At 40.4% G+C, this 57,490-nt stretch carries 59 protein-coding genes and 1 other RNA gene (1 of these 60 cut by a window edge); 33 read left to right on the top strand and 27 right to left on the bottom strand.

Annotation, left to right across the window (positions count from 1 at the left end; genetic code table 11):
• Positions 1–205 precede the first annotated feature (205 nt).
• From ACWIUO_RS08615 to ACWIUO_RS08630, 4 genes are all read left to right on the top strand, one after another.
• Complete coding sequence (locus tag ACWIUO_RS08615; RefSeq protein WP_454177493.1) at positions 206–730, top strand: hypothetical protein; 525 nt, start codon at positions 206–208, stop codon at positions 728–730.
• Positions 727–1,956, top strand: a complete 1,230-nt coding sequence (locus ACWIUO_RS08620; protein ID WP_454177494.1) for a hypothetical protein — start codon at positions 727–729, stop codon at positions 1,954–1,956. The genes ACWIUO_RS08615 and ACWIUO_RS08620 overlap by 4 nt, the downstream gene beginning before the upstream one ends.
• Positions 1,957–2,086: 130 nt before the next feature.
• Positions 2,087–2,569 (top strand): hypothetical protein, encoded by a 483-nt coding sequence (locus tag ACWIUO_RS08625; protein WP_454177495.1) that lies wholly within the window; start codon positions 2,087–2,089, stop codon positions 2,567–2,569.
• A gap of 118 nt (positions 2,570–2,687) precedes the next feature.
• Positions 2,688–2,873, top strand: coding sequence for a hypothetical protein (locus ACWIUO_RS08630; RefSeq protein WP_454177496.1), 186 nt, complete (start codon positions 2,688–2,690; stop codon positions 2,871–2,873).
• A 366-nt stretch (positions 2,874–3,239) separates the two neighbouring features.
• Here the strand turns inward: ACWIUO_RS08630 and prpD are convergent, their stop codons facing one another.
• The 3 genes from prpD to prpB all read right to left on the bottom strand — a co-directional run bounded on the left by prpD (position 3,240) and on the right by prpB (position 6,898).
• The gene (gene prpD / locus ACWIUO_RS08635; RefSeq protein WP_454177497.1) at positions 3,240–4,694 is read right to left on the bottom strand and encodes a 2-methylcitrate dehydratase; all 1,455 of its coding nucleotides are present in this window, start codon (positions 4,692–4,694) and stop codon (positions 3,240–3,242) included.
• Positions 4,695–4,796: 102 nt separating this feature from the next.
• On the bottom strand, positions 4,797–5,924 hold the full coding sequence (locus tag ACWIUO_RS08640) for a citrate/2-methylcitrate synthase (protein ID WP_454177498.1): 1,128 nt from the start codon (positions 5,922–5,924) through the stop codon (positions 4,797–4,799).
• A gap of 101 nt (positions 5,925–6,025) precedes the next feature.
• Positions 6,026–6,898 carry a methylisocitrate lyase gene (gene prpB / locus ACWIUO_RS08645; RefSeq protein ID WP_454177558.1) on the bottom strand — a complete coding sequence of 291 codons (873 nt, stop codon included), beginning with the start codon at positions 6,896–6,898 and terminating at the stop codon, positions 6,026–6,028.
• Positions 6,899–7,110: 212 nt separating this feature from the next.
• Here prpB and ACWIUO_RS08650 point away from each other — a divergent pair, with 212 nt between their 5' ends.
• On the top strand, positions 7,111–7,251 hold the full coding sequence (locus ACWIUO_RS08650) for a hypothetical protein (protein WP_454177499.1): 141 nt from the start codon (positions 7,111–7,113) through the stop codon (positions 7,249–7,251).
• Positions 7,252–7,260: 9 nt separating this feature from the next.
• Here the strand turns inward: ACWIUO_RS08650 and ACWIUO_RS08655 are convergent, their stop codons facing one another.
• Positions 7,261–9,183, bottom strand: a complete 1,923-nt coding sequence (locus ACWIUO_RS08655; RefSeq protein ID WP_454177500.1) for a propionyl-CoA synthetase — start codon at positions 9,181–9,183, stop codon at positions 7,261–7,263.
• Positions 9,184–9,470: 287 nt separating this feature from the next.
• On the opposite strand from ACWIUO_RS08655, the gene ACWIUO_RS08660 reads away from it, so the two are divergent.
• The gene (locus ACWIUO_RS08660) at positions 9,471–10,391 is read left to right on the top strand and encodes a hypothetical protein (protein ID WP_454177501.1); all 921 of its coding nucleotides are present in this window, start codon (positions 9,471–9,473) and stop codon (positions 10,389–10,391) included.
• A gap of 167 nt (positions 10,392–10,558) precedes the next feature.
• On the opposite strand, the gene ACWIUO_RS08665 is transcribed toward ACWIUO_RS08660, so the two are convergent.
• Positions 10,559–10,837, bottom strand: a complete 279-nt coding sequence (locus tag ACWIUO_RS08665; RefSeq protein ID WP_454177502.1) for a hypothetical protein — start codon at positions 10,835–10,837, stop codon at positions 10,559–10,561.
• On the opposite strand from ACWIUO_RS08665, the gene ACWIUO_RS08670 reads away from it, so the two are divergent.
• Entirely contained in the window at positions 10,818–11,252 is a 435-nt protein-coding gene (locus tag ACWIUO_RS08670) for a hypothetical protein (RefSeq protein ID WP_454177503.1), read from the top strand. The two genes, ACWIUO_RS08665 and ACWIUO_RS08670, sit on opposite strands and share 20 nt — an antisense overlap.
• Here the strand turns inward: ACWIUO_RS08670 and ACWIUO_RS08675 are convergent.
• A complete protein-coding gene (locus tag ACWIUO_RS08675; protein ID WP_454177559.1) occupies positions 11,213–11,920 on the bottom strand; it encodes an AzlC family ABC transporter permease in 708 nt (235 codons plus the stop codon). The genes ACWIUO_RS08670 and ACWIUO_RS08675 overlap by 40 nt on opposite strands.
• A gap of 225 nt (positions 11,921–12,145) precedes the next feature.
• Positions 12,146–12,709 (bottom strand): hypothetical protein, encoded by a 564-nt coding sequence (locus tag ACWIUO_RS08680; protein ID WP_454177504.1) that lies wholly within the window; start codon positions 12,707–12,709, stop codon positions 12,146–12,148.
• Positions 12,710–12,979: 270 nt separating this feature from the next.
• Between ACWIUO_RS08680 and ACWIUO_RS08685 the strand changes: the two genes are divergently transcribed.
• Positions 12,980–13,438 carry a hypothetical protein gene (locus tag ACWIUO_RS08685; protein ID WP_454177505.1) on the top strand — a complete coding sequence of 153 codons (459 nt, stop codon included), beginning with the start codon at positions 12,980–12,982 and terminating at the stop codon, positions 13,436–13,438.
• A gap of 85 nt (positions 13,439–13,523) precedes the next feature.
• Here ACWIUO_RS08685 and ssrA read toward each other — a convergent pair.
• From ssrA to ACWIUO_RS08700, 3 genes are all read right to left on the bottom strand, one after another.
• Positions 13,524–13,892, bottom strand: a transfer-messenger RNA (tmRNA) gene (ssrA, locus tag ACWIUO_RS08690).
• A gap of 266 nt (positions 13,893–14,158) precedes the next feature.
• Positions 14,159–14,839, bottom strand: a complete 681-nt coding sequence (locus ACWIUO_RS08695) for an HNH endonuclease family protein (protein ID WP_454177506.1) — start codon at positions 14,837–14,839, stop codon at positions 14,159–14,161.
• Positions 14,805–16,322 carry a DUF262 domain-containing protein gene (locus ACWIUO_RS08700; protein ID WP_454177507.1) on the bottom strand — a complete coding sequence of 506 codons (1,518 nt, stop codon included), beginning with the start codon at positions 16,320–16,322 and terminating at the stop codon, positions 14,805–14,807. Before ACWIUO_RS08700 ends, ACWIUO_RS08695 begins: the two co-directional genes overlap by 35 nt.
• A gap of 232 nt (positions 16,323–16,554) precedes the next feature.
• Here ACWIUO_RS08700 and ACWIUO_RS08705 point away from each other — a divergent pair, with 232 nt between their 5' ends.
• The 4 genes from ACWIUO_RS08705 to ACWIUO_RS08720 all read left to right on the top strand — a co-directional run bounded on the left by ACWIUO_RS08705 (position 16,555) and on the right by ACWIUO_RS08720 (position 21,871).
• Positions 16,555–17,724 (top strand): FtsW/RodA/SpoVE family cell cycle protein, encoded by a 1,170-nt coding sequence (locus ACWIUO_RS08705; RefSeq protein ID WP_454177508.1) that lies wholly within the window; start codon positions 16,555–16,557, stop codon positions 17,722–17,724.
• A gap of 58 nt (positions 17,725–17,782) precedes the next feature.
• A complete protein-coding gene (locus ACWIUO_RS08710) occupies positions 17,783–18,847 on the top strand; it encodes a tRNA (adenosine(37)-N6)-dimethylallyltransferase (protein ID WP_454177509.1) in 1,065 nt (354 codons plus the stop codon).
• A 171-nt stretch (positions 18,848–19,018) separates the two neighbouring features.
• Positions 19,019–19,318 (top strand): ATP-dependent Clp protease adaptor ClpS, encoded by a 300-nt coding sequence (locus tag ACWIUO_RS08715; protein ID WP_454177510.1) that lies wholly within the window; start codon positions 19,019–19,021, stop codon positions 19,316–19,318.
• Between the two features lie 123 nt (positions 19,319–19,441).
• Positions 19,442–21,871 carry an AAA family ATPase gene (locus tag ACWIUO_RS08720; RefSeq protein WP_454177511.1) on the top strand — a complete coding sequence of 810 codons (2,430 nt, stop codon included), beginning with the start codon at positions 19,442–19,444 and terminating at the stop codon, positions 21,869–21,871.
• Positions 21,872–21,948: 77 nt separating this feature from the next.
• Here the strand turns inward: ACWIUO_RS08720 and ACWIUO_RS08725 are convergent, their stop codons facing one another.
• The 13 genes from ACWIUO_RS08725 to ACWIUO_RS08785 form a co-directional block, all read right to left on the bottom strand.
• A complete protein-coding gene (locus ACWIUO_RS08725; RefSeq protein ID WP_454177512.1) occupies positions 21,949–22,542 on the bottom strand; it encodes an RBBP9/YdeN family alpha/beta hydrolase in 594 nt (197 codons plus the stop codon).
• Between the two features lie 11 nt (positions 22,543–22,553).
• Entirely contained in the window at positions 22,554–22,877 is a 324-nt protein-coding gene (locus ACWIUO_RS08730; RefSeq protein ID WP_454177513.1) for a DUF5408 family protein, read from the bottom strand.
• A gap of 355 nt (positions 22,878–23,232) precedes the next feature.
• A complete protein-coding gene (dnaK, locus tag ACWIUO_RS08735; RefSeq protein ID WP_454177514.1) occupies positions 23,233–25,122 on the bottom strand; it encodes a molecular chaperone DnaK in 1,890 nt (629 codons plus the stop codon).
• Between the two features lie 28 nt (positions 25,123–25,150).
• Positions 25,151–25,834, bottom strand: coding sequence for a nucleotide exchange factor GrpE (gene grpE, locus ACWIUO_RS08740; RefSeq protein ID WP_454177515.1), 684 nt, complete (start codon positions 25,832–25,834; stop codon positions 25,151–25,153).
• 62 nt (positions 25,835–25,896) lie between these two features.
• Entirely contained in the window at positions 25,897–26,700 is an 804-nt protein-coding gene (locus tag ACWIUO_RS08745) for a hypothetical protein (RefSeq protein ID WP_454177516.1), read from the bottom strand.
• 442 nt (positions 26,701–27,142) lie between these two features.
• Complete coding sequence (locus tag ACWIUO_RS08750) at positions 27,143–27,304, bottom strand: hypothetical protein (RefSeq protein ID WP_454177517.1); 162 nt, start codon at positions 27,302–27,304, stop codon at positions 27,143–27,145.
• 233 nt (positions 27,305–27,537) lie between these two features.
• The gene (locus ACWIUO_RS08755) at positions 27,538–27,960 is read right to left on the bottom strand and encodes a hypothetical protein (protein ID WP_454177518.1); all 423 of its coding nucleotides are present in this window, start codon (positions 27,958–27,960) and stop codon (positions 27,538–27,540) included.
• 134 nt (positions 27,961–28,094) lie between these two features.
• Positions 28,095–28,814, bottom strand: a complete 720-nt coding sequence (locus tag ACWIUO_RS08760; protein WP_454177519.1) for a MotE family protein — start codon at positions 28,812–28,814, stop codon at positions 28,095–28,097.
• Between the two features lie 14 nt (positions 28,815–28,828).
• The gene (locus ACWIUO_RS08765) at positions 28,829–29,263 is read right to left on the bottom strand and encodes a flagellar export protein FliJ (protein WP_454177520.1); all 435 of its coding nucleotides are present in this window, start codon (positions 29,261–29,263) and stop codon (positions 28,829–28,831) included.
• Positions 29,264–29,377: 114 nt separating this feature from the next.
• Positions 29,378–30,589 (bottom strand): adenylosuccinate synthase, encoded by a 1,212-nt coding sequence (locus ACWIUO_RS08770; RefSeq protein ID WP_454177521.1) that lies wholly within the window; start codon positions 30,587–30,589, stop codon positions 29,378–29,380.
• Positions 30,590–30,599: 10 nt separating this feature from the next.
• On the bottom strand, positions 30,600–30,737 hold the full coding sequence (locus ACWIUO_RS08775) for a hypothetical protein (protein ID WP_454177522.1): 138 nt from the start codon (positions 30,735–30,737) through the stop codon (positions 30,600–30,602).
• Between the two features lie 195 nt (positions 30,738–30,932).
• Positions 30,933–31,784, bottom strand: coding sequence for an ATP phosphoribosyltransferase regulatory subunit (locus ACWIUO_RS08780; protein WP_454177523.1), 852 nt, complete (start codon positions 31,782–31,784; stop codon positions 30,933–30,935).
• A 262-nt stretch (positions 31,785–32,046) separates the two neighbouring features.
• Complete coding sequence (locus ACWIUO_RS08785) at positions 32,047–32,976, bottom strand: ribose-phosphate pyrophosphokinase (RefSeq protein ID WP_454177524.1); 930 nt, start codon at positions 32,974–32,976, stop codon at positions 32,047–32,049.
• 238 nt (positions 32,977–33,214) lie between these two features.
• Here ACWIUO_RS08785 and ACWIUO_RS08790 point away from each other — a divergent pair, with 238 nt between their 5' ends.
• The 12 genes from ACWIUO_RS08790 (at position 33,215) to ACWIUO_RS08845 (ending at position 47,140) form a co-directional block, all read left to right on the top strand.
• Entirely contained in the window at positions 33,215–34,240 is a 1,026-nt protein-coding gene (locus ACWIUO_RS08790; RefSeq protein WP_454177525.1) for a hypothetical protein, read from the top strand.
• Positions 34,241–34,356: 116 nt separating this feature from the next.
• Entirely contained in the window at positions 34,357–35,373 is a 1,017-nt protein-coding gene (locus tag ACWIUO_RS08795) for a chemotaxis protein CheW (RefSeq protein ID WP_454177526.1), read from the top strand.
• Positions 35,374–35,720: 347 nt separating this feature from the next.
• The gene (locus ACWIUO_RS08800; RefSeq protein WP_454177527.1) at positions 35,721–38,177 is read left to right on the top strand and encodes a chemotaxis protein CheW; all 2,457 of its coding nucleotides are present in this window, start codon (positions 35,721–35,723) and stop codon (positions 38,175–38,177) included.
• A 1-nt stretch (position 38,178) separates the two neighbouring features.
• A complete protein-coding gene (locus ACWIUO_RS08805) occupies positions 38,179–38,679 on the top strand; it encodes a chemotaxis protein CheW (protein ID WP_454177528.1) in 501 nt (166 codons plus the stop codon).
• Between the two features lie 118 nt (positions 38,680–38,797).
• Entirely contained in the window at positions 38,798–39,193 is a 396-nt protein-coding gene (locus ACWIUO_RS08810; RefSeq protein WP_454177529.1) for a hypothetical protein, read from the top strand.
• 83 nt (positions 39,194–39,276) lie between these two features.
• Entirely contained in the window at positions 39,277–39,879 is a 603-nt protein-coding gene (locus ACWIUO_RS08815; protein ID WP_454177530.1) for a WYL domain-containing protein, read from the top strand.
• Positions 39,880–40,026: 147 nt separating this feature from the next.
• On the top strand, positions 40,027–41,694 hold the full coding sequence (locus ACWIUO_RS08820; protein WP_454177531.1) for a dynamin family protein: 1,668 nt from the start codon (positions 40,027–40,029) through the stop codon (positions 41,692–41,694).
• A gap of 12 nt (positions 41,695–41,706) precedes the next feature.
• On the top strand, positions 41,707–43,914 hold the full coding sequence (locus ACWIUO_RS08825) for a dynamin family protein (protein ID WP_454177532.1): 2,208 nt from the start codon (positions 41,707–41,709) through the stop codon (positions 43,912–43,914).
• Position 43,915: 1 nt separating this feature from the next.
• Positions 43,916–45,529 (top strand): dynamin family protein, encoded by a 1,614-nt coding sequence (locus ACWIUO_RS08830; RefSeq protein WP_454177533.1) that lies wholly within the window; start codon positions 43,916–43,918, stop codon positions 45,527–45,529.
• A 32-nt stretch (positions 45,530–45,561) separates the two neighbouring features.
• Positions 45,562–45,756, top strand: coding sequence for a hypothetical protein (locus ACWIUO_RS08835; protein ID WP_454177534.1), 195 nt, complete (start codon positions 45,562–45,564; stop codon positions 45,754–45,756).
• Positions 45,714–46,568 carry a hypothetical protein gene (locus tag ACWIUO_RS08840; protein ID WP_454177535.1) on the top strand — a complete coding sequence of 285 codons (855 nt, stop codon included), beginning with the start codon at positions 45,714–45,716 and terminating at the stop codon, positions 46,566–46,568. The genes ACWIUO_RS08835 and ACWIUO_RS08840 overlap by 43 nt, the downstream gene beginning before the upstream one ends.
• Positions 46,569–46,954: 386 nt before the next feature.
• Positions 46,955–47,140 (top strand): hypothetical protein, encoded by a 186-nt coding sequence (locus tag ACWIUO_RS08845; protein WP_454177536.1) that lies wholly within the window; start codon positions 46,955–46,957, stop codon positions 47,138–47,140.
• A gap of 153 nt (positions 47,141–47,293) precedes the next feature.
• Here ACWIUO_RS08845 and ACWIUO_RS08850 read toward each other — a convergent pair whose 3' ends face one another.
• Positions 47,294–47,416: a hypothetical protein gene (locus ACWIUO_RS08850; protein ID WP_454177537.1), complete on the bottom strand. Its 123-nt coding sequence runs from the start codon at positions 47,414–47,416 to the stop codon at positions 47,294–47,296.
• Between the two features lie 64 nt (positions 47,417–47,480).
• On the opposite strand from ACWIUO_RS08850, the gene ACWIUO_RS08855 reads away from it, so the two are divergent.
• The 7 genes from ACWIUO_RS08855 to ACWIUO_RS08885 all read left to right on the top strand — a co-directional run bounded on the left by ACWIUO_RS08855 (position 47,481) and on the right by ACWIUO_RS08885 (position 51,800).
• Entirely contained in the window at positions 47,481–47,609 is a 129-nt protein-coding gene (locus ACWIUO_RS08855; protein ID WP_454177538.1) for a hypothetical protein, read from the top strand.
• Between the two features lie 33 nt (positions 47,610–47,642).
• Positions 47,643–47,963 carry a hypothetical protein gene (locus tag ACWIUO_RS08860; protein WP_454177539.1) on the top strand — a complete coding sequence of 107 codons (321 nt, stop codon included), beginning with the start codon at positions 47,643–47,645 and terminating at the stop codon, positions 47,961–47,963.
• Positions 47,964–48,035: 72 nt separating this feature from the next.
• The gene (locus tag ACWIUO_RS08865) at positions 48,036–48,239 is read left to right on the top strand and encodes a hypothetical protein (protein ID WP_454177540.1); all 204 of its coding nucleotides are present in this window, start codon (positions 48,036–48,038) and stop codon (positions 48,237–48,239) included.
• 60 nt (positions 48,240–48,299) lie between these two features.
• Positions 48,300–49,508 (top strand): HP0729 family protein, encoded by a 1,209-nt coding sequence (locus ACWIUO_RS08870; RefSeq protein ID WP_454177541.1) that lies wholly within the window; start codon positions 48,300–48,302, stop codon positions 49,506–49,508.
• Positions 49,509–49,643: 135 nt separating this feature from the next.
• Positions 49,644–51,191 carry a glutamine-hydrolyzing GMP synthase gene (gene guaA, locus ACWIUO_RS08875; RefSeq protein ID WP_454177560.1) on the top strand — a complete coding sequence of 516 codons (1,548 nt, stop codon included), beginning with the start codon at positions 49,644–49,646 and terminating at the stop codon, positions 51,189–51,191.
• A gap of 129 nt (positions 51,192–51,320) precedes the next feature.
• Positions 51,321–51,479, top strand: coding sequence for a hypothetical protein (locus ACWIUO_RS08880; protein WP_454177542.1), 159 nt, complete (start codon positions 51,321–51,323; stop codon positions 51,477–51,479).
• Between the two features lie 33 nt (positions 51,480–51,512).
• The gene (locus ACWIUO_RS08885; RefSeq protein WP_454177543.1) at positions 51,513–51,800 is read left to right on the top strand and encodes a hypothetical protein; all 288 of its coding nucleotides are present in this window, start codon (positions 51,513–51,515) and stop codon (positions 51,798–51,800) included.
• A 255-nt stretch (positions 51,801–52,055) separates the two neighbouring features.
• Here ACWIUO_RS08885 and ACWIUO_RS08890 read toward each other — a convergent pair whose 3' ends face one another.
• The 3 genes from ACWIUO_RS08890 to ACWIUO_RS08900 all read right to left on the bottom strand — a co-directional run bounded on the left by ACWIUO_RS08890 (position 52,056) and on the right by ACWIUO_RS08900 (position 55,586).
• On the bottom strand, positions 52,056–52,700 hold the full coding sequence (locus ACWIUO_RS08890; protein ID WP_454177544.1) for a SixA phosphatase family protein: 645 nt from the start codon (positions 52,698–52,700) through the stop codon (positions 52,056–52,058).
• A gap of 365 nt (positions 52,701–53,065) precedes the next feature.
• Entirely contained in the window at positions 53,066–53,734 is a 669-nt protein-coding gene (locus ACWIUO_RS08895) for a response regulator transcription factor (protein ID WP_454177545.1), read from the bottom strand.
• A 139-nt stretch (positions 53,735–53,873) separates the two neighbouring features.
• A complete protein-coding gene (locus tag ACWIUO_RS08900) occupies positions 53,874–55,586 on the bottom strand; it encodes an outer membrane family protein (RefSeq protein WP_454177546.1) in 1,713 nt (570 codons plus the stop codon).
• 201 nt (positions 55,587–55,787) lie between these two features.
• Here ACWIUO_RS08900 and ACWIUO_RS08905 point away from each other — a divergent pair, with 201 nt between their 5' ends.
• Both ACWIUO_RS08905 and surE read left to right on the top strand, forming a co-directional pair.
• Positions 55,788–56,771 (top strand): polyprenyl synthetase family protein, encoded by a 984-nt coding sequence (locus ACWIUO_RS08905; protein WP_454177547.1) that lies wholly within the window; start codon positions 55,788–55,790, stop codon positions 56,769–56,771.
• Between the two features lie 17 nt (positions 56,772–56,788).
• On the top strand, positions 56,789–57,490 hold the 5' portion of the coding sequence (gene surE / locus ACWIUO_RS08910; protein ID WP_454177548.1) for a 5'/3'-nucleotidase SurE. It continues 84 nt past the right edge of the window; 702 of the gene's 786 nt are visible here — the first part of the coding sequence; the start codon lies at positions 56,789–56,791; the stop codon falls past the right edge of the window.

Below are 57,490 nucleotides of genomic sequence, written 5' to 3' on the forward strand. Positions count from 1 at the left end.
TAGCGATGCGGAGTGAAAAATGAAAAATAACCTTACACTATTGATTGTTTTGTGGCTTTTTGGAATCTTACAAGCAAACTCATTTGGGCATAAAATGCTAAAAGATTTTAATATTTTTATATCTCATCTTGTTGTTTTATATAGTTTATTCTTTTTATATCTAGTTGCGGGCTGATTAAATTTATGTTAAAAGGATATTACGACAATGAATACATTCCTTTATAACTACTCCCAACCAATCTTTTACATTGTTTTGCCATTGTCTATGGTTTTGGCATTACTTATTTTGCGTATTTTTGCATATATCCAAAAGGTATATATCACATTTAAATATGTCAATTATCTATATGCGATATGTTTTACTGCCATTTATTTTTTGTGTAGAAATTTATATATTGATATTGCAATGGAGGGATATTATTTTAGTTTTGATGACCCTGAGATTTTTTACTCTGCTTATTATCTCACACATAATTTTCATCTTGCAATTATGCTAAAATTTTATTTGGGCTTAATGATAAGCTGTGTGGCATTTAACACTGCACCATTTAAAGCCAAATGGCTTGTTAATACATTGAGTTTGATTTGGTGTGTGATTCTTAGTTGGCGTTTTGAGGCTATAAGTATGTTTTTTGGTGAATGGGCTCTGCCAAGTCTGTTATTTTTTGTAGAATTTGGTATTTGGGTGTTATTGTTTAACTTAAAAAATATAATAAGGAATATCAAATGATTTTTCGCGCTTATTTTTTTGATTATGATAATGACGAATCTAGTCCCGAAGCATTTGCCAAAAAATATACACACCAAATTTTTACCCAAAAAGGAATGCTAAAAATCTATTGGGGTAATGAGATAAAGCATAACAAAATGCTTCATTTATTTTTTGTGCCAGATAAAAATAGTATGCTTATACTAGAGGGCAAATGGGTTGAATCTATGGTCCAAAAAGATGATTTTTATGAATCTAGTGATGATATGCCACGAGAAATAAAAGATATGTTTAATCATATCGATTGGCTATATTTGTTTGGAAAAAATATTACAGTTCAAATCAGTCCTTATGAATCTAAACCCGACACAACAATCCCCTGTGATATAAACTATAAAACTTTATTATCATTAGGGAAAAAATATCGTCCGTTTTTTGATAGGCATTTAGGTAGTATTATTGTGCCTGTGGAGGTAACTTTTAGTAATTTGCAGATTAGCAAATTTTTTAATCCTAGCGGAAGGGAGTTTGCATTAGAATATGACTTTCCTTTATATTTTCCTACTGCAACGATTCTGCATATCAAAGAAATACCAAAAAATAGCGTAGGCGCATTGCCCTATGAAGAGGCTTGGAAAGATTTATCTAAACCAACGCTAGATTTTCTTTACACAGAGAGCTTTAGCCCAAATTTAGATTCTCAAATATTAGCCCTTTATTTACAAAGTGAAGATGAATTTAGTGATATTAGCGATGAATCTATTAAAAATCATTATGAGACAATGCTAAAATCACGCAATAATAATGTCTTTGTCTCATTGCGGAGTTCCCCACAAATCAAAGATGATAATGAGATAGCAAAACTAGCTATCCAAGATTATAATATTGCAGGATATTCTTTTGATAAAACAAGCGAAAGTGCTACAATAAGGGCAAATAAAAAATTACAATTACAAAGGTTTTTTCAAAGTAAATATTATCAAAAATATAAAGATGAATTAGGTAAAGTGGTGTTTTTAAATGATTCGCTATTTAGTTATAATATTTTGGTTTTAGATATATTAAATGATGAATGGTGCAAAGTAGATATTTTAAAAATCAACACTTGCTCTAACGAGAAAACAGAATGTGCGAAATTTGACTACACTTACAATCAAACATATATGCGCCACCCAGAAAAACTGCGAATCTATCAAGGCTATATGCAGTGTAAAGAGTTAAACAAAGGGTTAGACTTTGAATCATAATTTTTTAATAAACTTTATCATAAAAAACCACAACCAAATCTAAAAGATTCTAAATGCAAAAGCTAGGATTTCTTGCGTTGTTTTGCATTTCAATGACAAATGATTATTTTGCAACGCATAGAGAAATTTGGTGCATAAAACAAAACAAGAGAGAATCTATATTATGAAATTATTGCGTAGATTTGAAGTTTTGGTATGCGTTATGTTGTGTGCCTCATTTGGTGCTGAAATCTTGCCACCTTTTTTGCCACCTTATGCAGAAAATTGGGGTAAAGAAACAATAGAAGTGCTTGAGATAAGCACAGAAATAAATTGGGAAAATAGTGGATTAAGCGATGAAGTAGCATTGCAAATGTGTAAAGATTCGCAATCTTTACCAAAAGATACAAAGCAAATGCAAGATTATTTACAAAAGCATATCGTTGTGTGGAGTTTGCATTATTATAATGGAGATGGTTGTATATATCGTGGCAAGGTAAGGTTTGATGATAAAATATGGGATTTAGAAAGTAGCGGTGGGATAACCACTCTACACAGAGACGGAGATGAGGATATATATCTTGTGTGTTTATCTAGTGATTGCCACCCAAAAGCGTGGAGCGATGCGGAGTGAATTTTATGAAGTTAGCCTTAATCGCCTTGCTATTTATGGGACAAATTTATGGCAATTAAAATATCGTATGCAAAGAAAATGACAGCGTAGATTTTCAAATAGCAGATTCACAAACGATATGCAAAGAAGCGAATGTGATAGATTTTATAGTAATGAGGATTTAGGTATTTTTTATGATAAAAAACTTGTAAATTCTATCAATCTCACAGACTCACAAAACGCATTGTCCCAAGACAATTTAAGTGGATTTTTCCTTATCATTTTTGTGCCAAGATTTTATACAAATCTTGTCCTTGATTTTTGACATTATGCCTAAATTGAAGTTTCTTTTAGATGAAGCATAAAATTCTCTTTTTTTTGATTCCTTTGAATTTAGCTAATCTATGTTTGGCATACCACATTCTGCTTGCGGTTGTAAGCATTAGCGAGGTAGAAAAATATTTAAAAATCTCTCACAAATTTCGCCTCTTTAATTCTTGCACGAATGATATACTTGTTTTTCATAGGTGTAATCATAACTTAAGACTTCTTTGTGTGAGACTAGGGTGTGAGATTAGGTTAAAGAGAGCTTTTATTTTTTATGCTTTTTGGGTTTGCTTCACAAGAGATTTGCGCACCCACACAAGCGCAATCTCTTACATAACACACTTCAAACTACAAAAACCACCCCTCACACCACAAACAAATCACTAAACTCATTAAAGTTCATATTAAGCAAGTTTTTGTCGTTTTCAAACGCACCTAAAATCCGCGCACACTGCTTTGGCGAAAATCTAGTCGCTAGATTTGCCCTAAATTTCGCCTCTAGCACGGGGATTCCCTCTTTGCGCCTGCGCTTATGCCCGATGGGGTATTCCACCTCGATTTTCTCTGTCTTAGAGCCATCTTTGAAAATCACTTGCACTGCGTTTGCAATGCTCCGCTTATCCGCTTCCAAATACTCACGCGTATATCGCTCATCGACTTCCACCACCATTTTAGCTCGTAGCTCATCGATTCTCGTATCGCTAGCGACATTATCCTCATAGTCATCAGCGACCAATCGCCCAAAAATCAGCGGCACAGCCACCATATATTGTATGCAGTGGTCTCTATCTGCGGGGTTTGCTAGCTCGCCTACTTTGTTGATGATTCTATGTCCAGATTCTTGCGTGGTGATGATGATTTTTTCAATCTCACTTAATCTATCTTTGACTTCACTATGGAGCTTTATCGCCGCTTCTACGGCAGTTTGTGCGTGAAACTCCGCAGGGAAGCTGATTTTAAAGAGCACATTTTCCATTACATAGCTTCCAAATTCTTGCGGGATTGTGAGCTTTTGTCCTTTCATTTTGACATCATTATATCCCCAGAAGCTCGCAGATAGTGCGCTTGGGTAGCCCATCTCGCCTGTTTTTGCTTTGAGGGCTAAATCTACTCCGCGTGAGCTTGCATCGCCTGCAGCCCAGCTTTTGCGCGAGCCTGTGTTTGGCGCGTGGCGATAAGTGCGCAATGCCCCGCCATCGATAAAGGCGTGTGATACGGCATTGCGGATTTCGCTAAAATCACAGCCTAGCAGTTTGGCAGCTACTGCGGTGCTTGCGATTCGCACAAGTAGCACATGGTCAAGCCCCACTTTGTTAAAGCAATTCTCTAATGCCAGCACCCCTTGAATCTCGTGAGCTTTTATCATCGCTTGAAGCACGCAAGACACTTTTAACGCTTCCTTGCCCTCTGCGATATTTTTGCGGCTTACATAGTCTGCCACCGCCCAAATCGCGCCCAAATTATCGCTTGGGTGTCCCCATTCAGCCGCTAGCCAAGTATCGTTAAAATCTAGCCAGCGCACCATAGCCCCGACATTAAACGCCGCGCGAATAGGCTCTAATTGATAGCTAGTCCCTGGGATTTTGCTCCCTAATGGACGAAACTCCGCGCCCTCCACGCTTGGTCCTAGCAATTTCGTGCAAGCAGGGTATTTGAGTGCCAAAATCCCACAGCCTATCGTATCCATTAGGCAGTATTTTGCCGTCTCTATCGCCACTTCACTCTTTGCCACATACTCATCTGCATATTTTGCGATTTTGCTTAGTAGCTCATCAAACTCTGGTCGTTTTGCCTCTAGTATTCCCATATCGTTACTCATTTGTTCTCCTTTGATTTTGGTGTAAGTTTTGCGCGCTTAAAATAGATTTAACACGCGATTTTGTCTTTAAATTCTAGAATTTAAAAGCATTTAGCGACTTAACTATCGGTTTCCTATCGCCACAAAGTCGCGTGGGGCGACACCGATATACTCACTGCTAGGGCGGATAATCTTATTATTTACCCTCTGCTCTTTAATGTGCGCAGTCCAGCCAGACACACGACTCATTATAAAAATGGGCGTGAAATACTCCGTGCGGATTCCCATAAAGTGATACGCAGACGCGCTATAAAAATCCGCATTTGGTGGTAAGTTTGGCTTTTTTTCTTTCATTAGCGATTCGATTGCCTCGCTTACTTTGTATAACAGCGTTTCCCCCCCTAGCTTCTTGCTCCACTCTTTGATGAGTGCGTTTCGCGGGTCGCCCCCTGCGCCATAGATTCTATGTCCAAATCCCATTAGCAGTTGTTTGGTTTCTAGCTTGTGATTTACGCCTTTTATCGCTTCCTCCACGCTTGAGAAGCTCTCAATAAGGTGCATTGCTGCTTCATTTGCCCCGCCGTGAAGCGGTCCGCGTAATGCGCCGATTGCCGCGCTTACCGCGCTAAAAATATCGCTCCGTGTCGAAGCGCAGATTCTAGCCGTAAATGTCGAGGCGTTAAACTCGTGCTCGGCATAGAGGATAAGCGAGCAGTGCATAGCTTTGATAAATTCGCTTGGGGGATTCTCACCCTTTAGTTTTTCTAAAAAATACCCCGCGATAGAATCTTGATTGCTTGCAAAATCTATTTCTTTGCCATTATGCGCGTAATTATGCCAAAAGCATAGCACGCTAGGCAAAATCCCTAATAAGCGGATAATCTTGCTATCTTGGTCGCTAAAATCCTCGCTCTCCGCTTCAAGCGCGCCAAGTGTCGCCACCGCGCTTTGCATTAGATTCATAGGATGCACGCCTTTGGGGATTTGCTTTAGCACTTCTTTTAGCTCTTTTGGCAACGCCCTTTGACTAGCGATTTTGCCTTTATACTCGGTGAGTTGCTTTGCGTTTGGCAGCTCGCCAAACTGCAACAAATACGCCACTTCCTCAAACTCACAATGATGTGCCAAATCCTCAATGCCGTAGCCATAATAATTTAGCCCATTGCCTAGCCCGCAGGTGCATATCGCGCTTTGCCCAGCGATGATGCCCGCTAAGCCACCACTTTTTTTACTTGCTTCACTTTGACTCATTTGCTTTCTCCTTTGTTTTAAAATTTAAATTCTCTGTTTTGCGTCATTGCGACTACATTGCGAGCGGATTTATCAAAATCCGCGTGGCAATCCAAAACCCCCTACTTCTTAAACAACTCATCTAGCTTATTTTCATACGCATAATAATCTAGCATTGCGTAGAGTTCCTCGCGCGTTTCCATTATGTCTAGGACATCTTTTTGATGCCCATTTGCCAAAATGGATTTATACACTTGGTTTGCCGCCTTGCTCATCGCGCGATTTGCCGAGAGGGGATAAAGCACCATTGAGATTCCAGCTCCCTTTAGCTCATCAGCGGTGAAATAAGGCGTTTTTCCAAATTCCGTGATATTTGCTAGCACAGGGACTTTGAGAGCCTTGACAAAGGCGGAGTATTCCTCCAAAGTATGCACCGCTTCGGCAAATATCATCTCCGCCCCCGCTTCCACATAAGCCACTGCGCGCTCTATCGCTTTGTCTTGCCCTTCGATTGCGTGCGCATCGGTGCGAGCCATCACCACAAATTCGCTATCGATTTTGGCGTCCATCGCGGCTTTGATTCTATCGCACATTTCTTGCGTGCTGACTAGCTCTTTGTTTGGGCGATGTCCGCACCGCTTTTGCGCGACTTGGTCTTCTATGTGCGTGGCGGCTGCGCCTGCGCGGATTAGCTCTTTTATCGTGCGCGCGATATTAAACGCCCCGCCAAATCCCGTATCACAATCCACTAGCAAAGGCGTATCCACACGCGAGGTGATTCTCCGCACATCGATACAAAAATCCTCTAGCCCCACGATGCCTAAATCAGGCAAACCATAGCTCACGCTTGCCACGCCAGAGCCAGAGATATAAATCGCCTTATGCCCGATTTTGCTCGCTTGCAATGCCGCATAAGCGTTTGGCGTGCCTACGATGAGTAAGGGCGAATTTTCCTTTAATGCCTGCCTAAATCTTTTTCCTGCTGAAGTTACCATTTTTTCTCCTTTTTTAAAATTTAAATTCTTACAAGTTGCCGTCATTGCGAGAATCACGCTAGCGATTCGTGGCAATCCAAAAATCCTTGTCATACTGAGGTTTCATTAAACCGAAGTATCTCTTTTTGTTTTTGAGATATTTTGCTCACGCTCAATATGACAAAAAATAGATTGCCACGCAAAAACTCGCTTAACACTCGTTTTTGCTCGCAATGACGAAAATCTTTTTTGTCATACTGAGGGCTAAGCCCGAAGTATCTCTAAGAGATATTTTGATTTTCTTGCGAAAACCTCAATATGACAAGGTTTTGCCACGCGAAGCAATCCATACTTATGTTTTGCGCTCGCAATAGCACTAAATCTTATGCCTTAGATTCTGCCTCCTTTGTTGGTGTTTTTGGGTAGCCTAGTTTTGCGATTGCTTCTTTGCAAGATTCTAGCACGGAAGCGTCCTCAATCGTAGCGGGAATCGCATACTCCACGCCATCGGCGATTTCACGCAAAGTCTTTCGCAAAATCTTGCCACTGCGCGTTTTTGGCAGGGCATTTACCACCGTGGCGATTTTAAAGCTCGCCACCGCGCCGATTTCGTGGCGCACAAGCGATACCACGCCATCGATGATTCCCTTATGGTCGCGCTCTATGCCCGCTTTTAGCACCACAAAGCCAAAGGGAATCTCGCCCTTTAGCTCATCATTTACTCCGATAACCGCACATTCTGCGACATCGGGGTGCTTTGAGATGACTTCCTCCATTTCCCCTGTGGAGAGGCGATGTCCAGCGACATTGATGATTCCGTCCATTCGCCCTAGCACATAGACATAGCCATCTTTATCGATATAGCCCGTATCGCCTGTGAGATAGTAGCCTTTGAAATGCTCCAAATAGCCCTTGCGATACCGCTCCTCATTTTCCCAGATTCCCATTAGGCAGGCAGGTGGCAGGGGTAGTTTTAGGCAGAGCGCGCCTTTTTTGCCCGCTTTTAGCTCTTTGCCATCTTCGCCTAGCACTTTTAGATTAAACCCGGGTGTGGGCTTTGTAGGACTCCCCGGCTTTATCGGCATAGGGTCTAGCCCCATAGGATTTGCCGCGATTGCCCAGCCTGTCTCTGTCTGCCACCAATTATCCACCACAGGCTTGCCCGTAACCTTTTGTATCCATTTGAGCGTGTCGCTATCGCACCGCTCGCCCGCGACAAAAATCGTGCGCAAACTCTCTAAATTATATTTTTTTGCTAGCTCGCCTTTGGCGTCCTCTCGCTTGATAGCGCGAAACGCCGTAGGCGCGGAGAATAAAATATTGACTTTGTATTCATCAATGATTCTCCAAAAGCTCGCAGGATTTGGCGTGCGCACGGGCTTGCCCTCATAGACAATCGTAGTGCAGCCATTCATAAGCGGGGCATACACGATATAAGAATGCCCCACTACCCAGCCCACATCAGAAGCGGTGAAAAACACATCGCCTTCTTTTGCGTTATAAATATTATCCATACTCCATTTCATCGCCACAGAATGCCCGCCATTAGAGCGAATCACACCCTTTGGCGTGCCTGTCGTGCCCGAAGTATAGAGGATATAAAGCGGGTCTGTGGCTAGCACAGGCACAGGCTCTACGGGGTGGGTTTTTTCTTCTTCCACTTCCCAATCCACATCTCTCCAAGGGAGCATACTTGCCTTATACTGCGGGCGTTGCCACACGATACAAGTCGTGGGTTTATGTTGAGATTTTTTAATCGCTTCATCTAAAATAGGCTTATACTCAATGATATTGCTTATCTCAATCCCACAGCTTGCCGTCATTATCACGCGTGGTTTGGCGTCCTCTATCCTCATCGCTAACTCGTGGGAGGCAAACCCACCAAACACCACGCTATGAATCGCCCCTAGCCTAGCACACGCAAGCATCGCTATCACGGCTTCGGGAATCATCGGCATATAGATGATGACTCTATCGCCCTTTACCACGCCTTTGTTGGCTAGGATTCCCGCTGTCTTTGCCACTCTATCGCGGAGCTGCTTGTAGGTATATTTTTTCTTAGTATCTGTTACGGGGGAGTCATAGATTAAAGCGAGATTATCGCCTCTGCCGTGATGGATATGCAAATCAAGCGCGTTGTAGCAGGTATTCATACAGCCTCCCACAAACCACCTGTAATGCTCGCCACTATCATCAAGCACATTATCCCATTCATTATACCAATGCACTTTTTGGGCTGCCTCTGCCCAAAAATCCTGCGGATTTTCTATCGAGCGTTTGTATGTTTCCTCATAAATCATTCCCATAGTTTAAAACCTCCTAAAAGTTGTTGTAGGGAAATTACATTATAATGGATTTGTCCTAGAATCTAGGAAAAAAGAGAATCTAATTTTTAGGACAAAGCGCGCAAAAACAATGTATAAAAACATAAAAAGCGACTACTTTTTGCAAAAATGCGCAACTTTTGTGCAATAATTTTGTATAGTTTTATGAAAAATTTTACGAAATCTACTAAAATCTCTCAAAAAAACACGACAAATTGTGTTACAAAAAGTAAAACACCACAAAAATCTACCAAAAAAGAGGAAAAATAATGTTGGATTCTACTCAAAGGTTAATAAAAATATTTGCTCGCTCTGGTTTAAGCGTTAGCAAATTTGCCACTATCGTTCAAAAAGATAGACGCACTGTGTCTAGCTGGCTAAATGACACTGCCAAAAAAGAAATAAGCCAAAGCGTAAAACTCTCCATTGCAAAGGCGTTTCGCTACCCAAAAGAAATATGGGAATGCGAGGAAAAAGAATTTTTTGACTTGCTAGATTCTGCAAGTATAGATGGGATTAGGATTATTGATGAGAGTTATTGCGCGGGGGTAAAATATATCTATGAAAACGAAAATGAAGGCTCACTAATTATCCACCCATCGTTTCCAAACCCTGCGTATAGGGACTTTATCGTCCCTTTGGTGTATAAAAAATCAAATGATGAGCTAGTAGAATCCTACCGCAAAAAGCGCGGAGAAAAAATGCGGGATTATTCCTTTAACGCTAGCGAGTGGTATTCGATAAAATCCCTGCTAGAATTTTGCTTTTCGCCCATTGGCAATTTTTATACCACAGAGCAAAAAATGCAGATTTTAGAATTGATGATAGATATTTTCCGCGACAATCTAAACAAATCGCTTTATTTTTTCGACTCATATAGCCAAAAAATCTATGGGCTTGATATTTTTTATACTTCGATAAATATCAAATCCCAAACGATGTTTTTTAAAGCCCCGATGGAAGCAATGATAGTAGAAGTGCATAATGCCGAGCTAATCAAAAAACTCCACCGACACTATACAAATGCCAAAGAATGCCCCCCACATATCCCCCCACGCGATGCGGTAAATATCCTAGAAATGCTGCTAGAATGTTTGCGAAATAACCTATCTTTGCAAGAAACTTGCGAATATTTAGACAAAAATAGCAAGTATGGAGAGCTATTTTTCCGCACGATAAATGTGAGATAAAAAGTGTTTTTGGATAATGTTTAGGGGGTGAATGTTTTTGGTTTTTTTGTTTGTTGTTTTTTTTTTTTTTTTTGGTTTTGGGCTGGATTTTGTTTGTAGATTTTGCAGAATGTGTTGATTTTTTGAGTGTTTTGCAAGAGGTTGCAGTTTTGTGAATAATGTGATTTTTATTGTTTTTGTTGTTTTGGTTGTAGTTTTTGCAGGATTTGTGAAGTTTGCAAAATATGTTTATTTTGTTGTTTGTTGAGAATCAGCAGATTTTGCAGATTTGCTGAATTTTTTGAATATTTTGCAGAATTTGTTAATTTTGCAAATTTTGTTGATTTTGCATTGATATTTGTCAAAAAGTCGCTTTTGATTTTGGCATTTTGTCTATGCAAGCTCCTGCGTTTAGGATAAGCAAAACATTTTGGTGGCACAAAATCTGTGGCAAACCACCCTCTCATCGTCATTGTGAGCGGATTTTGGCAAGTCAAAATCCGCGTGGCAAGCCACAAAAGGTTTTTGTCATACTTAAACGAAGCGAAGTATCTCAAAATGTCGATAAAAATGGATATATTTCGCGCTCAATATGACAAAGAATTTTTTTGTTATATTGAGCAAAATACAAGACTTGCGTGGCAATCTATGATTACTATTCGTCATTGCGAGCCTTGCATTTTATCAAAATGCAAGGCGTGGCAATCTATTTTATTAAATTTTGCTAAATGTGTGTTTTTTTGGCATTTTGTAGCGATAGATTGCCACGCATTAGATTTTGCTAAAACGCAAAATCTAATTGCTCGCAATGACGATGGGAGGGTGGATTGCCACGATTCTAATTATGGCATTTTGCGTGGGGGTTTGCGGGATTGTAAATAAAAAAGTAGCCCACAAATCGCCACCAAAGAGGGAAGCAAAAAAAACTCTTTGCCAAAAATAAGCAGACAAACAAGGCTTACAAAAATGCCAATAAGCGCGGGTGCTTTATCCACCACCACGCGCCACTGCTCGATAAAAAGCACGATAAAAATCGCATTCATCACAAATGCCATTCCCTGTGCGTTAAAACTGCTTAGATTTTGGCTTAAAAGCGCGCCAAATACGCAACCTAATACCCAATAAATTTGGTTAAAAAGCGCGATAAAAAACATAAAATATCCACGATATTGCGTAGAATTTATATTGCGTTTAGGGCGCGGTTTTTTTAGGTTTAGAAGCGCGAAAGTCTCATCAGTTAGGGAAAAAATAAGATAGTATTTTTTCTTTTTTTCCACGCCATCAAAAAGGCTAAGCGCAGATAGCGCGTAAAAAATCTGCCTAGAATTTATCATTAACGATAATAAAAAAGATTCTATTAAACTCGCCCCATTTGCTAGCAAAACCACGCAGGCAAACTGCATAGCACCCGCATAGATAATAACCCCCATACCCAACGCCCAAATCCAGCTAAACCCAGCCTTTTGAAGCAAAATCCCAAAAGTAGCCCCCATAAGCAAGTAGCCCACAAAAATAGGCAAAGTATGCGGAAAAGCCTCTTTGAGTGCCATAAAAGCGGTGCTTGAAGTAAAATCTTTACACACAAAAAGCGAATCTAATTTTTGCAAAAAATGGGTTAAAAATGGGCTTTTTTGGGGCTTTTTATCGTTGCTAGGGGGCGATTTGGGTGGGGGTGTCTTGCGAACATTATGCGGTGTGTTTTTTTGGTTGTTCATTGTCGTTGCCTTGTTGTTTTTGCGTAGAAAATATAATAAATTTTGCAAAGCAAAAAAAATCTATTTATATCCTTTTAGCTGAAAAAGCACTATGCTAGAGAGGCATACAATAACCCCTGCGATATAGCCTAACACGCAAAAATATCCAAAATCCATAAGCAAAATAATCCCCACAGCAAGCACCAAATACGCAAGCACACGATATAGCCCAAATGATAGCTGGACACCTAGTATAAAGCGAGAAATGGGGCTAGATTTTTGCTCTTGTGAGTCATCGTCCTCTTGTGTTGTTTGGTGTTGATTTTGGGTGGTTTGAGGCTGTTTTTCATTATCTTTGGTAGCGTTTGTTTGGTGTTTTTTTAGTCTAGATTTCATCGCATAAAACGAGCTAAGCACAACTAAAAACGCGCTAACTTGTGCCACAAAAAAACTTAATCCATAGCCAAAATCTAGCGCAAAATACACACCAAAAGCTATGGCTACATTTATGCTAATAAGCGTAAAGAGGCATTTAAAACAAGGCTTTAGATTTTGCTTTTTTTGCTGTGTGGGAGAATCTATGTCTTGTGAGTGATTTTGCATTTGATTTTGTGTGTGATTTTGGGCTTGATTTGGTTTTGGCATTTGTATCCTTTTGGTTAAGTTTTTTTGATTTTGCATACTTTTTGATTTTGCGTTTTTGGCGTTTTGTGGGCGAGCTGTATGCAAATCTCATAAAAATGTGATTTAGACTTTTTGGGGAATTTTAGCGCAAAATTTTTATTATTACTAGATTTTAGTATAATGCCAAGTTTTATGTCAAAAATCTTAAAAATTTTATCCTCAAAGATTTTATGCCAAAAACCTAACCAAACGCTACAAATAAGCAATATGCGATTTTATGAAAGGCTAGCGATGCGAAAATCAATGCGAAATTCTATGTTTATTATGTTGCCCATTATGTCTTGCTTGTCTTTTGTGCTTGTTTTTTTTGCGCTTGTTACGCCCTGCCCCGCAGAGCCTAGCAAGGCTACAGAATCCAATATCGTAGAGATTATGCAAAAGCTACAATATGATAGCGATTTGATACAAAAAGGATTTAGCCTAAATCGCTTTGAGCTAGTCAAAGAGGGAATCACACGGCATAAAGTAGATTTTGACTCGCTTAGGCGGTTTAATATCGAAGTATTTTTGAGTAAAAACAACCTAAATTACGCCCCAATCATTTATTCATTTATCAACAATATCGTAGAAGAGCGCGTGAGCCTAGAATATTTCCTAAGCAAAAATCAAAAAATGAAAGCCTATGAGTCGTTTCAAAAAATCAATCATCGCTGTATGCAGTGCCACGCACTCACTCGCGGGTGGAAATAACAAAATCTAAAAATCTAAAAAGCAAACAAAAAGTAGAGATAAAAAACAAAAAGAAGTAGAAAACAAGTAAGGCTAAAAAAAGAAATGGTGGAGTCGTGGGGAGTTGAACCCCAGTCCAAAACCTACCTCCAAATCAAGAGACTCTACATACTTTCCAAAGGTTTTCATCTCTTGTGTGGCTAAACCTTGAAATCCTCACACAATAGCTTTATAAAATCTTTGCTTAAAATCCTAAAGCAAAATCCTAAGCGCAACTAGCAAAAGTTACGATTGACACCTAGCACGCTAGCAAGCTAAGGCAATCGGCTCAAAAAAGGGTAAAGCTTACGCGACTTTTGCGTAGGCTGGAGCGAATTTTGTGTTGTTTGCGTTTATTGCAAGTGGGAGTTTTACAGCTGTCCCGCGCTGGTATGCACTCAAGGGAAGCAAATCCTGTCGAAGCCAAGTCGACCCCAAATCAAATGACAAACGCCATAAGCAAACGCCATAAGATAGAAAAAAAGAAAAAACACAAATCGTAAAAATCGTTTTTAGATTTTCATAAAAATCTTTACAAAATCTATGCAAAATCCAAAATCAAGTCTTGCGATTTGAAAGCGTGGATTTTAGCACCGCTTGCATAAAATCTAGCTTAAATTTCACATTTAGACTCACAAAATGCGCAAAAAATCATAAAAAAACACAAAAACAACATACTGCAAAATAGTTTTCACACAAATCTTACTGCCCCTGTATATATCCTCTTATCTCAAAATGCTCCGCCTTGCAATCCTCGTTATTTACGCCATCTACAAGTGTTTTTAAATGTTTGCGAATCATATCTGCCTCTGCCTTGCAATAAAACGCAAAATCACCAAAATCCTCAAACACAAAACTACCCTCTTTTAAGCAAGATTTTTTCTCATCATTATCTTTGATAAAATCCACATTTTCCATAGCGCGATAAATCTCATCTTTGTAATGCGCAAGCAAGTAGCTAATAATTTCTCTTGCAACATTTTTGTAAGTTTTTACTTTTTTGACTTCGCCACTAGGTAGCACTAGCTCGGTAGGACGGAAGTAAGTCCAGCTAGATTTTAGGGTATTAGACTCGCTTTTGCTTCTAAATTTTGCAACGCAATCTTTAAAAATTTCCACTTCCAAAAATCTCTTGCACAATGCCTCGCTACGAGATTTGATACAATCCAAATCAAAAGAATCTAGCACACTAAAATAAGAATTTAGATGCAAAGAGCTAGATTCGCTCAAAAACTGCAATTTTTCTAGCGGTGAGTTATCGACTTTTTTATGCGTTTTGACACCTTTTTCTATGAGTGTTAGATTGCCAAAAGTGTGGGCATAGACTTGCTCTATTTGCGTTGCTTCCTCATCGTTTAGATTTTCTAGCCAATTTTGCGCCAATTTTGCGCCAATTTTTCGTAGGATTTTTGGGAAATACATATTCAATATCCACTTCTTTTGGCTCTATCTCATTGTGTGAGACTTCGATTTGTAGCAATATAAAATCCAATATTTTTAAATCGCTTGCCTTTACTTCGCTAAATCTTCGTTCTAGCTCAATATCCGTAGGTGCACGCTCTCCGCCTGTGAGATAACCCAAATATTTTCCCATAGATTCTATGCTTATATGATAGGGCTGTGGCTCTTGATTTAAATTTACATTCGCAGTTTTTATGTATTCATACGCGCTAAGTAGCACGCCAAAAGCCTCCCGCATTTTCAAAGCACATATATTTCTGCGCACAAGATAGCTAAGTAGCATATTTAGCACGCCATCAAAATTTGCAATATCTAATTTGCCTGCGTTAAAATCATCAATAAGTCGCATAAGCAATGGATAAGCAATGCTAAAACCTAGACGCTGAAAAAGTTTTAATTTATGATATAGCATATCAATTTCATAAGATGGGATATTGTAAGGATTATTTAGCAAATGTCGAGTTTGATTTATGCTTAGCACTGCGTAATTTTGGGCAAATTTTAGCATATCTTGCATTATAGATTCTCTATCATCGCCAAAATACGCCCTGCTTAATGCTTTAAAATTATTATAGATTTCAAGCTGGTCTTTTTTGATGTTTTTTAAATACATACGCAAATAATTAAGGATAAACGCCTCCACATTGCTTTCTTGTTGCAAGGTGGATTCTATTTTTTTCCAATATGTTTCAAATAGATTTTGTTGGGTTTGATAATCCTCCCCCATCATCAAAAAATTGCGGATTAAATCCACTCCATCCAAATGCAAACCTGTGGCGTTGATAGACTCAAATACGACTTGCGGGTCGTTTTCTTTGTTGCTACCTTCTAGTCCGATAGTTACGATATTTAGTCGCATAAATGCGTTGTATATCGCCTCGATTGATTGCCCATCTTTTAGGGCTTGTCTTATTTTGCGCACAAAAGTTTTGTAATTGTCTATGACATTAGAAAATCCATTAAACTCATTTTTTCGCTCATATATCACGCACAAAAACGCTCTTCTATCTTTTTGTATAGGTTTTAAGCGTAGTCTAGCTTCTTCATATCCCCCCTCACTAGATTTTGCCCCAGAAAAATTCAAAAATGTCTCAATACTTGCGCGGACAAAATCATTATCCACCGCCTCTTTGTGCAATGCTTTTAGAAAAAGCATAAGCGAAGTAACGCGCTGCTGCCCATCGATAATGACAAATTGCTGTCCTAGACTATCTTGATGCCAAATATAAGTAATCGTGCCTAGATAATGCTTTCTTTGAGGTGTTTTGATTAGCCCCAAAATATCATCAAACAATTTTTCGCAATTTTCCTTTTTCCAAGCATAATTGCGCTGATATACAGGAATCACAAAGCTTGTTAGCTGTTTGCTAAAAAAATCATTGATACTAGATTCTGCGACATTCATAAAAACTCCTTTATTTTGTTTGGGGCTTGTTTGGGATTTGTTTGGGGTATGATTTTAAGGCGTGATTTTGAGGTTTGATTTTGTGATTCTACCAAATATGCCAAAATGTCGTGCCAAAAATAGCGTATATTTTCACTCTTTTTTGCTACACTTTTGATTCTGCAAACTTACGCAATTATCAAAATCCAAACAACACCAAAATCCAAAAATCACTTTTCAAGGATACGCAAAAATGGCAGATTCTAGGCTGTTTTTATTTACCTCCATACTTATTGGCGTTGGCGTGGTTATGAGCTATTCGCTTTCAAGCTATCCCGTGCTAGCATATCATTATAGCGAGCTACATTTCGTGCAAAGGGAGTTTGCAAGCGCAGTGATGGGAATCTTGCTTATGTGGGCTTTGGCACAATGCAAGCCAGATAAATATTTTCTAAAATTTGGATTTTTGCTGTTTTTTGTGTCGTTTTTTTTGATGATTGTTATGCCATTTTTGCCAGAGAGTATGGCGACTTCTGCGGGTGGAGCGAAGCGGTGGATTCGCCTGCCTCTTATTTCGATTGCGCCTAGTGAGTTTTTTAAAATCGGTTTTGTGTTTTTTTTGGCGTGGAGCTTTTCGCGCAAATTTGCCACCAATCAAAGACGCAGTATTTTTCAAGAGATTTTAGTGATTTTGCCCTATATCGCGGTGTTTATCATCATCGTAATGGTGCTAGCGGTGATGCAAAATGACTTAGGGCAAGTAGTCTTGCTAGCGATAACGCTTACAACTATGCTAATTGCTGCGGGAGGGAGCTCGGGGCTTTTTGGGGTTTTGTTGCTAGTGAGCGGTGGGCTAGCTAGCGTATTTATCGCTACTTCGGAGCATAGGATAGAGCGACTAAAATCGTGGTATGCAAACGCGCAAGATTTTATCTTGCCTCTTATGCCTAGTCGCTTTGCAGAATATTTGCGAGTCGAAAATCTACCCGAACCATACCAAATCTACCACGCCACAAATGCCCTATATAATGGCGGAATCTTTGGCACAGGGCTTGGCAATGGAATCATAAAGCTAGGATTTTTAAGCGAAGTGCATACCGATATGGTGCTAGCAGGCATAGGCGAAGAGCTAGGGCTAGTGGGGCTAAGTGCGTGCGTGCTATTTATCATATACATTGTTTATCGCATACTAAAAATCGCAAATCGCGTCCAAAACAATGTGCATTATCTTTTTTGCGTGGGGATTGCTATGCTTATCGGGCTTAGTTTTCTTATAAACGCGCTTGGTGTAGCAGGGCTTATCCCGCTAAAAGGCATTGCCGTGCCTTTTCTTAGCTATGGTGGTAGCTCTATGCTTGCAAACTGCCTTGCAATAGGACTTGTGCTAAGCATATCTCAAGTAGCGCAATACCAAAAAAACTAACGCGAAAATCTAGCACGCAAAATCTAGCGCAAAAACTATCATAAAAACTATTTGGCAAATGCAATCTAACTCTAAAACTAAAAAAAAAGATATTTTTGCCATTGTAGCCCCCACAGCTAGTGGCAAAAGCGCCCTAGCAATCAACCTAGCAAAAAAACTAAACGCAAATATTTTTTCTTTTGATTCGCTTAGTGTTTATAAATACATTTCTATCGCTTCGGCAAAACCTAGCCAAAGCGAGCTAGATAAAATCAAACATTACGGCGTAAATGAGCTAGAGCCAGATAGGCATTGCAATGCGGGGGTGTTTATGAGGATTTTCACTCACGCGTTGCAAGAAAGTAGAAGTGCAGAAAAAATCCTTATTTGCGTGGGTGGGAGTGGATTTTATCTGCATAGCATTATGCAGGGGCTATCTAAAAATCCCATAAAATCTAATGAGGATTTTAGCCCAAAATCTAGTTTGGCAAAATCTAACTTGACAACATCTAGTTTGGATTCTAGCTTAGATTTTGGTGTGGATTTTTATGCAAAATCTAGCCTGCCAAATGCTAAATGCAATAGCAAATGTAATAGCGAGATTAGCACAAAAATCTCTAGCCTAAAAAATCCCTATCAATTTTTAGAATCCATCGATAGCGTTGTGGCAAAAAATATCCACCCAAATGACACATACAGAATCCAAAAATTGCTAAGCATTTATTATGCGAGCGGGATTGCGCCTAGCGAGTATTTTAAAACCCACAAAAAAACGCCACTTTTTGCAAATATCCCAATCTATATCATAGACACGCCAAAAGAAGTGCTAAATGAGCGCATACAAGCCCGCACAAGCGCGATGCTAAAACAGGGGCTAGTAGATGAGGCAAAATGGCTTTTTGCAAAATATGGTGGCAAGATTCAGCCATTTAAGGCTATCGGGCTAAAAGAATGCTTAGAATGTTTTAAAAATAATGTCGATTTAAGCAAACCAAAAAACATAGAAAATCTATGCGAGCAAATCGCCACCCACACGCGCCAGCTTGCCAAACGACAGCGCACTTTTAATCGCTCCAAATTTAGCAATGCTACTTGCCTACCATATAATGAGCTAGAAAAAAAAATCTTAAATGATTTTGGCTAGATTTTGCAAGTTTTGCGTATTTTTTTGCGTGGTTTTTGTGTGGCTTTTGTGTGGTTTTTTTGTGGTTTTTATGTGGCGATTTGATTTTGTCTATTTAGATAAAGTATGCTAAATTTTTGTTACAATATTATTCCAAGACATAGCGTTAAATTTAGAAAATAAGGGATAAAAATGCCAAAGACAGATTTTGATATAGAATCTTCGCTATTGCTAGATATGCCTAAAATGGTGCGTGTGATTTTGCTAAATGATGACTACACAGAGATGGATTTTGTGGTGGCGGTATTGCAAAATATCTATGCCAAAAGCCACGATGAAGCACTTGCCTTAACGCTAGAAATCCACAAGCACGGCAAGGCAATCTGTGGAATCTATCCCTATGACATAGGCGAAACCAAAGTTCAAGAAACCATAAAAGCCGCAAAACAAGCACAATTTCCACTAAGGGCATATACAGAATCCATTGAGTAGATTTTGGCTTTTTATAGCAAGATAAAAGCCCAAAAAAGCGCGAAAATCGACTCTAAATCCCCATATTTTCAAGCATTTACAAGCCATTTTTAAACGCTAAAATCCAAAACAAAGAGAATCCAAATGCCATTTTCCACCCCCCCTTTTAGACAACAGCCCATTTTTGCCGATACGCTTAGCGAGATTATTGATTATTCTGTGCGCGTAGCACGGGAGTTGCACCACGAATATCTAACCATTGAGCATATTTTTTTGGGGCTTATCGTGCATAAAAAAAGCAAAGAATTTTTAGAATCCTGCGGTGCAAACACCGCCCAGCTAGAATCCCACATAAAAGACTACCTAACCAAATACATTCCAAGCAATGAAAAAATCTCCCTGCCCAAACAAACCCCAGCACTAGGACGCGTGCTATCCCAGATGGTGCGCCACGCGGACACTTCAGGGGCTAGCGTGGTAGAATTTTGGGATTTTTTGGCATTTGCTTTTGAGGAGAGGGATAGCTATTGTGCGAGGTTGTTAAAAAGTCTGCAAGTTAGCAGGTTAGATATTTTAGAAAATATCCCAAGCAATGATTTAGAGCTGCAAAAAAATGAGCTAGGACAAAGCCAGCCACAAGGCACAGGACTAGATTCTAGCAAAAATGTTGGCTCACATTTTAGCCAAAAAGGCAGGGCAAAAAGCGCGCTTGAAGGGTTTTCAAAAAATCTAAACGCCCTAGCAAAGCAGGGCAAAATCGACCCTTTAATCGGGCGAGATAGCGAGCTAAGACGCATTTGTGAGATTTTGTGTCGGCGCAAAAAAAATAATCCAATCTTGCTAGGCGAACCCGGGGTTGGCAAAACCGCTATTGTCGAGGGGCTAGCCCTAGCCATAGTCCAAGACAAAATCCCAAAAAAATTGCAAGATTGCGTGATTTACGCGCTTGATTTGGGTGCGCTTGTCGCGGGGAGCAAGTATCGGGGGGATTTTGAAAAACGGCTAAAATCAATCATAGCCGAGCTAGAAGAGCAAAAAAATGTCATTGTTTTTATCGATGAGATTCACACTCTTGTAGGCGCGGGTGCGACTTCAAGCAGCAGTATGGACGCCTCAAACTTGCTAAAACCAGCACTTGCAAATGGAAATATTCGCTGTATCGGTGCTAGCACTTTTAGCGAGTATAAAACAAGCATTGACAAAGATAAAGCCTTGTCGCGTAGATTTTGCGCTGTCGATATAAAAGAGCCTAGTTTAGATTCTTGCTTAGCGATTTTAAAATCTTTGCAACCGCTTTATGAGGATTTTCACGGGATAAAGTATGATGATGAAGCCCTGCAAGCCTGCCTAGAGCTAGCAAATCGATATATACACGATAAATTTTTGCCAGATAAGGCTATTGATTTGCTAGATGAAGTGGGGGCTACATTTTCGCTAAGCAATGCCACGCTAAATGGGCTACAAACCAAGCAACATCACAATACTAAACATTCTAAAATCCAAAAACCTAACATTGTCAATCTAGCGGATTCTACGCCTACACAGCCGACAAAATCGACAAAATCCAAAAACCCCAAGACAACATCTAAAACCACCCAAACTATCATCACCAAAAAAGATGTCGAAGAAGTGCTAAGCAAGACATATCATATCCCAAAATCCCAAGTAAATGCTAATGAACGAAACGCCCTAAAAACGCTCGATAAACGACTAAAAAATCGCATCTATGCCCAAGATGAAGCCATAGACAAAGTCGTGCGCTCTATCAAAATCGCCAAAGCAAATCTAAAAGAGCCAAACCACCCCATAGGCAGCTTTTTGTTTAGCGGTCCTAGCGGGGTTGGCAAGACGGAGCTAGCAAAAGAGCTAGCCTCCCATTTGGGAATGGCATTTGTGCGATTTGATATGAGCGAATATAGTCAAGCCCATAGTGTCGCCACGCTCATCGGCGCACCTGCGGGCTATGTCGGCTATGAAAATGGCGGAATCTTAGTAGATAAAATCCGCAAAAATCCCCATTGCGTGCTTGTCCTAGATGAAATCGAAAAAGCACACAGCGATATTTATAATATTTTATTACAAGTAATGGACAATGCCACGCTTACCGATAATATGGGCAATATTGCGCGGTTTAATAACGCCATTTTGATTCTCACTTCAAACGCAGGGAGCAAGGAAGGCAATGCCATTGGTTTTAGCGCGGATAATTCTGCTCGCATAAGCGGTGCGCTAAAAGATATTTTTAGCCCAGAGTTTCGTGGCAGGCTTGATGGAGCGATTTATTTTAATCCGCTTAGCAAGACAGAATTTAGAAAAATCACACAAAAAATCATCAACGATATGAATGCCTCGCTAGAAAAAAGAGGCATAAAAATCACGCTAGATTCTAGCGCGCTAAATCGCCTAAGTGCTAGCAGTGGGGAAAGTGCGCTAGGTGCTAGAGAGATAAAAAAGATAATTGATAGTGAGATAAAATCTACTTTGAGCGAAATCATCATAAGTGGCAAGCTAGATAAGGGAGGCGAAGTGTTTGTTCGCTTTGAAAAAAATAAATTTGTGCTATCTCTTGCTTAAATTTTGATTGCAAAATCAAGCAGAATTTATAAAAGTTTTGGCTTTATTTTGCGATAAATTTGCTACCAAAATTGAAGTTAAGATTTTAATTGCAATCGCAAAAGTGAGAATCCAAGCTCAAATGTATCAAATCCATCACTTTGCATAAAATGCCCTCCTTTTGGCTCTCTCACAAAAGTCGCTTCTATTTTTTGGGCTAGATTTTCGCTAAATTCACAAGGGACGATTTCATCATCTTGCGCGCTAATGACTATGCGATTTTTAACCCTCATAATAATATTTGCAAAATCTAAATCCCCCTTAGCAAAGCTATCAAGCTCGGGGAGTGAGGGCAGAGGATTGCAAAAACCTGATACAAGCAAAATGCCACCGATTTTTGGATTTTGATTATCTTGCTTTAGCGTGTGTATGTAGCGCAATGTGCTAATCGTGCCAAGAGAGTGCGCAACAAAAAAAGTATCGCTATTTGGAGTGCCAACATTATGCTTTATGCACTCTATCCATTCTTCTAATATCGGATTTTGAGGGTTTGGCATAGAGAGGATTTCTACGCTTGCCCCTAGATTTTCCGCCTGTTGTTTTAGCCATACAAACCAATGTTTGCGTGGATGCGCATCAAATCCGTGAATGATAAAAACGCGTTTTTTTGCATTGCTAGGCGTTGGTGTCATTTTATTGCTCTTTAAGGTTGTGGATTTTGTGTGTTAGGTTTTGGTTGTAGTGATTTTGGTGTAGGATTTTTGTTTGCGTGAGGGGGGTGGCTAGGTTGATTTTGGGTATCTATGCTAGATTGCGCCACATCTTTAGATTCTCCATTAAAATCCGCTATATTTAGCACTTGTTTTATGAGTTTTACTTCTTTGCTTATTTGGGCGGTGGCTGTGATTTGGTTTAGCAAAATGTAGATATTTATCATCAGTAGCACGACTGCTATCATACCGATAAATATGACGATTTTCATCGCTTTTTTTGCGATATTTAGGGCTTGCTCATTTGGTGCATTCATCACATTCCTTTTTAAATTGCTTATTTTGATTTTGATTTATTTTGATTTGTTTGTAGCGTTTGTTTTGGGTTTTTAAAATCCACAGGGCAAATTCTACCAAAATCCCACTACAAAATCACAAAGCCTTTGTGAAAATCTTGTTTTATCGATTGAAAACTAAATCTTGTTTATTTGTTCGCTCATTCGTTCGTTCGTTCGTTTATTTATTTGCAAGCCAAATTTTATTTCCCGCTATCCATTTTTGATTGTTTGATTTTGCCCCTCCATTTTGTCTATCCATTGTTTTTCACTCCATTTTGCCCCTCCATTTTGCCTCTCAAAAACTTGCAAACCCCATTTTTTGCTAGCCTTATTTTTACTCCACTTCAGCGTCTATGACATCATCATCTTTGCCTTTTTTGCTAGCATTTGCGCCACCTGCATTCTCTTGGCTTTTGCCATCTTTTGCATACATCGCTTCAGCTAGCTTGTGGCTTGCCTCTGTGAGCGTTTTTACCTTTTCATCGATTTGTTCTTTTGTGGCATTTTCATCTTTTAGCGTGGTTTTTAGCTCCTCTAGCGCAGAATTTATCTTTTCTACATCGCTAGATTCTAGCTTGTCTTTCATTTCTGTTAGCGTTTTTTCCGTTTGATACACTAGCGAATCCGCCATATTGCGCGATTCTATCGCACCTTTACGCTTAGCGTCTTCTTCTTTGTGTAGCTCGGCATCTTTTACCATTTTTTCGATTTCACTATCGCTTAGCCCGCTTGAGCCTGTGATTTTGACTTCTTGGGATTTACCACTTGCTTTGTCTTTGGCACTCACGGTCAAAATCCCATTTGCATCAATATCAAATGTTACTTCGATTTGAGGCACACCGCGCGGTGCTGGCGGGATTCCCTGCAAGTCAAAATTTCCTAACAATTTATTATCTTTTGCTAGTTCGCGCTCGCCTTGAAGCACGCGGATTGTTACGGCTGGCTGGTTGTCTTCAGCGGTGGAAAAAGTCTGGGTTTTTTTGGTAGGGATTGTCGCGCCCCTATCGATTACTTTTGTCATCACACCACCAAGCGTTTCGATTCCTAACGACAGCGGCGTTACATCAAGCAATAGCACATCTTTGACATCGCCTTTTAGCACGCCACCTTGTATCGCCGCGCCCACAGCCACGACTTCATCGGGATTGACTGATTTGTTTAGCTCTTTGCCGATGAAGTCTTTTACGCGCTCTTGGACTTTTGGGATTCTCGTGCTTCCGCCCACCATTACCACTTCGCTTATATCGCCCTTGCTAAGCCCCGCGTCTTTAATCACAGAATCAATCTTAGTAATCGTCTCATCGATTAAATCCTCAATAAGGCTTTCAAACTTCGCACGCGTGAGCTTTTTGACAAAGTGCTTTGGACCGCTCGCATCTGCCGTGATAAAAGGCAGGTTGATTTCGCTCTCTTGCGCGCTTGAGAGTTCCTTTTTGGCATTTTCAGCCGCGTCTTTTAGTCGCTGGAGTGCCATCACATCGGCTTTTATGTCGATTCCACTTTCATCTTTAAATTCTCCCGCCGCCCAATCAATTATGCGGTTATCAAAGTCATCGCCTCCCAAAAACGCATCGCCACCTGTGGCAAGCACTTCTACGACATTATCGCCCGTTTCTAGCACCGTTACATCAAATGTCCCGCCACCTAAGTCATACACCATTATTTTTTCGCTCTCTTTTTTATCAAGCCCATAGGCAAGCGCGGCTGAAGTGGGCTCGTTTATGATTCTAAGCACATTTAGCCCCGCAATCGTGCCCGCCTCTTTTGTCGCCTTTCGTTGAGAGTCGTTAAAATACGCTGGCACCGTGATTACCGCTTCACTCACGCTCTCACCCAGATAGCTTTCGGCGTCCTCTTTGATTTTCATCAGAATCTTCGCGCTAATTTCTTGTGGCGTGTAGGTTTTATCCGCGATTTCTACCGCGCACGCGCCATTTCTATCGACTATCTTATAGGGAAGTCGCTTCTGCGCCTCTTTTGCCTTGTCCTCATTTAGCATAAGCCCCATAATGCGCTTAATGGAGTAAATCGTCTTTTGAGGATTGGTTACAGCCTGCCTTTTGGCTGGCTCGCCTACCAAAATCTCGCCCTTATCGGTAAATGCCACGATTGAGGGCGTAGTGTTTTTGCCCTCTTTGTTAGCGATGATTTTTGCCTCTGTGCCTTCATATACCGCCATTGCGGAGTTTGTAGTCCCTAAGTCTATTCCAATTACTTTTGCCATTTGTTATCCTTTGTGTTGGTTTTGTTTTTTAGTTTTTGACTAATGCCACCATCGCTGGTCGCAAAGTCCGCTCTTTATAAGTGTAGCCCTTTTGCAAAACTTGAGCGATGTCGCCATCGTTTAGTTCTGCGTTTTGCACCTGCATAATACATTCGTGCAAATTTGGGTCAAACTCACCGCTCGTGCTAATCTCCTCTATGCCGTGCTTTTGCAGGGTTTTTAGTAGATTTTCTTGCGTGAGGTTGATACCCTCCAAAATCGCGCTATGCTCTTTTGCCGCTTCCTTTGCCCGCTCTAGCGTATCTACAATCGGCAATAAATCTTTGGCGATTTTTTCATACGCGTATTCTAGGGCTTGATTTTTCTCGCGCTCTAATCGCTTTTTGACATTTTCAAAATCCGCGTGAGCGCGCAAATATTTGTCTTTCCATTCATTTATTTGGGTTTGAAACTCGCTAGGATTTTCCTCCTCATCATCGCCAGAATCGCTAGAATCAACAAAATCGCTAAAATCATTTGTTTCGCTTGATTTGAAAAACTCTCGTGCTTCTTTTGATTTTTGCCTCTGGCTAAAATCGCTAGATTCTGCGCTATTAGAATCTGCAGATTCTACAAATTTATTGCTAGATTCTAACTCGTTTATTAGTTCATTTTCAAAATCCGCATCATTTGGATTCTCTCCCAAATCTGCAAGATTAGAATCTTTGCTCATTGTTGCTCCTTTGTGTTGGGATAAAAAGCGCGTCCTGTGCCTATTCTCAAAGATTTTCCACTTCACGCGCTTTTTTCTAATGCCTCATAAAAGCCCTCATAATCTTTTGTTAGCTTGCCGATACAAAGCATTTTTGCCTCGCTATCCTCGCCATTTTTTAGATAAGTGGCGTTGTGTGCTAGCACCATATATTCGCTTTTTTCAGGGAAAAATACCGCGTTTTCAAGCCTGCTAAACATTTCGCCATTTAAGATTTCAAGCGCGATTTGCGGCTGTGAGCTAACTAACTCGCCCAAATACTCTAGCCCAAAAAATTTCGGCGCACTCTGCAAACTGCAAAGCGCGTTATAAAGGCTTGTCGCGCAGACTTCTTTTGCGATTTTTATGATGTCTTCTAGCTCCATACCTTGTAATTCCTTGCAAAAACGCGACATATTTGCCACAAGCGGAATCGCCACCCTATCTTTGCTGAAACATAACACAAGCGTTTGTGCCTCATCTAGCTCAATGACTTGAAGTAGCTTTTGGCTAAAATTTTGCGCTACGCTTGGCTTTATCACGCAAGATAGCGCGAAAATCTTGCAGCTAGATTCTAGCTTGCTAGAATCTAGCGTGGGGTGCAAATCTTTGGGGCTAAGTTTTTTACGCCAATAATCTTTTAGCGCGTAAGCGGTAGGCACTCGCCCAGAGCTAATGTGGGTTTGCACAATCACGCCTTCCTGCCCCAAAATCTTAAAATAATTGCGAATCGTAGCAGAAGAGATATTCACACCAAGCGAGACTTTGAGCGTCTCCGAGCCGATAGGCTCTTGATATTTGATATATTGGCGAATCATCTCATTAAGCAAAAATTCTTTTTTTTGCATTTGCTAGTCCTCACAATCAATCTATGGAAATTTACAAAATACGAAAAAGGCTTGCTAAAGCTATTTTGTCTTTAGCGATGAGAATTTTAGCCCAAAAAAGTAAATAAAATTAGCATTTAAGCAAAAAGATTGCTAAAAATTATAAAATATGAGTGTATGACTATAAACTTTACTTAGTATATTTATTTAGATTTTCTTATGTGGATACTAGCAAACTATGAAAAACACGCTTTTTTTATTTTTTATTGTGTTTTTAAAACTTTGGCGTTTTTTTTGGTTTATGTTTTGGTTTGTTGCAATCGCATTTGGCTTTTTTGCGCTTTTTTCTGCATTGTTTTTTTGCTTTGTGGCAGGATATATAGTAGCCATAGATTATGTTTATCTTTCAAATCATTTACAAATCACTTAAAAGGGAAGATTCTATGCTTTTTCATAATTTGTTTTATTTTTGCATTTTTGCCAATCGTGTGGATAGTCTTTCATTTGCTAAAAAACCAAAGTTTTGCAAGATTTTATAATGGATTCTGCGATAGATTTTGTAGTAGATTTTATGATAGTTTTTGTGATGGATTCTATAATGTGTTTTTATGATAGATTTTGCCATATCTTTTTTGCAAACTCAATTATTGCAAACACTGACAAAACTAGCCCCCACACAATCAACACTTACAAATTTTGCTAAAATCTTTTTGATTGCTTCAAGCCTATTTTTCTACGCCTTTTGGAATCTCTCATACTTGCCTATTTTGCTAATCTCTATTACTATCAATTACTTTTTAGCAAAAGCGATTTTGCGTTTTAGCGTTGTGCGATTTTTACACTACAAATGGTGTCAATTCACACGCTAAAATCTAGTAAATCATCATTACAAGATTCACTAGAATCTAATATTGCTTTCTCATCGCTAGGCTTTAAGAAAGCCGCAACAATCGATAAAAATATTTGAATTGCCACGAAAAATCTAGCGATTTTTCTCGCAATGACGGCACAAGTGTAGATTGCCACGAATTTACTAACGCAAATTTTCACAATGACGATGGGGGTGGATTGCCACGCATTAGATTTTGCAAAAAATGCAGAATCTAATGCGTAGCAATGACAAATGTTTGTAGTATGATGATTTGTGGAGAATGGATTTGCTACGCGGATTTTGTCAAATCCTCTTGCAATGGTAAAAGTTGCGCTTGCAATGATAGAAATAGAGTGTAGCGTGGTCGCACAGCAATGACAGAAATAGAGTAGCGCGTAGTCGCGTAGCAATGATAGAAATAGGGTCTCTAATTTATCATAAAATCAAATCAAACCAAATAAAGCTTACATAAAGCTAAGTCAAATCAATATAAGCAAAGCAAAATTAAGCAAAGTTACACAAAAATAAACCAAATAAAGCCAAATCAAAATCCGCCGTTATCTTGGAATCGTAGTTGCGCTTTGTCATCTGCTTGTTCATCTTGTGGATTTTGCCCGGGTATAGGATTTGGTTGCGTGGTGTCTTTTTTGTCATCGCTTTTTTTATAGGGCGGTCCTTTTGCGATGACTTTGGTAAGCTCTGCGGCGCGTTTTGCGTCCATTTTTGCCAAAATCTTAGACGCCTCGCTAGGAGTTAGCGCGGTTAGGATTTCAGCAGCTTCGCCATCATCTAGTTCTGCTAGGATTGGCGCAGCTTTTGAGTCTTTCATACCCGAAAAAGTTTTGGCGACTTTGGAAGCTGAAGTGCTTTGTATTTGGGCTAAAATCTCTTCATTTTTAGCGATTAGCTCTTCTATCGCCTTTTTTTCTGCGGCGACTTTGTCAAATGCCTGTTTTTGCCTTGCTTGCGCTTCTTTGATTTTGTTTTGGAGGGCTTGCTCTTGGAGTTTTAGCTGTGCTTGCTTTTGTTCGATTAGATTTTGCGTGGCGTTGCGATAGACTTCTAGATTTTGCATTTTTTCATTTAGCTCGCGCAAAGAATCTTTTATCTCGCCTTTTCGCGCTTCAAATATCGCATTGCATTGCAAAATCTCATTTGCATTTTGCGTGTTTTGTGCGCTTTGTTTGTTTTGAGGATTCGCAGACGCGCTATATGCCACACTAGCACAAAGTATAAAAAACAGCGCGTGTTTTATCATTTTCATAACTTGCTCCTTTTTTAGCTATAAAGTTCGCTTTGAGAGGGTTTGTTGTAAAGTAATAAGGCGATTTCATCAAGGTTTTTGGATTCTGCTTTTTTTAGTTTTTTTAGTAGTTTTTCTCTCTCTTGCTCTTTTATATGTTTGTATTTTTCGTATTCTATGTAGATAGTTTTGCGCTCTTGCTCTAGGGTTTTTAGATTTGCTTTGAGGGTGGATATAGAGGCGCGGATTCTATCGATTTCATTGATGATGGCTTTTTGCTTGGCATTTGTTTGCAAAAAAAGCGCGAAATCGCCCTCTTTTTGATATGTGATTTGAGAGAGTGAGATTTGCAACTCATCGATTTTGCCATATTGTGCGGCGATTTGGTTATTTACTCGCAATATCTCTAACTCTTTTGCATCTAGTCGTTTTTTGTGCGCTAGGACAAGTGCGTCAAATGGAGTTTTCATCTCTGCCCTTTGTGTTTTATCTACAAGCATATTCACAAATCTAGCAAAACTAAAATCCGCTAAAATCTAAAAAACATTGTAACACATTTTTGTAGCATATTTTTTAAGTGCCTCTTAGCGATAAATGCTCTCTTTTCGCTCCGCTCCTGTGGATATGATAGAGATTTTCACGCCCACTAGCTTTTCAAGCGCGTCTATGTAGGATTTTGCATTTGGCTCTAGCTCATCGATTTTGGTAGATTTTGCGCTATGTTTCCAGCCCGCATACGCCTCATAGATAGGTTTTGCATTGTCCAAATCGCTTGGGACATAATCGATTTTTTTGCCTTTGTAGTCATAGCCTACGCAAACTTTGACTTCTTCAAATCCATCTAGCACATCTAGTTTCATTAGGGCGATTTCATCACAACCATTTAACTTGCAAGCATATCTTGCAGCCACCGCGTCAAACCACCCGCATCGCCTAGCCCTCCCCGTAGTCGTGCCAAATTCCGCTCCTTTTTGTCGCAAAAGCTCGCCTATCTCGCCAAACTCTTCGCTAGGAAACGCGCCATTTCCCACGCGTGTGCAATACGCCTTAGCAATGCCTATGACTTTGTTTATAGATTTTGGTGGCAAGCCACTCCCACTGCAAGCACCTGAAGCGATAGTCGTAGAGCTTGTTACAAAGGGATAAGTCCCGTGGTCTATATCTAGCATACTGCCCTGCGCGCCTTCTAGCAAAATCTTTTGTCCGCTACTTTGCGCTTGCCAAAGCAGGTTCGTGCTATCGGTGATAAATGGCAAAATCTTAGTCGCGCAAGATTTTAGCAATTTGATGATAGATTTTACTTGTTTCTCATCTAAATCTTTTCGCTCAAAAAGCCTAGATTCTAGCGCGTCTAAATCGTATAAATCGCATACGCGAATGCCGATTCTGCCGACTTTGTCGCAGTAGGTTGGTCCTATGCCTTTGCCTGTTGTGCCGATGGCGGTTTTTGATTGTGCTTCGTTTAGTATATCGCGCTCTTGATGAAATGGCAAAATCAAATGCGCTCTATCAGAGATAAATAATCGCCCCTCTAAGTCGCCAAATTGCGACATTTCTTTGATTAAGGATTCTAAGTCGATGACTACGCCATTGCCGATTAGGTTTTTGCAATGAGGGGTGATTATGCCTGATGGGATTAAATGCAGGGCGTATTTTTTGTCATTTACGACTATGGTGTGCCCAGCATTGTGCCCGCCTTGATAGCGCACTACAAAATCATAATCCTTTGCTAGGGCATCTACTATTTTGCCTTTGCCTTCATCGCCCCATTGGATACCAACAACTAAATCTGCCATTTGATTCTCCTTACAAAATTTGGTTATGCTTGTCTTTGTGCGATAAATCGCGGATTGTGCGCGTGTGGCTTTGGCTACATACGCTCAAAAAGTTGCTCCCTTGCCATAGGCTTAAAAACCACGATTTCTCATCACAAATACTTCGCACATTTATTGCCCTTAGTTTGAAAATTTATGCTTTTTCTTGCTTTTTTTTACATAATTTAAAAAAATCCAAATTCTAGCATTTTGCGGTATTACTTTGTGCAATCATTTTGCCCTGCAAATGAGGCGTATTAGACATACGCTTTTAGACAAAGCAGGGGGATAAGGATTGCACAAATTCATTACCCAAAGGCGAATTTCACTTACAATTTCGTAAAATTTTTGCAATCACATTATCCTCATATATCCCCACCCCACCACACAAACAATCTTGGATTTTATACTTCCCGCCCAAAAACAGCACGCTATTTTGCGCAAACCCCTTATACACAATATCATCATAATACGCCACCATTGTCCGCTCTAGCGGGGAAATAAGCGTGCGCGGATAATCACAAGATTTTGCCTTTTCAAGCAATCTCTCACATTCTAGCTTCAAAAACATCGGTGCATTTGGGATATAGCCTGCCAAATCCTCTATGCTAGATAGCTTTATGATTTCTTGCATAAATGGGGCTTTTTGCGTGATTTCCTCTAAGCAAAGAGTGCCAAAAGATTCTATGCTTTGCCCCATTTCTGCTAGGCATAGTTGCAAGATTTTAGCGTTGCTTACTTGCAGGTGGGATTGTAGCGAGAATTTTTCTAAAATCTGCAAACATAGCTTTATCACTTCGGTGAAATTGCTTGGATTTAGACATTCTGCGCCGATTTGGTAAATCTCATTAGTAGGGTAGCTAAACACGGGCTGGATATAAAACCATTTTTGATGATTGATAGCGCGTCCTAGCCTTTTGGTTAGAATCCGTATCGTGTCAATCGTAGAATCATAGCGCAGAGAAATTTGATGATTGTTTTGAGAATTTAGACGGATAATGCGCCTATCGCCGATATTTTGCTGGTGCTCTAAATATGAAAAATACGGCGTAACGATTTCTTCAAATCCATTTTGGCTAAACACTTCGCACGCATAAGATTCTAGCTTGCGTTTGATTTGTGCGGATTTGCCAAAATAGAGTTTTGTCCCCTCTGGGATTTCGTGCTCAAAAATCACTTTTTTTCCTTATGTTGTTTTTTGTGTTGTTTTTTAGTTTTTAGATTTTGTGTGCCTTGTGAGAATTATAAACTCGTTTTGTTTTTGTAAGTGCCTACAAAGCCTGCAAAACGCGCTTATTTTTGTGCTATTTTTGGAGTTGTGCTTTGGTGGCAAGCGAGATAGAATGTATAAATTCATCGAGCGAAGCCACCAAACGCAAGCATAACAAAATCTACTTTTGTTATGCGTCTCCCCAAAAATAGCCAAAAAGAAACGCGTTTTAAATAAACAGAGAATTTACGCTTTCATTATGATAAATCCTCCTCACCACCTCCGCAAACAACGGCGCGACATTCAAACTTGTGATTTTATCACATTTTTTTGTCAAAGGTATGGAATTGCTAACCACGACTTCATCTAGCTCGCTTTGCATTATTTTTTCCATCGCTCCACCGCTCAAAATCGCGTGTGTGCCAAGCGCGATAACGCAAATAGCCCCCTTTTCTTTGAGGGCTTTTGCGGCTTTGCACATAGTCCCTGCGGTGTCTATCATATCATCGACTAATATGACATTTTTCCCCTCCACATCGCCTATGATATTCATCACTTCGCTTTCATTTGCCCTCTCTCTGCGCTTATCGACAATGACTAAATCACAGCCTAATCGCTTCGCAAAATATCTAGCCCGTGGCACGCCTCCTACATCTGGGCTTGCGATGATGGGGTTTTTAAATCCTTTGCTTCGCACATAGTCATAAAAAGCGATTGAGCCATATAGATTATCCACAGGAATATCAAAAAACCCTTGAATCTGCCCCGCGTGCAAATCCATAGTAATCACTCTATCTATGCCTGCTTGTTCGATTAGGTTTGCTACGAGTTTGGCTGTGATTGGCACGCGAGGGGCTGCCTTTCTATCCTGTCTAGCATAGCCAAAGTAGGGAATCACAGCCGTAATCGAGTTAGCCGAGCTCCGCTTAAAAGCATCGCTCATTATGAGCAATTCCATAAGATTATCATTTGTAGGGGGGCAAGTAGGCTGAATGATAAAGACATCTTTGCCGCGCACGGATTCATTGATTTGCACGCTTATTTCGCCATCGCTAAAACGATTTATGCTGATAGAAGAGAGCATCACATCTAGGTGTTTTGCAAATTCTTTGCTAAATTCTGCGTGGGCATTGCCACTAAAAATCTTAAATCCGTGCATTGTTTGTAAGCCTTTCTTTAATGGGTTTTAAAATAGGTTTTAAATGCGTAGAAAATCTAAAATCAGCCAAAAACACAAAGTCGTAATTATAGAAAAAATTTGCCTAAATGTCGTGGCTTTTTGGTAAATTTGTGAATTTTTAGCGACTTTTGGCTAAAATGACAAAATCTAAAAATCCCCACAAAAAGCCTAAAATAGCCCACTTAACAAACAAAAAATCTTAACACAAAGAGTGAAAATGGACAATCTCAACGCTTGCCCTACAAATTTATCGCATTTATCGCATTTGCAAAACCTGCCATTTTTGCAAGACTTGCCAACGCTACAAAAAGGGGCGGTGTTTATCGCGGATTCTCACTACCGTGCGGATTATGTGGCAAATATGGCAAATGTGGCAAATAAAACACACGATTTAGATTTTGCCACAAAGCCAAATATCGCAAAATCAAATTCCAAAAAAATAAATGCCCCAAAAATAAACGCAAAAAAATCAAACACCACGCAAAAAAACGCCACACAAGAAAACATAGATTCTCTTTTTTTAGCTAAGCTAGATTCTCTCATCATTTCGCCACCTCCACAAGTGTTTTTTATGGGCGATATTGCGGATTTATTCATCGGGCATATCCCTAGCTCTGCTAGGCAAAATCGCCACCTTATCCAAAAAATCAACGCTCTTAGCCAAAAATGCGAGGTTTTTTATTTCGAGGGCAATCACGATTTTGGGATAGATTCTAGATTGTTGCCAAATGTCAAAATCTATCCGCGAATCGCTCAACCCGCACTTTTTGATTTTGGTGGCAAAATCTATGCGCTAGCACACGGCGATATTTTCATAGACAAGGGCTATGAAATCTACATAAGAGCTATGAATGTAGCGATGATTTTAAGCGGTTTTAGAATCCTAGACATACTTAGTCTTGGCAAAATCTATGATTTTATACGCCACAAAGTCCATAAAAAGCGCATTAAACGCTTAGATTTTAGCCAAAATGGATTTTATGATTTTGCAAAAAAACGCACACAAAAATACATAAATAATGTCGCAAAATCTAGCCAAAATCTACACGCAAACAAAAAAAGCAGAATCAGCGAAATCAGTGGAATCAGTGGAATCATAGAAGGGCATTTTCACATCGGGCAAAGAGCGCAAATCACGGATTTTAGACAAAATTTGCAAAACACAAAAAACACCAAAGAATCTATTGATTATATTTCTTTGCCATCGTTTTTTTGCCATCAAGATTTTTTTATACTTTCGTAGATTTTGGATTTTATAAAACTTACAAAAAACTTGCCAAAAATTGATAGAATGCCAAAATCAATCGCTAAAATCCACTACCAAAATCAAAAACCACAAAACATAATGGGAGAAACCAAATGGCAACTACATTAAGCGCGACACAAATGGAATCTTTTAATGAAATTGCACTTATTGATTTTAGAATCTTTGAGGAGCGAGATGGGCAACACTATGAGGGGATATATGGCATAAATGTCGCAAAAGTCCAATCCGTGATGGAGCGTCCCAAAGAGATTTTTGACGCACCGGGAAGCCCTGATTATGTGCTTGGGTTGTTTGATTTGAGGGGGGTTATTATCCCTGTGGTGGATTTATCAAAATGGCTTAATATAAAGCCCACAGAGCAAATCCCATCAAATTGGTGCTTGTCGTGTCAAAATTCTGCTAGAAATTCTCCCGCGTTTGCCTCCCCACTGCAAAAATGCCAAAAAATCATCATCGCAGAATTTAACAATATCCAAATAGGCTTTATCGTAGATGCGGTCAAACTTATCCGCCGTATAAATTGGCGAAATGTCGAGCCAGCGCATTTTAGTATCTCTAGCACCGCAGAGCGAGGGAGGGTAACAGGCACGACAAGAATCGATGATGGCTACACGATGCTGATTTTGGATTTAGAGAGTATCATTGATGAGCTAGATTTTTATGAAAGAAAAGCTGATGACATCATAGAAATAATGGAAGACCAAGAGAAATTTAGCGGAATCGCGCTTGTGCTAGATGATAGTAGCGTGGCTAGAAAGCGCGTGGTGCAAAATCTAAAAGCGATGGGATTTGACATTATCGAGGCTATCGATGGCGAGGAAGGCAGAGCAAAAATGGAATTATTATTTAGACAATACGGCACAAATTTGCAAGAGCATTTAAAAATCATTGTCTCTGATATAGAAATGCCAAAAGTCGATGGATTCCAATTTGCAAATATGATGAAAGGCGATGCAAGATTTGCTAAAATCCCTATCGTGTTTAACTCATCGATATGCGACCAAAACACGATGGAAAAAGGCAATATCGTAGGGGCTGATGGCTACATAGTCAAATTTGAGCCAGAGCTTTTCTATGAAGAAATCAAAAAAATCCTATCATCAAAATAACCAAAACACAGCCAAACACAGCCAAACAAAGCCAAACAAAGCCAAACAAAATCTTAGTGCGCAAAATCTTTTAGCGTGCAAAAATTAGTGCGCAAAGAAGCGCAAAATCTTTTTTATATTTACGCTTCTTTGCCGAATTTAATACAAAGTCTTTTGATAAATTTTCGACAAAAAGTGCGAGCAAAAAATGCAAGCCAAAAAACGCAAGTAATGTTGCTAGCCTTTTGTCGTAGTTTTTATCGTAGTTTATGTAGGTTTTTAATTTTTTTTGGTAGAATACCCCAAAATTAAACCGCATAGACTAAAAGTCAAAATCCAAAAGCCAAAATCCAAAAGCGAGGTATAGTATGGACGATATGCAAGAGATAATGGAAGACTTCCTAATCGAAGCCTTTGAGATGGTAGAACAGCTTGACCAAGACCTTGTAGAGCTAGAATCAAACCCAGAGGATTTGGAGCTATTAAATCGTATTTTCCGCGTAGCGCACACGATTAAAGGCTCTAGCTCGTTTTTGAATTTTGACATTCTTACCAAGCTCACGCACAATATGGAAGATGTCCTAAACAAAGCAAGAAGAGGCGAGCTAAAAATCACGCCAGATGTGATGGATGTGGTGCTTGTCTCAATCGATATGATGAAAGCCCTTTTGCAAGCCATACGAGATGCAGGCACAGACGCAAATGCAGGTATCGACATCACAGATATTGTCAAAAAGCTCCAAGCCATCTCACAAGGCGGGGCAGCCCCTGCAGAATCTAGTGGCGATGCCACCCAAGCAGCACCCACGCAGAGCGCGCCAGCCACTCCAACACCAGAATCTACACAAGCCCAACCAGCGCAACCTACGCAAGCCACAAGCGATTCTAGCAATCCGCTAGCTGATGAGCCAGACAAAGATTATTCAAATATGAGTAGCGAGGAAGTCGAAGCCGAAATCGCTAGACTTTTGCAAAAACGACAAGAAGCGGACAAACAACTTCGCGCACAAAAACGCGCTAGCGGAGAAGCACCCGCTATCCAAGCCCCAGCTAGCCCCGCCACGCAAGCTAGCCCAGCTCCAGCCACGCCAAAGCCAGCTACCCAAGCCACGCCAGCCACACCCGCTACGCCAAAGCCAGCACCAAAACCCGCCGCCGCAAAACAAGAAGCCAAAAATGTCGCAACAAATGTCGAGCAAACCGTGCGCGTAGATGTCCGCAGGCTTGATTTGCTTATGAACTTGCTAGGCGAGCTAGTGCTAGGCAAAAACCGACTAATCAAAATCTATGGCGATGTCGAGGAGCGATATGATGGCGAGAAATTTTTAGAGGAGCTAAATCAAGTTGTTTCTTCGATTTCTAGTGTGACGACAGATTTGCAACTTGCCGTGATGAAAACGCGAATGCAACCCGTAGGCAAAGTGTTTAATAAATTCCCAAGAATGGTTAGGGATTTATCACGGGATTTAAAGAAAAATATCGAGCTAGTCATCACAGGGGAGGAAACCGAGCTAGACAAATCAGTCGTAGAGGAGATAGGCGACCCGCTTATCCACATTATCCGCAATTCGTGCGACCACGGCGTAGAATCCCCAGAGGATAGAAAAGCCGCAGGCAAACCAGAGCAAGGCAGAGTGGATTTAAAAGCCTATAATGAGGGCAATCATATCGTAATCGAGGTAGTCGATGACGGAAAAGGGCTAGATGTCGATATGCTAAAACAAAAGGCTATCGAAAAAGGCGTGATAAGCGAAAAAGAAGCCGATACGATGAGTGATAAAGAAGCGTTTAACATCATCTTTAAGCCCGGATTTTCTACCGCCAAAGTCGTATCCAATGTCTCTGGGCGTGGCGTGGGAATGGATGTGGTAAAAACCAATGTCGAAAAGCTAAATGGTATCATCGAAATCGACTCCGAAAAAGGCGTGGGTTCAGCTTTCAAGCTAAAGATTCCGCTAACTCTTGCGATTTTGCAAGCATTGCTAGTAGGTGCGCAAGAAGAGTATTATGCGATACCTCTTTCATCTGTCAAAGAGACCGTGCGCATAACCCAAGATGAAATCTACACCGTAGATGGCAAGAGCGTGCTAAGACTACGCGATGAAGTGCTTTCACTCGTGAGATTGACAGATATTTTTGGAGTGGATTCTGTGCTAGAGTCTCCAAATGAAGTCTATGTCGTTATCATCGCCCTAGCAGAGCAAAAAATCGGCGTGATTGTGGATTATCTAATCGGGCAAGAAGAAGTCGTTATCAAATCTTTGGGCTACTACCTAAAAAGCACGCAAGGCATAGCGGGTGCGACTGTGAGGGGTGATGGACGGATTACGCTTATTGTCGATGTGGCTGCGATGATGGATATGGCAAAAGAAGTCAAAGTAAATATCACCACAAAAGCAGAGGAAAGCCAACAAGCAAGGGTAAAGACTTCGCCATCTGACTACATAGTCCTAGCTATCGATGATAGCAACACCGATAGAGCGATAATGAAAAAATGTCTAAAGACTTTGGGCGTTACCGTGCTAGAAGCTAGCAATGGTTTAGAAGGGCTAGAAATCGTAAAAAACAACGAAAAAGCCCTAGACGCCGTGCTTGTGGATATTGAGATGCCAAAAATGGACGGCTACACTTTCGCTAGCGAAGTCCGCAAGTATAACAAATTTAAAAACTTGCCACTTATCGCCGTTACAAGCAGGACTAGCAAGACAGATAGGATGCGCGGGGTAGAATCAGGTATGACAGAATACATCACCAAGCCATACACGCCAGATTATCTAGTCAATGTCGTAAAACGAAATATCCACCTTGAAACAACAGGAGAGTAAAATGAGCGACAATGTAAAAGAAATCCTAGAAAAACAAATGGTCAGCATAGGCGATAGCAATAGCGCAGAGCCAGAGGAAGTCTTGCAAGTTATAGGCTTTGTCGTGGGGAGCGAAGAATTTGCCGTGCCGATTTTGAATGTCAAAGAAATCATAAAACCCACAGAATTTACCCGCGTGCCGGGCACTCCAAACTATGTGCTAGGCGTGTTTAATATGCGTGGAAATGTTTATCCATTGATTGATTTGCGACTAAAATTTGGATTGCCCGCGATAAAGCAGGACAAAGACACGCGCTACCTTATCGTGCAAAGAAATGATGATTTTGCAGGGTTTGTCATCGACAAGCTAACCGCAGCTATCACCCTATCTAGCTCCGAAATCGACCCCGTGCCAGAGACTTTGGTAAATTCTCAAGGCGGTATGATAGATGGCGTAGGCAAGCGCGAAGATAGGCTTATCACTATCCTAAAAGTAGATGTGCTACTCAAAAAAGATTTTTAGATTTTGATAGATTTTGCATTTTGTGGAGGGGGAATGTCTGTTTTTTGTTATATTCTCTTTTATTAACCAAATCCAAGCAAGGCAACCAAGCCAAATATAAGGCATTAAGGCATAAAAAATGACTTCACTTCATAAAACCACTGCAAAATCTACAAACTACCAAAATCCCAAAACTTACCAAAACCCCACGCAAAATATCACAAAAAACACCACACAAAAAATCACACAAAACACCGCAAAAAACCCCACCCCCTCACAAAATCCAAAATCCACCCAAAATATAAAAACAAAAAACTACGCCAAAGATTCCCTCTCCACGAGGATTATCATTATCCTGCAGTCTCTATATAGTGGCGCATCTCTAAAGGCAGATACGCTAGCGAGTGAGTTTGGCACTTCGCTTCGCACTATTCAGCGAGATTTATCCCACATCGCTAGTATCCTCCCGCTAAAATCTCACAACGGAATCTATCAGCTAGATATGGTGGCAAATTACGGGGGGGGGGGGGAGTAAATCCCAAGTATATCAAGCGATTTGCCTCTATCAGCGGGATAGAAGCACTATATCCCACGCTAGATGAGTTTTTTGTCTATGATTTGCTAGATGATGATGAGAAGTCCTTGCACATTGCCAAAGGACATTTTGAAAAGCCCCAAACACAGCTTTTTGAGACACTCAAAGACGCGATTGACAATCGCCACATACTCCACTTCACTTATAGCCTAAAGCCTAGAGTAGCGAAGCCCTACAAGCTCGTGCATATTCAGGGCATTTGGTATCTGCTAGCGAGCGAGTCGCGCAAGCTAAAGCACTTCACCCTATCCAAAATCCAAAATCTAATCGACACAAAAGAGCACTTCACCCCTAGCCAAAAAGTCGCCACGCTACTAAAATCTAGCCTAAACTCCACCGCCTACCTCACCACCACCCCCAAAACCGCGCAAATCCTGCTTACCACGCCAAAGGCTAGGACACATTTCTTGCGCAAAAATTTGGGGGCAAATTTCACTATTATCCACGATTCGCGCACAAATCTAACCCTGCAAATGCAATACGCCTTTGATGATGAAGTGATAAATTTCGTAAAAAGCTGGCTACCACACGCCCAAATCATACAGCCGACAACACTGCAAGTAAGGTTTCAAAAAATGCTCTTAGAGTATATCAAAGCGACAAATGCTGACACAACGAGCGAGTAAAATGCGGGGGCAATTTTAGACTCATAGTCCGCGATGACTATAAACTAGGGATTGGCAAGTTTGGATTTTGGCAAATTTGCCAAAAATTTGCCAAACAAGACGGCGGAATAGAAAAATGTGTAACAAATCAAAATTAAGGAGTTTCAAATGTTACAAACACAGCAAAATTTTGTAGATTATTTAGGACAGCTAGATAGCCTAGCACAAAAGGCGCGATTAGATAAGGACAAATCAAAACTTATCACATCTATCAAAGAGAGGGAGTTGCTTATCCCTGTGGTTGGCGGATTTAGCGCGGGAAAAAGCTCTGCGCTAAATGACTTTTTGGGAGAGGAAATTTTGAGCGTGGCGATTACGCCTGAGACTGCACTAGCCACCGAGCTACGCTACACAGCTGGGCAATCGTATGCAGAGGGTGTGAAAGATAATGATAGCGTGGAAAAAATCGCTATTAGCAATTTAGATTCGCTAAAAAATCGCGCAGGTGAGTTTAAATACCTGCGCCTTTATCTAAACAATCCCAAGCTACAAGCAATAGAGCCATTGATTTTGGTGGATATGCCGGGATTTGACGCGCCACTAGAATTGCACCATAAAGCCATTACGGAATATTTGCAACGCGGGATTTATTTTATCATATTAGAGAGCGCGGAGAGCGGGACAATCGCTATGAGCATCAAAAAGCATATCGATAGCTTACAAACGCTAGGGAGAGATTTTAGCTTTTGTTTGAGCAAGGTGGATTTGGTTGCCCCAAGCACACTTGAAGGCGTGAAAAATAAAATCGCTAGTATTTTAAGCGCGGAATTTGGCTATGACAAAGAAATGGCACTATTAGGCAATAATAGCAGTCGTGGCGAAGTATTACAACAAATTATCAAGCAAATAAACGCAGAGCAAGTCTTTGAAAATCTCTATTTAGATACTTTGAAATTTGATTTTAATGATACAAAGTCAAGTTTGCAAACCAAAATCTCATCGCTAAAATCTACTAAAGATGAGGCAGATGAAGCACTCAAAGAATTGCAAAACGCCATAGATTCGATAGTCAATAAAAAGCAAAATATCGCCCAAAACATCACTAGCGACATTCAAAGCGCAGTAGATGGCACGATGATTGCGGTGGATAAGGCGATACAAGGCTCTATTAGCTCCATAGCACAAAGCGCGTTAAGCAATCCACAAAGCCTAAACGCACAAGTAAGCGAAATCGTCCGTAGCACTTTGCTAAATGAATTTACAAGGCGCGGTGGCAAAATGCGCGAAAATCTAATCGCAGATTACAAATTCGAGCTAAAAGATTTAAATGTCGCCTCGCTCAATATAGATTCTGCGTGGGTAGAAAATGTCGCAAATAGTATCAACACGGCGTTGCACAATATTTCTGTCGGTGTTACAGATAATAGCGGGTTGATAGAGGGTGTCGCTAGCGCGATAGAAAGCGGTGCTTCGATATTAGCAAAGACTCCCGCTCTAAAGTGGCTTCCTATTGTTGCGACAATAGTAACGGGATTATTGCGATTATTTGCCCCAGAGCGCAAAATCGATGAGGGCAAATTGCTAATGGATATTTTGCAAAGTGTCCGCTCTACTATCACGCCAGAAGTTAGCAGTGCGTATAGCAACCAAATATCCGCTATGCAAGAAATTGTGGGCGATTTGATTGAATCCAAACTCAAAGAAAAACAAGATGAAATCAAAAAAGCCCAAGAGGAAAAATCCCAAAAGGCAGATAAGCTAAATGCTGAGATTGAGGATTTAAGTGCGATTAGCAGTGAGCTAGATTCACTAGCAAAAAAATATATTTTCAAATAATGGAGGCACAAAATGAGTTTTAATGAATTTTTACAAAGAGTAGAAAAAATCGAAAGTATAGTTGAGGCAAATGAGATTTTGCGTGATAATAGCGCAAATCTCCGCAGAGAGCATTTTATAAAAAGTGTTGATGATTTTAGCAAGGACAAGGCGGAATTAGAGCGCGAAAATCGACTGCTAAAAATCGGCATTTTAGGACGCGTCAAAGCGGGTAAAAGCTCGTTTCTAAATGCACTGCTTTTTAATGGCAAAAATATCTTGCCAAAAGCAGCCACGCCTATGACTGCGTCTCTTACGATTTTAGAATATGCCAAAAATCCTAGTTTTAGCGTGGAATTTTATAGTCAAAAGGATTTAGATGATATTGCCACAAAGGCGCGTGAATACGAATCTAAACTCCAAGAATGTATAAATGAAAAATTTGCCGAACTAAAAGAGAGAGAACTAAAAAAAGTGATGAATCCAGCGCAAATTGACGAATCAAAACTGCGCCAAAATGCCAAAGATATTGTAGAGAGTGATTTTAAACTCACGCAAGAAGCACTCTTTGCCTGCTATGAGCAAAATGAGCTTATCAAAAATAGTGGCATTAGCCTATCGCAGTTAGAGGCAAATAAAGATTTTAGTGGCGATTTGGAGGCGATTCGCGCCAAACTTAGCGATTATGTGGGAGAGAGTGGCAAATTTATGCCATTTACCAAATCTATCACTTTGCGATTAGACAATGACTTTTTGCAAAATGTGCAAATTGTCGATACGCCCGGGCTAAATGACCCTGTGCCATCTCGCTCTGCTAGGACGCTAGAGTTTTTGGATAAATGCGATGCAGCACTTGTGCTATCCCCTGCGGGGCAGTTTCTCAATGCTAGTGATGTGGAATTGTTGGATATGCTTGATAAAAATGCCACTACCAAAATCTATTTTGTAGCATCTCGCGCAGATTCGCAGTTGCACGGGCATATTTTAGAAAAATCAGGTGCAAATTTGGATAGCGCAATATCGCTCATACAAGGTGAACTATCATCTAGCATATCGCAAAAATTGCGCGATGGCGGGATAGAGAGTAAGATTATGCAAAAAGCAATGAGTGAGGATATTATCTTATCATCATCAATTTGTGCAAATTTTGCTCTGCGTGATGAAAGCGATTTAGATGAGGACGAATCCTACACGCTAGGGCGATTAAAAGAGAATTATCCCAATGATTTTTCGCCAAGCACAAAGGCAAGTAGCTTTGCAAAACTTGCAAATATGGACAAACTAAAATCCATTTTTGATTCACTAAAAGCGCAAAAAGAGAGCATTTTAGCAGAGCGATTAGCGGATTTTTTAAGCACACGCCAAAAGCAACTAGACGCTTATCAAATCGCTTTGATAGATATACTCAAAAAACAAATCGAATTGCTTGAAGCAAGCGATTTAGAAAAGCTACAAGCACAAGAAGTCGAACTAATGGCAACCAAACGCAATGCAGAATTTGCGCTAAATGAAGTCTATGAGGGCTTGTGTGATGAGCTAGTCAAAGAATTGCGAGAAAATCTAAAAAACAGAAAAGATAGATTTTTTAGTGATTTAGAATCTAAAAGTGAGGGTGCGCAAGGCACAGGAAGCGCAACCTATGAAGTAGATGATAGCTCTTGGTATAAGCCATGGAGCTGGGGACGCACTAAAACTGAAACTGAACATTTTACCACCTATAAAGCTGGGCAAATTCGTGGCGCGGTAAAAGACACTTGCACCGAACTAGAACATCTACTTAGCACACAGAGCAAAGACTTTATCAAAGAATGGCAAAAAAGGGCACAAAAGGCGATAACTACGACATTGCTTAAAGAAGTAGATAGTATTCATTTGGATAGGATTGTTTTATCCAAAAGCATAAAAGACGCCTTTAGCACGATACAATACCCAGAAATCAGCTACGAATCACAGATTCCAGAATCCATAAATGGCGCACGAGGCACACTGCAAGGCTATGATGCGGATAGATTTATCGGGGAAGTGGAGAGCTATACCGCTGATTTTAAAAGCCAAGTAACAAAAGATATAACAAACTTTGCTGAGACAATAGAGCAAAATCTAAGAGGCGTAAAATTAGGCGATAGCATATTTGGCAAAATCATTAGTGAGATTGCGCGACTAAAAGATGATTTGGCAAATAAACAAGAGCGACTACAAGCATACAAAAACTTGCAAAATACACTAGAAGAGGTAAAATAAAATGGGTGTGATAAGCAACATAATGGGATTTTTTGGCTATGTCAAATATAAGGACTTTTCTAACTATGTCAAGCGCGAGTTGCTAGAATCTCAAATAGCAAAAAATGCGGATTTGGTAGCACAAAACGCAGATTTGTCCTTTAAAAATAACCTTGTGGCAAAACTTTTGGGCGACAAAGGGCATAATGAAGCCTTGCAGAAATTTAAGGCACTGCTTTATGGTGAATTTTTTGCGTTTGCAAATAATGATGATAGCCTCTCAAATGAAGCGGAGGCAGTATCCATAATGCAGAGCATAGAAAAAGAGCTAGAAGTCATCTCAACTTCATCGCAACTTTATAGCAAAGAAGTTGTCGCGGTGGGCGGTGGATTTAGCGCGGGGAAAAGTCAATTTATCAGTTCGCTTATTTTGGCTGAAAATGTTAGATTGCCTATCGGTGTCGCGCCTACTACGGCGATTCCCACCTATGTGTTATCAAATGATAAAACAAAACTTGTGGCGTTTTCAAATAGTGGTGTGAGAGTGGAGCTAAATGAGCTAGATAGCGAGATTCACAGCAAAATCAACCACGATTTTATCAAAGGCTTTGGCTTTAATCTAAAAAAGATTATGCCATTTATGGTGCTAAAAACCGCACTTGAATCGCGCTATGAAAATCTATGCTTTATCGATACGCCCGGATATAATCCATCAAAAGATGGCTTTAGAGATAGCGATAGATATAGCGCGCAAGAATTTCTCAACAATGCAAATGCAATGCTTTGGCTAATCGGGCTAGATAGTAAAGGCACGATAGAAAAAGATGATATAGATTTTTTAAGCGAGTTAGATTTAAGCAATAAAAAACTCTATATCGTGCTAAATAAGGCTGATGTGCCAAGTCCAAGTCAAAGAAAAGCCGTATTTGAACAAATCAAAAAGCAACTCAATGCCTATGGAATCGAGTATGATGGCATAAGCACATATAGCGCGATAAAGCACGAAGAATATGAGTTTGACAAAATCTCACTAATGGAATTTTTGGACTTGCTGACACAATCCCACACTTTGCAAACAATGCTAATAAAGCGACTTTTTAGCGTGTATGCAATGTATGTGGAATCTAACTTGCACAAAAAGAAGCGCAAGGAAACGATTTATAAGGCGTTAAATGAGCTAGAATTAGCTTTGAGCGTGGAGGATTTGGACGATGATAGCCAGCTTTTTGAGCGCATTGCTAAAATCAAAAGCATTTTTAAAGTCGGCAATGAAACAGAGGAAAAAATCGCTGAATTAAAGAAAATCATCGTTGAAATGAAAAAAGTCATTGATGAAATTTTTGGCAAAACCTTGCAAATCAACTTGCCACAAATCGATGAAAACGACATAAAAATCGACTTTGATTTGGCAGTGGAGGAGTTTATCGAGGATAGTGATGAGCCTTCTATCCCAGAATGGGATGCAAAGAAATTCTTCGCGCAACTCAAACTAGACTTTGAGAAACAGAAGCAGGAGTCGGAGAAATTCAGAGCGCGACACAAAGTAGAAACAAGAGAGAGTGAATATGAGCTATCTAACAGCGTTGGCATACCTAATAGATTACGGATTAAAAATCTAGGAAATAAAAAAATGTAAAAATATCTTTTGGTATATCAACGCGACAAATAATGTCGCGTATGGGGAGTAAAATCTCGCCTGTAAATGCCAAAATCTTGCACAAATCAGCCCCGCAAAACGCAAATAAACAAAATCAAAAGCGCAAATGCGGGCAAGACAAGCAAGAGAGGGCATTACAAAATCTACTTTTAAGGAGCAAGAAATGTCAAGTTTCACTCGTTTATTGTTGGGCGGTGCAGCCCTAGCAGGCTTAGGATACGCAGGCTACAAGGCAAAAAAACACCTAGATAGCCAAATGGAAAAGCCAGAAAACTACGGCTTAGACTACAAAGATGTGGCGTTTGAGGAAGCGGGCAAAATCATCTGCAACGGCTTAGGAGCGATAACCGAAGGGCTAGCCAAAGGCTATGAAAAAGTCTTTGATGAGCCACTTTATGCAGAGGGTGTGATGTCAAGCCTAGATACCCTAAAATCAACTTTGCGCAAGAGCGAATGCAAGCACCTAAATGGTATGCAGCTCGCACCAGCCCTTGTGAAAAAAACAAGCTTTAGCGCGGCACAATGTAGTCGCATAGGTATCCCTATCTATGATGATGAGATGGATAAACTTAATGCCCTCCACGATGAAATCCAAAAAAACGATGATTTTATCGATGCGATTTATGAGCTAGAATCTCAATGCTATAAAGCACATAAGACGATTTTGGATTTTGTCTTTGTCGCAAAGGATAGTGGAGATTCTAGCGATTTGGACGCTATAAGGGGGTTAAATAAAATATATAGTGTCGCTTCTAGCAAGTATGACTTAGATGAAGTAGGCGAGGTAGAGAGCGTCAAATCCGCTATAAAATCTATCAAAGAATCTTGCGATAGACTAGCCACGCTAAATGCAGAGCTAAAATCTAGCGCAGATTCTGCCTCACATAGCGACTATCAAAGCAAGCTAAGCGAAGCCACAAAGCTAGCCATAGCCCTAGATAGCACGATAAGAGGGGATTTTGCTAGCTATGGTAGCTTTTGTAGTGAGCGCGTAGAGACATTGCAACAATCCGCATAACAAAGTCTCATAGTATGAGATTCTGTCATTGTGAGAATCTCAAAACCCCCTCCCTTAGCACGAGGGGGAAATTTTGTCATTGCGAGCCGTGCTTGCACGGCGTGGCAATCCACAATAAAATTTTGTCATACTGAGCGAAGCGAAGTATCTCAAAAACCATAGATTGCCACGCAAGTCTTGCGACTTGCTCGCAATGACGATACAATGTTGGATTCCCACGCGCAACAAGTTGCGCTCGCAATGACGATTTTCTTTGTCATATTGAGCGTTAGCGAAATATCTCTAGTTGCATTGTTAGATTTTCTAAAGAATCTATGCGTTGAGATACTTTGCTAGTACTTAGTATGACAAGTGGATTTTACCAAACAAAATGCAAAGGAGCAAAAATGCCAATCAAGCCAAAATCATTCATAGCAAAATGTCCCAAATGTGGCAAAGTGAAATTTATCGCACCCAAAAGCGATGCGCTAAGACCGCTTGAAATGTGCCCAATGTGTGAGAAATGCAAAGTAGCAATGACAAGGATAAAAACCAACACAATCACGGATTTTATCAAAGGGTTTTTTGGTTAGATTCTGTCATTGTAAGAATCTTAAAACCCCCTCTCTTAGCACGAGGGGGCTAGGGGGTGGGTTTCTTTGGATTCCGCCGACATTGTGGGTAAGGATTCTGCTTGCGTCATTGCGAGCAGTTTGGATTCTTTAGATTCCAAACTGCGTGGCAATCTATTTTATCAAATTTGCAAAATGTGTGTTTTGGTAATTTATGATTTTGGATTGCCACGAATCTAGTCTTTTTAACAAAAGCCTAGATTCTCGCAATGACGGCGTGGGTGGATTGCCACGCAAATCTTGCGACTTGCTCGCAATGACGCCCGCCCCCTAGCCCCCTCCGCAAGGGAGGGGGCTTATTTTGGATTGCCACGCGTTGCGTTGCAACGCTCGCAATGACGATACAATGTTGGATTGCCACGCGCAACAAGTTGCGCTCGCAAGGACGATTTTTACCATACTTAAAGGCAAAAAGGCGTTTTACAAATAAAAATCTAAAAAATAAAATCTAAAAGGGTAAAAAATGGACTGCAAAAAAATGCTAGAAACAATTAGTGTAGGTTATAAATTTTTAAATGAATTTGCTACTTTTTGGGAGCTAGGGAAACTAACGCGTCTAGGAACGCTAGGATTTAAGCTAAAACAGCAAGCAGAGATTTTCACAAACGAACTAGAATCCAAACAAAAGCGCGTGGATTCCGCATTTGAAGCATTAGATTTAATCCTTGCGTATAAAAAGCAAAATCCCAAAGAGTTTGAAGAGATATTTTGTGCGTTAGAGCGATTTAGCCAAAAGCGCAAGGGCGATACATCAATCGATAAATCGATAAAATCGCTCTTTTGATTAGGCTAGATTGGATTTCATAGCACAAAATGAGTGCAAAATCTAAAATCAACGCATAAAAAGGGAGTGCAAATGGGAGCGATTTTTTTATTTTTATTAGCGATTTTATCGGCTATTTTAGGATTGTTTGTCTTTATGGCGTATATGTATATGTTTGTTTTTGTAGGCTTTATCATCGCTAGCATTGCGATTTTTTATCACTATGGCGTGGGGTGGGGGCTAGCGTGGCTGGGGCTATGGTGGATAGGTGGCTACCTCATCAGCAAAAGCAAATAACCCCAAAATCTTTACGCCTCTATTTAGCGCATTTTAAAATCTCCAACACAAAGGAACAAAATGACAAACCTGCTGATTTTATACAATCCATACTACCAAGACACCGTGATAGAATCCCACTTAGAAGTGCTCAAACAAAATGGCAAAGTCGCTTTTGGCAAGGTGCGCTCCAAGCTAAAAGACACGCTAGGAGGTCAAAAAAGCACAGGCGAAAATCCGCTAGATTTTGACACGATAAAATCCGAGCTACAATCCCAAAAAGCGCAAAACAAAGGCGCGTATTTACAGCTTTTTATCACGGATTATGCCAATCTCTATGTGGCAAAAGTCGATGAGATTTTGGACAAATCCCAAGCCCCAAATGAGATAATCCCAAACTACTATGAGCAAAAAGACTTAAATGTCGAGGGGTATTTCATCATCACGGATTTGCGCGAGATTGTGCGTGATGATTTTGCTACTTTGCGCGATAAATATTTGGCTGGATTTCGCACGCCTGATTTTGGTGGGCATACTTATGCGATTTATGGCAATTCCTATACCTATCCTTTGAGAATCACGCAAAAAAATGAGGTGGATTATTTTTGCGATGATTTGGGCGATGATTTTGGCAATGATTTTGTAGGGCAAAGCAATGGCGAGGCTAAGGCGAATAAAAAATATTTCTTAAATCTTTTTAAAAGCGCGGAGTTTTTGGCTATGCAAGAGAATCTAGCGCATTTTGTCTTTGGGACAAATTTGCTTTACGCGCTTCACCCAAATAGCTTTGAGAATCTCATTTATGCCGAGCTAGAATTTAGCGCAAACAAGGGCGATGTGGGATATGATTTTAGTAGCGTGGTGCTACGCTACGCAAAGGCGTATGAGCAAGAATGCTATGGCTTTGTCAAAAATCTTGTGGAGTTTTTGGCTCTAAAAAATAGCGAAGTGCTTGAGATTGAATATGATGATATGAACAAGACAAAAAAAGTGGGCGATTTGCTAGAATCTGGAGGCACGCTAGGGAGCTATGGGCATTTGCTAGGCTCTGCTTTTAGCGCGTATATCAATGAGTGTGATGAAAGATTTGGTAAGTATAGATTGTCGTTTTTTGTTAGGCAAGTTTGCCAAGAGATTAAATCTATCCGCCAAATGCGAAATCCTGTCGCACACGGCGAAAAAGCCAATCTCAAACACGCAACCAAAATACGAGAAAAAGTTTTAGGCATAGGCTGTGCAAGTAGCATTGCCGAACTACTAACAATGCGATTAGCGTTGCGTAAAATCTAAGGCGTGGAAGTTTTAAGGCAAATTTGCTATAATGCGATTTTAGCTTTAAACTTATGAAACATAATGGGAGACATAATGAGTGCAAAATCCGCTACCCCCTCTACACCAAACCCAAAAAATCCACAACACTTACAAATGCTAAATCCCCAAATCATCGTGCTTGACTTTGGAAGCCAATACACGCAGTTAATCGCTAGGCGTTTGCGTGAAATGGGAATCTACACCGAGATAATGCCATATTTTGAGAGCGCGGAGTTAGTCCGCGCGAAAAATCCGCGCGGACTAATCCTAAGCGGTGGTCCTGCGAGCGTATATGAAAAGGACGCGTATAAGCCTGATTCGCGCATTTTTGAGTTAGGAATCCCCGTGCTAGGAATCTGCTATGGAATGCAGTTTATCGCGCATTTTTTCGGCGGGCAAGTGGCAAAGTCCACCGCGCAAGAATTTGGCAAAGCAAATCTTACAATCATCGATTCACGCGGAATCTTTAGTGGTGTGAAGCAAAATTGTATCGTGTGGATGAGCCATAGCGATAAAGTTACCGCTTTGCCGAGTGGGTTTAGCGTGATTGCCAAAAGTGAAAATAGCGAGATTTGTGCGATTGCAGACTTTACGCGCAAAATCTATGCGATACAATTCCACCCCGAAGTGGTGCATAGTGAGTGCGGAGCGCAGATTCTCTCAAACTTTGCGATTGCAATCTGTGGGGCAAATAATCAATGGAATATGAAAAATTTTGCCGAGTTAGAAATCGCCAAAGTGCGAGAAATCGCACAAAATGGCAAGGTTTTATGCGCGGTGAGCGGGGGCGTGGATTCTAGCGTTGTCGCCGCGCTTTTGCACCGCGCAATCGGGGATAATCTAATCCCCGTCTTTGTCGATACAGGCTTGCTCCGCGCAGGCGAGAGAGAGGCAGTGGAGCAAATGTTTAGGGAGAATCTACGCGTCCCGCTTATCACCGCAGACGCAAGCGAGCTGTTTTTAAGTCGCTTAAAGGGCATTACCGAGCCAGAGCAAAAGCGAAAAATCATCGGCGAGAGTTTCATCGAAGTCTTTGAGCGCGAAGCAAAAAAGCACAATGCAAATGACGAGATTAAATTTTTGGCACAAGGCACGCTCTACCCCGATGTCATCGAATCTGTAAGCGTAAAAGGACCAAGCAAGACAATCAAATCTCATCACAATGTCGGCGGACTGCCAGAGTGGATGCGCTTTGAGCTAATCGAGCCACTGCGCGAGCTTTTTAAAGATGAAGTGCGGAGCTTGGGGCGCGAGCTAGGAATGCCAGAATCTATGCTTATGCGCCACCCATTTCCCGGACCCGGACTTGCGATTCGCATTATGGGCGAGGTTACGCGGGAGAGCTTGGCGATTTTGCGCGGGGCAGATTCTATCTTTATCGAGGAGTTGCATAAAAATGGGCTATATGGTAGCGTGTGGCAGGCGTTTTGCGTGCTACTCAATGTGCGTAGTGTAGGCGTGATGGGCGATAATCGCACTTATGATAACACCATCGCGCTTCGCGCCGTAGAGGCGATTGACGGAATGACGGCGAGATTTTCACATTTGCCTTTTGAGTTTTTAGAAAAAGTGAGTAATAGAATCATAAACGAAGTAGAGGGGATAAATCGCGTAGTCTATGACATAAGCTCCAAGCCCCCAGCCACGATAGAGTGGGAGTGAAAGATGTTTTTAAAGGCATTTATTTTTAGCCCTTTTTTTATGCTTTTTGGAATCTATCATACTTGCATATTTTGCTAGGCTCTATTGCTATCAATTACTTTTTAGCAAAAGTGATTTTGCGATTTTGCGTTGTGTGATTTGACACTACAAATGGTGGCAATTCACACGCTAGATTCTAGTAAATCATCATTACAAGATTCACTAGAATCTAACATTGCTTTCTCATCGCAAGGCTTTAAAAAAGTAAAAGTAATCGATAAAAAAGATTTGGATTGCCATGAATATTAGATTCTGCTAGAATCTAATATTCTCGCAATGACGATGGTAGGGTGGCTTGCCACGATTTTGCAATTTTTGACAAAGTCGCAAAATCTCGCAATGACAGAAAACCCACCCCCACCCAACGGGTTGCGAGGCGTTAGCCAAAGCAAAAGCCACTCCGCAAGGGAGGGGGCTTATTTTGGATTGCCACGCCGTGCAAGCACGGCTCGCAATGACCGCATAATTTTAGATTGCCGCGTGGATTTAAAAAATCCGCTTAGCAATAGCAAAAAAAACATTTGCCATACCAAATATTGCAAAAGGAACATTGCAAAGAAAAGCAAATAGTATTGATAAGAAAAAAACAAAAGGGCGTTGCAAGAAAAAGCAAATAGCATTGAAAGGAAAAACAAAATGGCATTGAAAGAAAAAAAACAAGCATTGCAATAAAATGCAAAATGGTATCGCAAAGCAAAAAAAAATGCAATACAAGAAAAATTCAATGCAAGAAAACAAAAAACAAAAAAAATCAAAACGCAATGCAAGAAAAATACAATACAAAAAAGTTTAGAATCGCTACGCGTAAAAATAAGTATGGGGATTTTACAAATATTTAGGTGGGATAAATAGAGAGAGGGTAAATCCTGCTTGCAAATACTTTGCCTTTGGCTTTTTCTTTAGCTCAATGATTACGCCTTTTGGAAAATCTAAGCACTCAAAAAAATCCACCCCCAATGCGTATTTGACAAATTCACCCAAATCTGGCTCGTGTCCCACAAGCACTAGGGTTTGGCTTGTCTCATCGTTTGCGTATATCGCTTTTTCATACCCCTCTATCCCGCAATCTGGCGCGATAAAATCACACAGCTGACAAGGCACTTTTTTTAGCACTTTTGAGAGTGGCTTTATGGTTTGAATCGTGCGCTTTGCAGGGGAAGTAAGCACGCAAGAAATGGGGGCTCGCTGCGTGTGTAGGGATTTTTGGACAAAAAGGGCTATGTGTTCGCTTTGGATTTTGCCTTTTTTGCTTAGGGGGCGGAGCATATCATTGTGCGGGATTTTTTTTGCTTTGCAAGAAGTCAAAAACACTTCTCTATCCATACTATCGGCGTGGCGAATGATGATAATGCGTTTTAGCTTTGCGCTTAGGGTGTTTGTGGGTTTTGGATTTTGGTTTTTTGTGGTGCGAGGCAGGCTATGAGGTAGGTTATTTGGCAGGGATTTTTGAGAAGTGATTTTGGCAGACATTTTGGCTCCCTTGTTTTTGTTTTTATTGTGTTGTTGGCATTGTGCTTAGATAAAGCACAAAGATATATCGTCAAAAAGTAGAAATATACGATTTAGAATTTTAGAATTGCAAAAAAACCTAAAAATTTACCCAAAATCTATCGCTAAAAATCGCCATAAAATTTGTCAAAAAAACCACAAAATTTGCCACAAAAATCACCAAAAAAATATCACAAAAAATCTACAACAAAATCCACGCAAAACACGCACGCCAAGCACGCAAACAAAAACCACAAGTCAAAATCACAAGCAAAAATCAAAAATCTTAAATCAACGCCATAAACCAAAATCCTAGCAAACCCCAAAATCCACAAACACTCACACGCTCACAGGCAAAATTTATATCCTATCCCCCACACAGATTGCAAAAATTTGGGCTCTTTGGCGTTGTCATTTAGCTTTATGCGTAGGTTGCGGATATGCGTATCGACATTGCGCAAGCTAGAATCATCGTGAATCGTAGAAATCGTATTTGCGATAGATTCTCGGCTGATAGGGTGCAAGCGGTTTTCGATAAGCAGTGCTAGTATGTCAAACTCCGTATTTGTCAAATCCAAAAGTTTATTATTTAGATGGACTTCGCGCTTTTGCGTGTCTATGCGAAGCGCGCCAAAAGAGCTTTCTTTTGGCTTTAGTCTGCGAAGTAGCGCGTTTATACGGGCGATAAGCTCCACAGGCTCATAGGGCTTTGCTAGATAGTCATCAGCACCTTTATCAAAACCTTGTATTTTGTTGTAAATATCGCCACGGGCGGAAGAAATGATGATAGGGATTTTGTATTCTGCGCGGATTTTTTTGCATAGCTCCAAGCCGTCCATTTGCGACAATCCTAAATCAAGTATGATTAGCTCAATGCTATTTCTTTGCTCTTTTATGATGTCTAGGGATTCGTTTGGCAGGGCGGTAGTGATGACTTCAAAGCCAGCTTGCTCTAAATAAGTTTTGATAAGATTTTGTATCTCTACATCATCTTCTATGAGTAGGATTTTGCTCATTTTTCTCTCCTTGTTTGGATTTTTTGTGCTACCCGACTTCAAATTGTAGCATTATTTATCTTTATTGCAAGATAAATGTGAAATTTGCGATTTTTTACGCTGTGATTTTTACGCATTGTAAAATCTACCATAGCAAAATCTAAAATTCATACCTTACCCACACAAAGCTATGGCTTCTATCATCGGTGCGTTTGGGGGTGGATTTTATTGATTCTGCGCTTGCTGTGCTATCAGCACCTTTTACGCCATTTATGCTACCGCTACCATTTGAGCCTACACGATAGCCAGCCTTTGTCGTGTCAGTAAGCCACTCTAGCTTCACGCCCACGCTAAGCCCTCCACCAAAAACATAAGAGAATGCCCCTGCGATAGAGCCCTCCTCACTTCGCGTAGAATCCGTGTATCGCCCGATAAGATTCCAGCTAAATTTATTATCAAAATGCTTCCCACCGATAAACACAAATGGCGTAATGGCATTTTTGCTAATGATGTCGCTGATATTTCGCCCCAAATCATACGCGCTAGTCGTCCATAAATCTAGCATTATAGGATTGCCAATCGTCCCTATATACGCATTTGCATTGCCAAAATTTTTGTAAAGCCCAAGCCCAAAGTTATATTCATTAAAATCAAATCGTTGCTTTATATAAAGTGTTTGCGTGGATTTTGCTACCAAGTCCCCATAGCGATAATCTCTATCATTTACCACGCGAGAATTATGCAGAGGATTCATAAAATGCAAAGTCGTTTGTGAGCGAAAACCTTTCGCGCTAAAATCCCTATCAGTATCATAGACTAGCTCTATGATAGGCGCGGTATAAGTGCCGATAGAAAAATACACCTGCGGGCTAATATCAAGCCTGCCAATGCTATAAATCGCCTTAAATGCGTGGATTCCGTTGTTTTTAAAACTGCCGATACCTTTGCCGTTTTCATCATAAGATTCGTAATATCCGCGAGGGGAATAAAAATCCACCAGCCACTGCCCATACGCAAATGCCCTACTATAAGAGCTAAACCACCATAAATCAAGATTCCAAGTCTTGAACCCTAGCTCAAAACCCTGCGTGTAGCCACTCATATATTGCGCTTTGGACTCATATCGCCCACCTTTAAAATAAAACCTCCGCCGATAGCTACTCCCAAAAGGAATCAAATAATAATATTCCAAATAAGCGTTATTTACCACATAATAATGTCGCTTGATATGGCTTCTGCCTTGCAAATCATAGCCCTCCCACATTCCTATGTATTCATTCATCACGCTACTCTCTCCACCGGGATATGCCCTACTACTAGAATCATACACAAGCCCACCAGCAGTGATACTAAGCCCAAAATCAAGATTTTGTATCCCCTTTTTATACTCGCCTTTTAGTCCAAAGCTACCAACCATCGCGCTAAAACTATCGGTGGGATATTTGCCTAAGTTAGAATCTATTTTTTGATTGTTAAAGCCGATTTTGCTAAAGCTCTCAACCCAGCCTGTATAATAAAATCTAATATAGCGCGTGGGAGCAAATCTATGTCCCTCTTTTTCTATGATAGAGGTTGGTTTTTTAGATTTTTGGATAGATTCGTTTTTTTGGCTTGCGGTGTCGCTTTTTGCTGTGCTATTTGCGGTGCTTTCATCGTAGTTTGTTTCTTGGCTAGATTCTAGTGCTTGCTCTGCTTCTATGTCTTGTCCAGATTGTATGATAATGTTTATCTCGCTAGGATTTTGGATAGGTTCTGCATTTAGCGTGGCAATCGTGCCACTAAGCGTTAGGCAAGATAGCAGGCAAAATGGCAGAATAAAAAAGCTAGTATGTTTTTTTGCTAGTTTGGATAAATGTGGAAGTTTGTTAGGCATTTTTGCTCCTTTTATATTAAGTGAAAGTGATATATTATTGTATTTTTTGTTAAGATTTGTAAATTTTTGTGCTTTTAAGGTAGTTTTGGCTAAAATCACTCACTTATATTTGTTTTAAAATTTTTATTAAAAGCCGTGTTTTAAACCTGTGATTAAAACCACATAAACTACGCCAAATCATCAAAATCTCTAAGGATAAAAATGTCAAAAAACAATCACACTTTAAGCTACCAACAAGCAATCAGTGATTTTGAAGCATTCCTAAAATCCCAAAATCCTAGCGATATTTTTGCAAAATCCACTTCACAAGATTTTCCCCCACCAAATAGGCAAGATTTCAAGCAAGATTCTCCCTCCGCAGATTTGCTTAGATTTTGCCCGCCAGATTTTCACCCGCATTTTTTGCGTGCGTTTTGGGAAATGCTACTAAATGGTGGCAAGCGATTTCGCCCAAACCTCTTGCTAGCGGTGGTCGATGGGCTAAACCCTATGCTAAATAAAAACGCATTTTTGCCAGCCCTAGCGTTAGAATGCCTGCATACTTACTCGCTTATCCACGATGATTTGCCAAGTATGGATAATGCCTCACTTCGCAGGGGCAATCCCACCCTTCACACCACTTATGATGAGACTACGGCGATTCTTGTGGGAGATGGGCTAAACACTTATGCGTTTTACTTGCTTAGCAAATGCGTGCTAGCTCCTAGCGTGGTAGTCGCGCTGATAGGCGAGCTAGCGCAAAATGGCGGATTAAGCGGAATGATAATCGGGCAGGCATTAGATTGCCACTATGAAAACCAATCTCTAAGCCTAGAAAAACTCCAAACTATCCATATCCATAAAACCGCCAAACTAATCGCCACAAGCCTAAAAATGGGCGCGCTTATCGCAAATGCTTCTAATGAGCTAATCGCTACGCTAGAATCATTTGGGCTAGAATTAGGATTATTTTTTCAAGTGCGAGATGACATCATAGACGCTGTGCAAACAAGCGCAAAAGCGGGCAAGACTACGCAAAATGATAGCGCAAAAAATAGCTATGTAAATCTGCTAGGCTTGCAAGGCGCAAAGCAAAATCTAGCCACGCTAAAATCTAGCCTAAAATCCAAACTAGATTCTCTCCCGCTAGGCATAAAATCCAATCTAAGCTACTTGCTAGAGGATTTTTTCAAAGAAATCACATAACACAAAAAAGGACAAAAATGGCACAAAAACAAATCTTGCTTACCAATGATGATGGCTATGATTCATTAGGACTTTTGGCATTAAAAGAGGCTTTAGAGCCATTAGGACGCGTAGTCATCGTAGCCCCTGCCAACGAAAAATCCGCCTGCGGACACGGGCTAACTATCACAAAACCACTAATGCTACACGAAGTAAAATCCAATCTTTACAAACTAGATGACGGCTCGCCATCAGACTGCATATATCTCGCGCTAAACACGCTATATGGCAAAAATAACCCTCCCCATCTAGTCGTATCAGGCATAAATATCGGGTGCAATATGGGCGAAGATGTAACCTACTCTGGCACGGTGGCTGGGGCTATGGAGGCGTCTATTTTTGGGATACCAAGCGTGGCGATTTCACAGCTTGTAAATAAAGAGGGAGAGGCAAAAGATTGTGATTTTGCGCTAGCAAAAAAATGCGCTTATGAAATCGCAAAAGAGATGTTGGCTGATTCTAGTCATTTGGGTTTGCCAAAAAGGCGATTTCTAAATGTAAATATCCCCAAAGCAAAACAATCCAAAGGCTACAAAATCACCGAGCTAGGCTATCGCCTCTATGGCAACGATGCGCGCAAAGCGCAAAATCCGCGAGGCAAAGAATACTATTGGCTAGGCACGCACCCGATAAAATGGGAAAAACGAAGCGAGAATCTATGCGATTTTGACGCAGTGATG

Source organism: Helicobacter sp. T3_23-1056 (assembly GCF_053654535.1).

Excerpts from the sequence above, each read along its gene's own strand:
- ACWIUO_RS08840 (WP_454177535.1), top strand. The coding sequence starts at position 45,714 with ATGTCAAGTTTCACTCGTTTATTGTTGGGCGGTGCAGCCCTAGCAGGC.
- ACWIUO_RS08785 (WP_454177524.1), bottom strand. The coding sequence starts at position 32,976 with ATGCACGGATTTAAGATTTTTAGTGGCAATGCCCACGCAGAATTTAGC.
- ACWIUO_RS08685 (WP_454177505.1), top strand. The coding sequence starts at position 12,980 with ATGCGAAAATCAATGCGAAATTCTATGTTTATTATGTTGCCCATTATG.
- ACWIUO_RS08715 (WP_454177510.1), top strand. The coding sequence starts at position 19,019 with ATGCCAAAGACAGATTTTGATATAGAATCTTCGCTATTGCTAGATATG.
- ACWIUO_RS08885 (WP_454177543.1), top strand. The coding sequence starts at position 51,513 with ATGGTAGGGTGGCTTGCCACGATTTTGCAATTTTTGACAAAGTCGCAA.
- ACWIUO_RS08795 (WP_454177526.1), top strand. The coding sequence starts at position 34,357 with ATGGCAACTACATTAAGCGCGACACAAATGGAATCTTTTAATGAAATT.
- ACWIUO_RS08650 (WP_454177499.1), top strand. The coding sequence starts at position 7,111 with ATGACGAAAATCTTTTTTGTCATACTGAGGGCTAAGCCCGAAGTATCT.
- prpD (WP_454177497.1), bottom strand. The coding sequence starts at position 4,694 with ATGAGTAACGATATGGGAATACTAGAGGCAAAACGACCAGAGTTTGAT.
- dnaK (WP_454177514.1), bottom strand. The coding sequence starts at position 25,122 with ATGGCAAAAGTAATTGGAATAGACTTAGGGACTACAAACTCCGCAATG.
- ACWIUO_RS08900 (WP_454177546.1), bottom strand. The coding sequence starts at position 55,586 with ATGCCTAACAAACTTCCACATTTATCCAAACTAGCAAAAAAACATACT.
- ACWIUO_RS08825 (WP_454177532.1), top strand. The coding sequence starts at position 41,707 with ATGAGTTTTAATGAATTTTTACAAAGAGTAGAAAAAATCGAAAGTATA.
- ACWIUO_RS08765 (WP_454177520.1), bottom strand. The coding sequence starts at position 29,263 with ATGAAAACTCCATTTGACGCACTTGTCCTAGCGCACAAAAAACGACTA.
- ACWIUO_RS08820 (WP_454177531.1), top strand. The coding sequence starts at position 40,027 with ATGTTACAAACACAGCAAAATTTTGTAGATTATTTAGGACAGCTAGAT.
- ACWIUO_RS08810 (WP_454177529.1), top strand. The coding sequence starts at position 38,798 with ATGACTTCACTTCATAAAACCACTGCAAAATCTACAAACTACCAAAAT.
- ACWIUO_RS08770 (WP_454177521.1), bottom strand. The coding sequence starts at position 30,589 with ATGGCAGATTTAGTTGTTGGTATCCAATGGGGCGATGAAGGCAAAGGC.
- ACWIUO_RS08890 (WP_454177544.1), bottom strand. The coding sequence starts at position 52,700 with ATGTCTGCCAAAATCACTTCTCAAAAATCCCTGCCAAATAACCTACCT.
- ACWIUO_RS08615 (WP_454177493.1), top strand. The coding sequence starts at position 206 with ATGAATACATTCCTTTATAACTACTCCCAACCAATCTTTTACATTGTT.
- ACWIUO_RS08845 (WP_454177536.1), top strand. The coding sequence starts at position 46,955 with ATGCCAATCAAGCCAAAATCATTCATAGCAAAATGTCCCAAATGTGGC.
- ACWIUO_RS08725 (WP_454177512.1), bottom strand. The coding sequence starts at position 22,542 with ATGACACCAACGCCTAGCAATGCAAAAAAACGCGTTTTTATCATTCAC.
- ACWIUO_RS08720 (WP_454177511.1), top strand. The coding sequence starts at position 19,442 with ATGCCATTTTCCACCCCCCCTTTTAGACAACAGCCCATTTTTGCCGAT.
- guaA (WP_454177560.1), top strand. The coding sequence starts at position 49,644 with ATGCTAAATCCCCAAATCATCGTGCTTGACTTTGGAAGCCAATACACG.
- ACWIUO_RS08835 (WP_454177534.1), top strand. The coding sequence starts at position 45,562 with ATGTCGCGTATGGGGAGTAAAATCTCGCCTGTAAATGCCAAAATCTTG.
- ACWIUO_RS08760 (WP_454177519.1), bottom strand. The coding sequence starts at position 28,814 with ATGAAAATGATAAAACACGCGCTGTTTTTTATACTTTGTGCTAGTGTG.
- ACWIUO_RS08745 (WP_454177516.1), bottom strand. The coding sequence starts at position 26,700 with ATGCAAAAAAAAGAATTTTTGCTTAATGAGATGATTCGCCAATATATC.
- ACWIUO_RS08665 (WP_454177502.1), bottom strand. The coding sequence starts at position 10,837 with ATGAGAGGGTGGTTTGCCACAGATTTTGTGCCACCAAAATGTTTTGCT.
- ACWIUO_RS08805 (WP_454177528.1), top strand. The coding sequence starts at position 38,179 with ATGAGCGACAATGTAAAAGAAATCCTAGAAAAACAAATGGTCAGCATA.
- ACWIUO_RS08800 (WP_454177527.1), top strand. The coding sequence starts at position 35,721 with ATGGACGATATGCAAGAGATAATGGAAGACTTCCTAATCGAAGCCTTT.
- ACWIUO_RS08730 (WP_454177513.1), bottom strand. The coding sequence starts at position 22,877 with ATGAATGCACCAAATGAGCAAGCCCTAAATATCGCAAAAAAAGCGATG.
- ACWIUO_RS08860 (WP_454177539.1), top strand. The coding sequence starts at position 47,643 with ATGGACTGCAAAAAAATGCTAGAAACAATTAGTGTAGGTTATAAATTT.
- ACWIUO_RS08640 (WP_454177498.1), bottom strand. The coding sequence starts at position 5,924 with ATGAGTCAAAGTGAAGCAAGTAAAAAAAGTGGTGGCTTAGCGGGCATC.
- ACWIUO_RS08750 (WP_454177517.1), bottom strand. The coding sequence starts at position 27,304 with ATGGCAAAATCTATCATAAAAACACATTATAGAATCCATCACAAAAAC.
- ACWIUO_RS08830 (WP_454177533.1), top strand. The coding sequence starts at position 43,916 with ATGGGTGTGATAAGCAACATAATGGGATTTTTTGGCTATGTCAAATAT.
- ACWIUO_RS08905 (WP_454177547.1), top strand. The coding sequence starts at position 55,788 with ATGTCAAAAAACAATCACACTTTAAGCTACCAACAAGCAATCAGTGAT.
- grpE (WP_454177515.1), bottom strand. The coding sequence starts at position 25,834 with ATGAGCAAAGATTCTAATCTTGCAGATTTGGGAGAGAATCCAAATGAT.
- ACWIUO_RS08660 (WP_454177501.1), top strand. The coding sequence starts at position 9,471 with ATGTTGGATTCTACTCAAAGGTTAATAAAAATATTTGCTCGCTCTGGT.
- prpB (WP_454177558.1), bottom strand. The coding sequence starts at position 6,898 with ATGGTAACTTCAGCAGGAAAAAGATTTAGGCAGGCATTAAAGGAAAAT.
- ACWIUO_RS08705 (WP_454177508.1), top strand. The coding sequence starts at position 16,555 with ATGGCAGATTCTAGGCTGTTTTTATTTACCTCCATACTTATTGGCGTT.
- ACWIUO_RS08700 (WP_454177507.1), bottom strand. The coding sequence starts at position 16,322 with ATGAATGTCGCAGAATCTAGTATCAATGATTTTTTTAGCAAACAGCTA.
- ACWIUO_RS08865 (WP_454177540.1), top strand. The coding sequence starts at position 48,036 with ATGGGAGCGATTTTTTTATTTTTATTAGCGATTTTATCGGCTATTTTA.
- ACWIUO_RS08630 (WP_454177496.1), top strand. The coding sequence starts at position 2,688 with ATGCAAAGAAGCGAATGTGATAGATTTTATAGTAATGAGGATTTAGGT.
- ACWIUO_RS08620 (WP_454177494.1), top strand. The coding sequence starts at position 727 with ATGATTTTTCGCGCTTATTTTTTTGATTATGATAATGACGAATCTAGT.
- ACWIUO_RS08675 (WP_454177559.1), bottom strand. The coding sequence starts at position 11,920 with ATGGCACTCAAAGAGGCTTTTCCGCATACTTTGCCTATTTTTGTGGGC.
- ACWIUO_RS08655 (WP_454177500.1), bottom strand. The coding sequence starts at position 9,183 with ATGGGAATGATTTATGAGGAAACATACAAACGCTCGATAGAAAATCCG.
- ACWIUO_RS08790 (WP_454177525.1), top strand. The coding sequence starts at position 33,215 with ATGGACAATCTCAACGCTTGCCCTACAAATTTATCGCATTTATCGCAT.
- ACWIUO_RS08870 (WP_454177541.1), top strand. The coding sequence starts at position 48,300 with ATGACAAACCTGCTGATTTTATACAATCCATACTACCAAGACACCGTG.
- ACWIUO_RS08710 (WP_454177509.1), top strand. The coding sequence starts at position 17,783 with ATGCAATCTAACTCTAAAACTAAAAAAAAAGATATTTTTGCCATTGTA.
- ACWIUO_RS08895 (WP_454177545.1), bottom strand. The coding sequence starts at position 53,734 with ATGAGCAAAATCCTACTCATAGAAGATGATGTAGAGATACAAAATCTT.
- ACWIUO_RS08680 (WP_454177504.1), bottom strand. The coding sequence starts at position 12,709 with ATGCCAAAACCAAATCAAGCCCAAAATCACACACAAAATCAAATGCAA.